The sequence below is a fragment of the Dysgonomonas sp. ZJ709 genome, from assembly GCF_011039195.1.
Classification (GTDB): domain Bacteria; phylum Bacteroidota; class Bacteroidia; order Bacteroidales; family Dysgonomonadaceae; genus Dysgonomonas.
The window spans coordinates 115,344-173,014 of the sequence record NZ_JAAKEM010000004.1; the positions used below are offsets into that span (position 1 = coordinate 115,344).

Annotated in this window: 42 protein-coding genes (2 of these 42 cut by a window edge); 30 read left to right on the forward strand and 12 right to left on the reverse strand. The window is 37.3% G+C overall.

Features of this window, described 5'->3' with window-relative positions; all coding sequences use genetic code 11:
• The 6 genes from nuoL to G7Y56_RS04850 all read left to right on the forward strand — a co-directional run.
• A protein-coding gene (gene nuoL / locus G7Y56_RS04825) for an NADH-quinone oxidoreductase subunit L (RefSeq protein WP_165041553.1) crosses the window boundary here: on the forward strand, positions 1 to 603 show its 3' portion. It extends 1,284 nt beyond the left edge of the window; the window shows 603 of its 1,887 coding nt (coding positions 1,285–1,887); its start codon lies off the left edge, out of view; its stop codon occupies positions 601 to 603.
• Between the two features lie 16 nt (positions 604 to 619).
• On the forward strand, positions 620 to 2,053 hold the full coding sequence (locus G7Y56_RS04830; protein ID WP_165041555.1) for a NuoM family protein: 1,434 nt from the start codon (positions 620 to 622) through the stop codon (positions 2,051 to 2,053).
• A 17-nt stretch (positions 2,054 to 2,070) separates the two neighbouring features.
• Positions 2,071 to 3,459, forward strand: a complete 1,389-nt coding sequence (locus G7Y56_RS04835; protein WP_165041557.1) for an NADH-quinone oxidoreductase subunit N — start codon at positions 2,071 to 2,073, stop codon at positions 3,457 to 3,459.
• 189 nt (positions 3,460 to 3,648) lie between these two features.
• Positions 3,649 to 4,041 carry a hypothetical protein gene (locus G7Y56_RS04840; protein ID WP_165021286.1) on the forward strand — a complete coding sequence of 131 codons (393 nt, stop codon included), beginning with the start codon at positions 3,649 to 3,651 and terminating at the stop codon, positions 4,039 to 4,041.
• 15 nt (positions 4,042 to 4,056) lie between these two features.
• A complete protein-coding gene (locus G7Y56_RS04845) occupies positions 4,057 to 4,200 on the forward strand; it encodes a hypothetical protein (RefSeq protein ID WP_165021287.1) in 144 nt (47 codons plus the stop codon).
• Between the two features lie 110 nt (positions 4,201 to 4,310).
• Positions 4,311 to 4,835, forward strand: a complete 525-nt coding sequence (locus tag G7Y56_RS04850; RefSeq protein ID WP_165021288.1) for a hypothetical protein — start codon at positions 4,311 to 4,313, stop codon at positions 4,833 to 4,835.
• A 41-nt stretch (positions 4,836 to 4,876) separates the two neighbouring features.
• Here the strand turns inward: G7Y56_RS04850 and G7Y56_RS04855 are convergent, their stop codons facing one another.
• The gene (locus G7Y56_RS04855) at positions 4,877 to 6,523 is read right to left on the reverse strand and encodes an alkaline phosphatase (RefSeq protein ID WP_165041559.1); all 1,647 of its coding nucleotides are present in this window, start codon (positions 6,521 to 6,523) and stop codon (positions 4,877 to 4,879) included.
• Between the two features lie 133 nt (positions 6,524 to 6,656).
• Between G7Y56_RS04855 and surE the strand changes: the two genes are divergently transcribed.
• The 4 genes from surE to G7Y56_RS04875 all read left to right on the forward strand — a co-directional run bounded on the left by surE (position 6,657) and on the right by G7Y56_RS04875 (position 13,877).
• The gene (surE, locus tag G7Y56_RS04860) at positions 6,657 to 7,430 is read left to right on the forward strand and encodes a 5'/3'-nucleotidase SurE (protein WP_165041560.1); all 774 of its coding nucleotides are present in this window, start codon (positions 6,657 to 6,659) and stop codon (positions 7,428 to 7,430) included.
• A gap of 34 nt (positions 7,431 to 7,464) precedes the next feature.
• The gene (gene lpxB / locus G7Y56_RS04865; RefSeq protein WP_165041562.1) at positions 7,465 to 8,601 is read left to right on the forward strand and encodes a lipid-A-disaccharide synthase; all 1,137 of its coding nucleotides are present in this window, start codon (positions 7,465 to 7,467) and stop codon (positions 8,599 to 8,601) included.
• Between the two features lie 579 nt (positions 8,602 to 9,180).
• On the forward strand, positions 9,181 to 12,168 hold the full coding sequence (locus tag G7Y56_RS04870) for a SusC/RagA family TonB-linked outer membrane protein (protein WP_165041564.1): 2,988 nt from the start codon (positions 9,181 to 9,183) through the stop codon (positions 12,166 to 12,168).
• Between the two features lie 11 nt (positions 12,169 to 12,179).
• Positions 12,180 to 13,877 (forward strand): RagB/SusD family nutrient uptake outer membrane protein, encoded by a 1,698-nt coding sequence (locus G7Y56_RS04875; RefSeq protein WP_165041566.1) that lies wholly within the window; start codon positions 12,180 to 12,182, stop codon positions 13,875 to 13,877.
• A gap of 133 nt (positions 13,878 to 14,010) precedes the next feature.
• Here the strand turns inward: G7Y56_RS04875 and G7Y56_RS04880 are convergent, their stop codons facing one another.
• The 5 genes from G7Y56_RS04880 to recO all read right to left on the reverse strand — a co-directional run bounded on the left by G7Y56_RS04880 (position 14,011) and on the right by recO (position 20,791).
• A complete protein-coding gene (locus G7Y56_RS04880; protein WP_165041568.1) occupies positions 14,011 to 15,363 on the reverse strand; it encodes an FISUMP domain-containing protein in 1,353 nt (450 codons plus the stop codon).
• A gap of 329 nt (positions 15,364 to 15,692) precedes the next feature.
• On the reverse strand, positions 15,693 to 16,904 hold the full coding sequence (locus tag G7Y56_RS04885; protein ID WP_165041570.1) for a DUF6051 family protein: 1,212 nt from the start codon (positions 16,902 to 16,904) through the stop codon (positions 15,693 to 15,695).
• Between the two features lie 43 nt (positions 16,905 to 16,947).
• Positions 16,948 to 18,213 carry a DUF2851 family protein gene (locus tag G7Y56_RS04890; RefSeq protein WP_165021296.1) on the reverse strand — a complete coding sequence of 422 codons (1,266 nt, stop codon included), beginning with the start codon at positions 18,211 to 18,213 and terminating at the stop codon, positions 16,948 to 16,950.
• 45 nt (positions 18,214 to 18,258) lie between these two features.
• Positions 18,259 to 20,052: a hypothetical protein gene (locus G7Y56_RS04895; RefSeq protein ID WP_165041572.1), complete on the reverse strand. Its 1,794-nt coding sequence runs from the start codon at positions 20,050 to 20,052 to the stop codon at positions 18,259 to 18,261.
• Between the two features lie 16 nt (positions 20,053 to 20,068).
• Entirely contained in the window at positions 20,069 to 20,791 is a 723-nt protein-coding gene (recO, locus tag G7Y56_RS04900; protein WP_165041574.1) for a DNA repair protein RecO, read from the reverse strand.
• Between the two features lie 106 nt (positions 20,792 to 20,897).
• Between recO and G7Y56_RS04905 the strand changes: the two genes are divergently transcribed.
• The 13 genes from G7Y56_RS04905 to G7Y56_RS04965 all read left to right on the forward strand — a co-directional run bounded on the left by G7Y56_RS04905 (position 20,898) and on the right by G7Y56_RS04965 (position 36,136).
• Complete coding sequence (locus G7Y56_RS04905) at positions 20,898 to 21,530, forward strand: HAD family phosphatase (protein ID WP_165021299.1); 633 nt, start codon at positions 20,898 to 20,900, stop codon at positions 21,528 to 21,530.
• 12 nt (positions 21,531 to 21,542) lie between these two features.
• On the forward strand, positions 21,543 to 22,478 hold the full coding sequence (gene ribF, locus G7Y56_RS04910; RefSeq protein ID WP_165041576.1) for a riboflavin biosynthesis protein RibF: 936 nt from the start codon (positions 21,543 to 21,545) through the stop codon (positions 22,476 to 22,478).
• A 237-nt stretch (positions 22,479 to 22,715) separates the two neighbouring features.
• Positions 22,716 to 23,036 carry an RNA-binding protein gene (locus G7Y56_RS04915; RefSeq protein ID WP_165021301.1) on the forward strand — a complete coding sequence of 107 codons (321 nt, stop codon included), beginning with the start codon at positions 22,716 to 22,718 and terminating at the stop codon, positions 23,034 to 23,036.
• A 286-nt stretch (positions 23,037 to 23,322) separates the two neighbouring features.
• The gene (locus tag G7Y56_RS04920) at positions 23,323 to 23,901 is read left to right on the forward strand and encodes a DUF177 domain-containing protein (RefSeq protein ID WP_165041578.1); all 579 of its coding nucleotides are present in this window, start codon (positions 23,323 to 23,325) and stop codon (positions 23,899 to 23,901) included.
• Positions 23,902 to 23,974: 73 nt separating this feature from the next.
• Positions 23,975 to 24,160, forward strand: a complete 186-nt coding sequence (gene rpmF, locus G7Y56_RS04925; protein ID WP_165021303.1) for a 50S ribosomal protein L32 — start codon at positions 23,975 to 23,977, stop codon at positions 24,158 to 24,160.
• A gap of 75 nt (positions 24,161 to 24,235) precedes the next feature.
• Positions 24,236 to 25,219 (forward strand): beta-ketoacyl-ACP synthase III, encoded by a 984-nt coding sequence (locus G7Y56_RS04930; protein WP_165021304.1) that lies wholly within the window; start codon positions 24,236 to 24,238, stop codon positions 25,217 to 25,219.
• A 132-nt stretch (positions 25,220 to 25,351) separates the two neighbouring features.
• Positions 25,352 to 27,412: an alpha-L-fucosidase gene (locus G7Y56_RS04935; RefSeq protein WP_165041580.1), complete on the forward strand. Its 2,061-nt coding sequence runs from the start codon at positions 25,352 to 25,354 to the stop codon at positions 27,410 to 27,412.
• 95 nt (positions 27,413 to 27,507) lie between these two features.
• On the forward strand, positions 27,508 to 28,101 hold the full coding sequence (locus G7Y56_RS04940; protein ID WP_165041582.1) for a hypothetical protein: 594 nt from the start codon (positions 27,508 to 27,510) through the stop codon (positions 28,099 to 28,101).
• Between the two features lie 111 nt (positions 28,102 to 28,212).
• Entirely contained in the window at positions 28,213 to 29,526 is a 1,314-nt protein-coding gene (der, locus tag G7Y56_RS04945) for a ribosome biogenesis GTPase Der (protein ID WP_165041584.1), read from the forward strand.
• Positions 29,527 to 29,679: 153 nt separating this feature from the next.
• The gene (gene smpB, locus G7Y56_RS04950; RefSeq protein WP_165041587.1) at positions 29,680 to 30,132 is read left to right on the forward strand and encodes an SsrA-binding protein SmpB; all 453 of its coding nucleotides are present in this window, start codon (positions 29,680 to 29,682) and stop codon (positions 30,130 to 30,132) included.
• Positions 30,133 to 30,186: 54 nt separating this feature from the next.
• Positions 30,187 to 31,578, forward strand: a complete 1,392-nt coding sequence (locus G7Y56_RS04955; protein ID WP_255498645.1) for a DUF6056 family protein — start codon at positions 30,187 to 30,189, stop codon at positions 31,576 to 31,578.
• Between the two features lie 24 nt (positions 31,579 to 31,602).
• Positions 31,603 to 35,295, forward strand: a complete 3,693-nt coding sequence (gene metH, locus G7Y56_RS04960) for a methionine synthase (RefSeq protein ID WP_165041591.1) — start codon at positions 31,603 to 31,605, stop codon at positions 35,293 to 35,295.
• A gap of 7 nt (positions 35,296 to 35,302) precedes the next feature.
• Complete coding sequence (locus G7Y56_RS04965) at positions 35,303 to 36,136, forward strand: metal ABC transporter permease (RefSeq protein ID WP_165041593.1); 834 nt, start codon at positions 35,303 to 35,305, stop codon at positions 36,134 to 36,136.
• Positions 36,137 to 36,224: 88 nt separating this feature from the next.
• Here G7Y56_RS04965 and G7Y56_RS04970 read toward each other — a convergent pair whose 3' ends face one another.
• Entirely contained in the window at positions 36,225 to 38,072 is a 1,848-nt protein-coding gene (locus G7Y56_RS04970; RefSeq protein ID WP_165041595.1) for a DUF349 domain-containing protein, read from the reverse strand.
• Positions 38,073 to 38,197: 125 nt separating this feature from the next.
• A complete protein-coding gene (locus G7Y56_RS04975) occupies positions 38,198 to 41,725 on the reverse strand; it encodes a tetratricopeptide repeat protein (protein ID WP_255498646.1) in 3,528 nt (1,175 codons plus the stop codon).
• Positions 41,726 to 42,147: 422 nt separating this feature from the next.
• Between G7Y56_RS04975 and G7Y56_RS04980 the strand changes: the two genes are divergently transcribed.
• The 4 genes from G7Y56_RS04980 (at position 42,148) to G7Y56_RS04995 (ending at position 48,886) form a co-directional block, all read left to right on the forward strand.
• Positions 42,148 to 43,803, forward strand: coding sequence for an AMP-binding protein (locus G7Y56_RS04980; protein WP_165041599.1), 1,656 nt, complete (start codon positions 42,148 to 42,150; stop codon positions 43,801 to 43,803).
• 9 nt (positions 43,804 to 43,812) lie between these two features.
• Positions 43,813 to 44,514, forward strand: a complete 702-nt coding sequence (locus tag G7Y56_RS04985) for a hypothetical protein (protein ID WP_165041601.1) — start codon at positions 43,813 to 43,815, stop codon at positions 44,512 to 44,514.
• 6 nt (positions 44,515 to 44,520) lie between these two features.
• Positions 44,521 to 46,206: an energy-dependent translational throttle protein EttA gene (ettA, locus tag G7Y56_RS04990; RefSeq protein ID WP_165021316.1), complete on the forward strand. Its 1,686-nt coding sequence runs from the start codon at positions 44,521 to 44,523 to the stop codon at positions 46,204 to 46,206.
• 115 nt (positions 46,207 to 46,321) lie between these two features.
• Entirely contained in the window at positions 46,322 to 48,886 is a 2,565-nt protein-coding gene (locus G7Y56_RS04995; protein ID WP_165041603.1) for a DUF5686 and carboxypeptidase-like regulatory domain-containing protein, read from the forward strand.
• Between the two features lie 40 nt (positions 48,887 to 48,926).
• On the opposite strand, the gene G7Y56_RS05000 is transcribed toward G7Y56_RS04995, so the two are convergent.
• Positions 48,927 to 49,880: a diacylglycerol kinase family protein gene (locus G7Y56_RS05000; RefSeq protein WP_165041605.1), complete on the reverse strand. Its 954-nt coding sequence runs from the start codon at positions 49,878 to 49,880 to the stop codon at positions 48,927 to 48,929.
• Between the two features lie 150 nt (positions 49,881 to 50,030).
• Here G7Y56_RS05000 and G7Y56_RS05005 point away from each other — a divergent pair, with 150 nt between their 5' ends.
• The 3 genes from G7Y56_RS05005 to G7Y56_RS05015 are packed head-to-tail and all read left to right on the forward strand — an operon-like array spanning position 50,031 to position 52,684.
• Positions 50,031 to 51,314 (forward strand): serine dehydratase subunit alpha family protein, encoded by a 1,284-nt coding sequence (locus G7Y56_RS05005; RefSeq protein ID WP_165041650.1) that lies wholly within the window; start codon positions 50,031 to 50,033, stop codon positions 51,312 to 51,314.
• Positions 51,315 to 51,364: 50 nt separating this feature from the next.
• A complete protein-coding gene (locus G7Y56_RS05010) occupies positions 51,365 to 52,171 on the forward strand; it encodes a threonine/serine exporter ThrE family protein (protein WP_165041607.1) in 807 nt (268 codons plus the stop codon).
• A gap of 6 nt (positions 52,172 to 52,177) precedes the next feature.
• A complete protein-coding gene (locus G7Y56_RS05015) occupies positions 52,178 to 52,684 on the forward strand; it encodes a threonine/serine exporter family protein (protein ID WP_370457672.1) in 507 nt (168 codons plus the stop codon).
• Between the two features lie 69 nt (positions 52,685 to 52,753).
• On the opposite strand, the gene G7Y56_RS05020 is transcribed toward G7Y56_RS05015, so the two are convergent.
• The 3 genes from G7Y56_RS05020 to G7Y56_RS05030 form a co-directional block, all read right to left on the reverse strand.
• Positions 52,754 to 53,971 carry a 3-phosphoshikimate 1-carboxyvinyltransferase gene (locus G7Y56_RS05020; protein WP_165041609.1) on the reverse strand — a complete coding sequence of 406 codons (1,218 nt, stop codon included), beginning with the start codon at positions 53,969 to 53,971 and terminating at the stop codon, positions 52,754 to 52,756.
• Positions 53,972 to 54,118: 147 nt separating this feature from the next.
• Entirely contained in the window at positions 54,119 to 56,758 is a 2,640-nt protein-coding gene (ppc, locus tag G7Y56_RS05025; protein ID WP_165041611.1) for a phosphoenolpyruvate carboxylase, read from the reverse strand.
• Positions 56,759 to 56,879: 121 nt separating this feature from the next.
• A protein-coding gene (locus G7Y56_RS05030; protein ID WP_165021321.1) for a phosphoenolpyruvate carboxykinase crosses the window boundary here: on the reverse strand, positions 56,880 to 57,671 show its 3' end. Its footprint extends 939 nt past the window's final position; only the last 792 of its 1,731 coding nucleotides appear in the window; its start codon lies beyond the right edge, outside the window; it ends in the stop codon at positions 56,880 to 56,882.

Here is a 57,671-nt window from a genome sequence, read left to right on the forward strand (position 1 = left end):
ATGTTCCGTGTAATGTTCCTTACATTCCACAAAGATTTCAGAGGAACAGAAGAACAAAAACATCATTTGCACGAATCACCTAAAACGATGACTGCGCCGCTTATTATTCTTGCAATACTAGCATTCGTTGGTGGAGTGATTAGCTTACCGCTCGGACTTAGCTGGCTGAATAATTTCTTGACACCTGTTTTGCCGGGTATCGCTGTACAAGAACATATGCCTATTGGAGAGCAACTGGCTATGATGGCAATATCAACAGTAATTGCATTCATCGGATTAGGCTTTGCTTACTATCGATATATTAAGAAGTCCGTTGTGCCGGGCGAAGATGATAAATTGACAGGATTTGCCAAAGTGGTCTACAATAAATACTATATCGACGAAATATACAGTGCTGTATTTGTGAAACCAATGTATGTCTTGGGTAACCTCTTCCGTAATTATATAGAAAGAGCTATCTCGGGTACTATTAATAGCTTAGGGAATTTAGCTGAACTGGCTTCTGTTCCTGCGAGAAAAATGCAGAATGGAAGTTTAGGTCTATACCTCTTCTGCTTTGTAATAGGATTCTGTTCGATCATTGTATTTTTATTTTTTGTATAATAATTTTTAACTAGATATGAATATCGCTATCATATTAATCATTCTGCTGGCAGGAGCAATAATTACTTATTTCTCAGGAAATAGGTTTGCATCGAAAGTAGCTATTTTATTCAGTGTTTTTGCAGCAGTCTTTACAGTTGCTTTCCTCCTTAAATACGGTGTAGCCGGAACGAGTTACAGTACGGAATGGATTACAAATCCACTAGTCTCTTTCTCTTTGAAGGCTGACGGGCTGGCTATTGCAATGCTTTTGCTGACTACAATATTGATTCCTATAATACTGATAACGACATCGTCGGCAGATATAAAGAATGAAAAGCTATTTTATAGTTTGATTCTATTCATGGCTTTTGCTATGGTGGGAGCTTTCCTAAGTAGCGATGCTCTTTTATATTACATATTCTGGGAAATATCACTTATTCCCATCTTTTTCATTATCGTTCTATGGGGTAATGGTGAATTAGCTAAACGTCGTAAAGCTGCAATGACTTTTTTCTTATACACATTTGCAGGATCGTTGTTTATGTTGGCAGCTATTATTTATATATATACCAAAGTTGGTAGTTTTCAATTAGAAGCATTCTACAATGCAAATCTGAATGAAACCGAGCAGCTATGGGTTTTCCTTGCATTCTTCTTAGCATACGCGATTAAAATACCTATTTTTCCATTCCATACATGGCAGGCTAATGTTTATCAGAAAGCTCCTGCTGCCGGAACAATGTTATTAGCCGGACTTATGTCGAAAATGGGAGCATACAGTGTTATCCGCTGGCAATTGCCTGTAACGCCACATGCGGCACATCAATTGCAAACACTTGTGGTTGTATTGTGTATTGTAGGAGTTATATATGGAGCGATTATAGCCATACGACAAGACAATTTGAAACGCTTTTTTGCTTATGCATCGCTGTCTCACGTGGGATTTGTAGCAGCCGGAGCATATTCATTGACATACGATGGTTTACAAGGGGCAGTAATGCTTATCCTAGCACATGGATTTGGTATTGTAGGACTATTCCTTGCCGCAGATATAATCCATAAACGTACAAATACTGCATTGATAAGTCAGATGGGTGGTATAAAAGGTAAAGCACCTAAATTTACAATAGCATTTTTCCTTTGTATATTAGCATCTATCTCGATACCTCTATCATTTAACTTTGTAGGTGAATTTACCATAATGTATGGTCTTTATCAGGTAAATATCTGGTATGCTGTGCTGATCGGTACATCTATGTTCTTAGGGGCGTTCTTTATGTTGCGTATGTACCAATATGTGATGTTGGGCGAAACAACAAAGACTCCGTTCAGAGACTTGACAATAAGCGAGGGTATTGTATTCGGATTGTTGATAGCAGTAATAATATTCTTCGGAATATATTCGAAACCTGTGGCAGAGCTCGTATCGCCAAGCTTACAGGAAATTGTAACGTATATTAATAGATAATTTAGCCAAATAAGATAATGAGTACATTGGTAGCTATCTCGGGACTGGGTATTGTATGCCTTCTGTTAGAGATTTTAAATCTAAGAAAAATCCTTGTGCCTGTAGTCCTTCTGGGGTTAGTAGGTATATTAGGTATGACTATTACCGAATTTTATTTGGGAGAGCCGTTTATTGGGTCCGACAAATATGATATGATCGTTAGTACAGGTTATTCGCAAGGTTTTTCTATATTATTTATCATTCTCGCGATTTTTATAATTGTGATGAGTCCTAAATTTTATCAGGAGAAAATAGCGAAGATAGCCGACTATGTAGCTATTAAGATATTTCTTTTGGCTGGAGCGGTTGCTATGGTTTCGTTCGGAAACATGGCGATGTTCTTTCTTGGAATAGAAGTATTGTCAATTGCTGCTTATGTATTGGCTTCTAGTGAACCGAAAAACCTAAGAAGTAACGAAGCAGGAATGAAGTACTTTATAATGGGTGCATTTGCCTCTAGTTTCATTTTATTCGGTATTGCTTTGGTATATGGGGCTATCGGGTCTTTCGATCCGAGTGTAATCGGTAGTGCTGTGGCTTCTCAAAATGGAATCTTACCTTTCTGGTTCGATCTTGGTTTTGCAATGATTATCGTTGGCCTGTTATTTAAGGCTTCTATTGCTCCTTTCCATTTTTGGGCACCGGACGTATATGAAGGTTCACCGACACTCGTAACAGCATTGATGAGTACCTTAGTTAAGGTGGCGGCAATAGCTACTCTGTGTAAGATTGTAATTGTTATGACGCCTGGCATCACACCTATGTTCCAGGTTGTGATTATAATTCTCTCGATATTGTCGATGACTGTTGGTAATATAACAGCGTTAAGACAGACTAATATTAAGCGTATGATGGCTTATTCGGGTATTTCCCATGCCGGATTCATGATTATGGGATTGTTAGCCGTAGGCGGTCCGAGTAATAGTGTCTTGTATTATGCTGCTGCCTATTCTTTGGCTGGTGTTGCTGCTTTCGCAGTTATTATGGCTGTGTGTAGAGGTAAGGATAATGAAGATATATCTAACTTTAAAGGATTGGCAAAGCGTCAGCCATTGTTAACAGCTGCAATGATTGGAGCACTGCTATCTCTAGGTGGTATACCTATGTTTGCAGGCTTTTTTGCCAAGTTATTCATGTTTAGCGAAATGTTACAAGCAGGACATTTGATCCTTGTAATATTCGGTATCTTGAATTCTATTGTTGCAGTATATTATTACTTTGGTATTGTGAATGTAATGTTTGTAAGAGAGAATGAAAATGAACCATTAAAAGTTCCTGCAGAATATAAATTTGTAGCGGTAGCAGCTATTTTGCTGAATTTACTACTTGGTATCTTCCCTTCTATTATAATGGGATTGAAACTGTAAAGAATAAAGAAATAAAATAGAAAAAAGGAGTAAATATATAATTTACTCTTTTTTTTATTGCTTTGCCGAAAATTTCACTGGTTGAGTATCTTTTTTAATACTTAACTTTTATAGTTTTGTGAGAAGAAATATTAAAAGCCTTGTATTTTAAGCAGGCTTTTATTTCCTTTGGATAAAAGATGAAATAGTATGAGAAAGTATATACTTTTGTTATTGTTTGCTGTATCGACTTTGGCAAACGCTCAGGTGGTGAAGAAAGTTACAGTAGGAGATAAGACAATCGAAATATATCGATTGGACGACAACCAACGAAGTAAGCTCGGAACACTGAAGTATGCGAAGGACAAGAAAAAAAATGCGCAATATATGGAGGAGGTAAGCGATTCTTATTCCAAACTGGAAAAGAATCTTAATCTCTTGTCGAGAAATATTGATCTTTGCAACGACAAAATATTAAATGATACCTATAGTTTTTTACGAATCATAGACTACAGACTCGGGTCTGATGCTCCTAACAATAAAGAATTGTTGGCTGAATTTAATTGTTATGCGAAGTATTATTCAGAATCGAAAGGGCGATAAATCTGAAAAAGGAGTATGAAAATAAGAAAACTCAGAGGAGATGAGTCCATACCTTACGATTTATTATTGCTGGCCGACCCATCGCTGGAAATGATAGATCGTATTGAGAATGGTATACAATGTAAGCATATGCTGGTCTTAACGAAAGAACTTTTTTAGTTTTATCTATATGTAATATTTAGTTATTATTAATATTTATAATTGACAGATCAACCCAAGAGTTTTCTACCTTTGCGACTTATTCAAAACATTATAAAGAACAAACATTTATGAACAGGATTAAACTATTAATCACCTTATTTTTTTGCGTATCAGCCTTAGCATTTTCAAAATCAGATAAGATAAACGACGAGAGTAATAAATTTGAGTTACCTATGATCTATGTAACCAATAATACAGTTCAATTTATAGCTGACGATCTCGACCGATATGTAGGAAATCGTAAGAATGGTGTATCGTTCCCTGTTCTGAAAATGGTTTTTTCGAAACAAGATGAAGCTTTATTTATTCATGTAGTTGCTATTGATAATACATGGTGCAACTTGTTTAATAAAGAAGACAAGATGCTTGGCTATTTTATCTCGGGTAGCAGATTAATACTTGTGTCTGTTCATGGTGATAATGTCGATCTGGAAGACTTCTTTGTAGTGTCTGAAAAGATGCGTAATTTTAGCGCCGGAGATCCGACACTTGCTTCAAAAAAGCCTAATCCGTATTGGAAATATAAATATAAAGGAAAAGAAACCGCAATAATAGATTCGGGTAATATGACCATATTAGAAAAAAGGAACTGATTTATCAGTTCCTTTTTTTATGTCATTATTCGGTTTATTATTTATAGTTTACCGGCTAGACTGCGAGGAATATAGAATGTTTCGTTTTTATCTATATATACCGTTACAGATCTTAGGCTGATCGGTTGATCATTGAGATAGGCAACCGATTTGAAAGCAGGAACAGTCAATGTAACTTTACCTTTCTTTACCTTCAACACAGGCATATCACCGGTTTTATCAATTGTACATTCCAATCCTTTAAATACATCTGTGTGCTTTGCAAATATTTCATTTGTCATATCGGGTAGAGATGTAGTCAAGCCCAATGCATCAAACAGATACTTATTAATTTCCACGTTTGTATTCATACCAACAGGAATATCTCCTTGCGGATGATAGGCAGCTAAGAAAACTTCTTCGCCTGTGTGTCCGCCACTCGTAAATCCGAAATAGGTATGTGCATCCATTATCTTAGCTATAGACGATGCCATATTCACACTATTACTGACCTTCATATAGTCACCTTCTTTATAATTTTGAGAGCTGACAAGTAGCTCGTATTCTTCATTAGAAAGCTCTATCCCTGTATATTCTTTAAAAACAGATCTGAAATTTTGGGGAGCTGTGTTTAATAGTATTTGCTCTAAAGCTCCGGATGTCTTTTTGTATTTAGATACATTTCCGAATAAGTCTTCTAAAGTCGCTTTATCGTAACTTTTCAAATCTCTGCGACCAATTGTAAATCCGCTGTTTCCATGATCGGGAAGAATGATAACAGTAGTTTCACCATTTTTCTTAGCGAAGTCCATAACAGCTGCAACAGCTTTATCGAAAGCCAGATATTCGGTGATACATCCTATAGCGTCGTTGCCATGAGCAGCCCAGTCAATTTTGCTGCCTTCGACCATCAGAAAGAATCCTCTTTCGTCTTGAGACAGTCTGTCTAAAGCCTTTTGAGTCATTTCCACTAAAGATGGTATTTTGGTATCGTCACGGTCAAGATCGTAAGGAAGATCTTTTTCACAAAATAAAGACCATACTTTCTCTTTACCGTTAAAATTGCGGAATGCTTTTATATCATCTTGAATAAGGGTTGTCCCAGTATTTTTCAAATGTTGTTTTATGTCGTCTGTTAGAATAGAATTTCCACCGCCAAACATTACATCCAGATTATTGTAGGCCATTTGTGATCCTATATATTTGTAGTTTCCTCTGTCATAGTAGTGTGCGGAACAATCTGCAGGAGTAGCATGAGGAAACTCTACGGTTACAACAAGACCGGTCGATTTGTTTTGCTGATATTTAGCAGCTTCCAATATAGTTGGTAATGGCTGATAAGCCATGTTCGGGTCTACAGGTATTAAATCGTTTTCGGGATCGGCCACCGGATAAATAGATACATTTCCTGTGCGTTGTGGCATTCCTGTCATATAGCACGATGTCGTTGGTGCAGAGTCTCCGATAGGAGCATTAGACGAATGGGTCTTCACTGTTCCACATATATATGGATCGATTGCCAGATTATTACCTCCCAGTTTATTGTATATCTGATACCATCGAGCCGCTGAAACTACACCGATAGATGTGCCGTCGGGTATCATTACAATTACATTTTTAGTTGGTCTTACGGGCTTGCGGTATTGCTGTTGTGCCCAGGTGGTCGAAAAAATAAGCAGGAGTATAATACTCAAACAAGTCTTTTTCATATTAAAATATTTTTGGTTGTTTATTTCTCTCAAAGTTACTAAATATTAAGTTTACTCAACAAAAGTACCAATAGAGATTTGAAAATATTGGCGTATCTTTGTTTCTTAACAAAATAAAAACAAAGTAATAAATATGACAAAGCAAAAACCTCTGATACTGGTAACAAACGATGATGGTTATCAGGCAAAAGGTATAAAAGCATTAACTAACAGTTTAAAAGGATTAGGTGAAATAGTAGTTGTAGCTCCGGATGGTCCACGCTCGGGTATGTCGAGCGCCATAACATCCTTATATCCCATCCGTATTCATTTACTGCAAGAAGAGACTGATCTTAAAATCTATTCGTGTACAGGAACACCTGTCGATTGTATTAAACTTGCAGTAAGCGAAGTGTTGGATCGTAAACCCGACTTGGTGGTAACAGGTATCAATCATGGTTCGAATGCTTCGGTTGCCGTTCTTTATTCGGGCACAATGGGAGCAGCGATGGAAGGTTGTGTATTCAAAATACCGTCTATTGGTTTTTCTCTTTTAGACCATTCTATGAATGCCGATTTTTCTACATCTGAAAAGATTACACGATTGTTGAGCGAAAAGGTATTGGCAGAAGGGCTTCCAAAGGGTACATGCCTGAATGTGAATATTCCAAATACAAAAGACCTGAAAGGGATTAAAATATGTCGTCAGACATCGGGCAACTGGACAAACGAATTCCAAAAGTCTAAAGACGGATCATATAAAGATGTGTACTGGTTGACAGGCGAATTTGCAAACGATGAACCGAACGATGAGAATACGGACGAACATGTTTTAGCAAGAGGTTATGTTTCAGTAGTTCCGGTAAAGATCGATATGACAGATCATAACTATATTAGTACTATAAAATCGTGGGAGAGTTTAATTTAAGTCTGTAGACTTTTTCATTACTAAATATGACAATATGAAATATTTTCTAGTTGCAGGAGAAGCCTCAGGAGATTTGCATGGTTCTAATCTTATGGCTGCATTGAAAGAGCAAGACCCTGACGCTGAATTTTGTTTTTTTGGTGGCGATCTGATGCAGACGCAAGGTGGCAGACTCATAAAACACTATAGGGAGATGGCCTTTATGGGTGTAATACCCGTTTTGCTTAATCTGAGAACTATACTCCGCAATATGAAAATCTGTCAGGAAGAAATTGTTGAATTTCAACCCGATGTGCTTATTCTGATTGATTATCCGGGTTTCAATCTGAAAATAGCCAAATATATAAAGACTCATACTAAAATACCGGTTTATTATTACATCTCACCTAAAGTGTGGGCATGGAAAGAATATAGGGTGAAGTCTTTTAAGAAGTATGTCGATGAAATGTTCTCAATTTTACCATTCGAGGTAGAGTTTTTTAAAAAGCATAATTACGATATTAACTACGTCGGTAATCCTACAGTAGATGCTGTAGCTCACTTCAAAGCTGAAAATAAATCGGATACATATGAGCAGTTTGTAGCAGATAATATGTTGCCAAGTAAGCCTATTATTGCCTTGTTGGCAGGGAGCCGAAAGCAGGAGATAAAAGATAATCTGCCCTCTATGTTAGAAGCGATTAAAGGCTTTTCCGAATATCAGGCCGTTATAGCAGGAGCACCGGGTATCGATCCTGATTATTATAAAGAATACATAGGAGATAAGCATTGTAAAATTGTATTTGATCAGACTTATCGCCTGCTAAGCCATTCTACCATGGCACTTGTTACATCCGGCACAGCTACTCTTGAAACAGCTCTATTTCGCGTGCCACAGGTTGTTTGCTATAAGACCCCGATTCCACCTGTTGTATATTGGGTATTTAAGAACTTATTGCATACTAAATATATTTCGCTTGTAAATTTAATTGCTGACAAAACTGTTGTACAAGAACTATTCGCTAAGTTTTTTTCTGTCGAAGCTATTCGTAACGAAGCCGATAAAATTCTCCATAATGAAGAATATCGCAATAATATGTTAGCTGGTTACGGTGATGTAATTAGTTTAACAGGTAAACCCGGTGCTTCGCAACACGCAGCGCAGTTGATGATTAGCAAGTTAAGATATTAAATTCTTTTATTTTTCATTTCGTGTTTTGTTTTATTAAAATTTATTTACATTTGTCATCGAAATAACCGTTTAATTAACCTTTTGATTTAAATATTAACTCTCGTTTTCTTTTTTTTGCAAAAGAATAATATCTATTTATTGTAATTTATACTATGTCTTACAGATCGAAGAATACCACTGGCTTCTGATGCATTGCAATAATTTAACCTTAATTTTCTGTATAAAATCTACTATGAAATGATATCTCTATTTTCAATAAAAATTATCTTTATCACCCTTATATTTAACAATATATATTTGGGCAGTAACGCTTATTTATTAGAGAGAGAGAGAGAGAGAGAGAGAGAGAGAGAGAGAGAGAGAGAGAAAAAAAACACACACAACATTCGCGCGCGCAATTTAGCATATACTTATTTTACACTATTACAAAGTTTCGTAAAAAGTACAAATTTACGAACAAATTATATAAGGGATATACATACTCCGGTTTTCGGGTCTGTATATCCCTTCTTTGCTATGCCTATTATTAGGATTTATCCATATATTTTTTAAACTAATCACTAACCTTAATTTGAGAAAATGAAAAAAAGTAAGTACTACATGTGTGAAGGTAGGTCTTCTAAGCGGAGTATTCTTCTGTTCTTAGCAACAGGATTACTCTGTTTTCTACCGGTTTTTCTCTTTGCACAGACAGAGAGAATAGTAACAGGGACAGTTACTGACACCTCTAACGAACCTCTTATTGGTGTTACAATTAGCGTAAAGGGTTCAACAGTCGGAGCCCATACCGATAATGATGGGAATTTTTCTATAAATGCAGATGCAGGGGCTACATTAGTGGCGTCGTATGTTGGATTTTTAAGACAAGAAATTTCTGTTGGTAATAGAAGTAAGATCAACATTACCTTAGAAGAGGATAACCAACTATTAAGAGAGGTTGTGGTAATCGGCTACGGAACGATGGAGAAACGGGCTGTAACGAGTTCTATTTCGTCTATAAGTGGTAAAGATCTAGTCTTGGGAATGGGGGGAGCTACAGTTGGAACAGCGCTTCAAGGTCGGATTGCTGGTTTGACTATATCGGGTAATTCAAGTCCTAACGCTACTAACGATTTCCAATTACGGGGAGTTGCTTCTGTTAATTCCAGCAAAGGGCCGTTAGTTGTTATCGACGGAATTCCCGGGGGAGACATCCGTTCCCTTAATCAGGAAGATATCGAGTCTATCGATGTTCTGAAAGATGCATCTGCCGGAGCTATTTATGGAACACGTGCTGCCGGTGGTGTAATCCTTATTACAACAAAGCAAGCAAATGATGGTCCTATCAAACTCACCTATACAGGAGAATTTTCGACAGAAACAGTGAGAGCCAGACCTCAGGTGTTATCTGCGAGCGAATTTGTAGAGCATGGATTAAGTCAGGACAATTTTGGTCATGATACCGACTGGTATGACGAGTTACTCCGTGATAATCCGTTTTCGCAAAGACATCTGATCAATTTATCCGGTGGAAGCAAAGCTGCCCGTATCTATACAACTTTTATGATGCAAGATCAAAAAGGTATAGTTATTGGTGATGGACGAAAGGATTATTCGGGAAGAATGAACGTTAATTTCAGTCTGCTGGATGGAAAATTAGAGATAAAAACGCATGCCGAATACCATGAGGCTGATAGAGATCTGCGTGCAAATGGAGGTCTTTTTAACATGGCTCTGAAGTTGAATCCGACTCAGGCAGCTTATGATGCAAGCAATCCAACAGGCTACAATGTCTGGACAGGCGGTTGGGAGTATTTTAATCCTGTTGCCGACGTAAATCTAAGAGAGAATAGAGGAAAAGATAAATGGTTGTTGGCAGATGCTACAGTTAAAGTAAATATAAACACCGATTTGTATGCACAAGCTACTATTGGATATCAAGGCAAACAATGGCAAAATTATCAATTTGTATCGGCTAATCATAAATCTTCTTTAGATAATACACGTAGGGGCGAAGCTTTTCACGAATTTAGTAAGACTGACGATATCATATTCGAATCTATTCTTAGCTATAATAAAGCATTTGGTAATAATGTGATAAGCGCTGTGGGGGGTTATAGCTTTTTCGAAACAAACGGCGAAAAATTCAATATGAGAAACTTCGATTTTCCGGTTGATGGGCTAGGTCCCTGGGATATTGGCAAAGGAACATACCTGAGTGAGGGTAGAGCTGAAATGTACTCTAATAAGAGTGCAAGAGAGCGTTTAATTGCATTCTTAGGTCGGGTTAACTATAGCTTTAAAGACAGGTATATGGCTACAGCCAGTCTTCGTCACGAAGGTTCTTCTAAATTCGGTAAAAATAATAAATGGGGTAATTTTTATTCCTTATCAGGTGGATGGCGTTTTTCTGAAGAATCATTCTTGAAAGATATCGAAGTAATAAACGATTTGAAATTCAGGGTTGGATATGGTGTCACCGGAAATAATGGTTTTGAAGCAGGAAAATCGACCAAAATGTATGCTTCGGATGATAATTGGTGGATGACAAATAACGTTTGGAATTATGCCTATGGTTCTAAACATAATGTGAATTATGATTTGCACTGGGAGGAAAAGAAAGAGCTGAATTTTGGTCTGGACTACTCTCTGTTGGATAATCGCCTTTTTGGTAAACTTGATATTTATAACCGTAAGGTAGAAGGTATGATTTATGATGTTTTCGTACCGGTACCTCCGTCAGTTCACGATAGAACCACGATGAATGCCGGTAATTTAGAAAATAGTGGATGGGAGTTCGAAATAGGAGCTATACCTTTCAAAACAAAGGATTTTGAATATACTACCACCATGCGTTTTTCTCATAATGAATCTAAAATTACATCGTTATGGGGAAGTAATACATACGAAGATCGTCTGGGATTTCCCGGTCCTGGCAGTCCGGGTACTGCAATTCGTTTGCAGGCAGGAAAAAATATCGGAGAATATTATATCTGGCGATATGCGGGTATAGATGATAACGGTAATTGGCTATTGTATGACAAAAATAATAATATAATCCCTGCCGCCGATAAAAAAAATGAAGATAAAGCGTTTGTCGGTAATGCTATGCCTAAACTCATTATCGCATGGGATCATACCATCAATTATAAAAATTGGGATCTTTCGATCTTCCTGCGCAGTTGGATAGATTACGATGTATTCAATACGATTAATATGTATTACGGATTGTCGAACGTAGAAGGACAAAATGTACTTAAAGATGCATATTCGAAATATGCACATATAAAGGGTGAAAAAGAGCTTTGTGATTTTTGGCTGGAAGATGGAACATTTCTCAAAATCGATGCCATAAATATTGGTTATAACCTTAATCTGAAAAAATACCATAAATATCTGGACAAAGCCAGATTATATCTGACGGTACGTGACGTGGCAACATTTACAAACTATTCGGGATTGAATCCGGAAGTAAACATCAATGGGCTGGAACCGGGTTTCGAATGGTTCAATAATATTAAAGATGGTGTGACCGGTATTTATCCACAGACCCGTCGTTTTACTTTAGGTGTTCAACTAACTTTCTAATCATAGTTATCATGAAAAAAAATAAATTTAAATATATAAAAGCTCTCTGTCTCGGTAGCCTTTTGTTTATTATATCGGGCTGTACGGATTTAGATGAAAAATGGTATAGTGAGGCTACTCCCGATAAGTATTTTACATCTAAACAGAGTGTGTTAACCGTATTATATCGTCCGTTTACACATTTCCGTTGGTTTGTGGAGAACGATAGATGGAGATTGCAGGAGCTTACCGCTGATGGTTTTGCTATTACCACTAAGGGGCCTCACTGGTACAACGGTGGAATATATCAACGTTTTATTCATCATGCATGGACACCTAATGATGGTGAAATATGGGAAACATGGAGAGGCGGTACAATGGGTATAGCTTTAGCTATGGAGACTAAAGAAGATTTAAACACATTTGTTGATTATGAAGCTTTAGGTTTTACTCAGGCAGAGAAAGATGCTCATCAGATGCAGCTTCAAACATTGATTGCTTATTTGTATATGAGAACCTTAGATTATTTTGGAGGCATGCCTATATTTACCTCTACTACACAAGAAAATATCGGTCGCAGTACAGATAAAGAGACTTTTGCCCATGTAGAAACGTTGCTGAAAGAAGCAATTCCTCAGCTTGAGAAGAAAACCGAAATAGGTAAGCCGGAGGATGGTTCTATAAAACAAGCGGCGGCAGTGATGATGCTGGCACAGTTGTATTTTAATGCAGAAGCTTATATTGGAGAAAGCCGATTTACCGAATGCGCCAAATTATCTCAGGAACTAATAGATGGAGTGTATGGAGCTTATGACCTCGATCCTACCTGGCATGGACCTCATGGCTTTGATAATGACAAATCTCCTGAAATGATATGGTGTACTCCTTCTCAGAATGCTAAATTAACCTTCAACTGGTTCTGGTCTGCATTTTACCACTACGAATCTTATAAATATTTTGATATAGAAGGAGGAGCCGATAATGGTACGCATTTGCAACCATCTCGTAAACCAACAGGCGAAATTTATACTGAATATAAATTAGGTAAGCCGTATGAGAAGTTTAATGATAAAGACTTACGTAAACAACCTTATTTATATTTGGGAAACAAACAGTATAAAGGTATGTTCCTTGTAGGTACACAAACAAATCCTGTGACAGGAGTATCGTCTCGTGGAACACAAGAGTACAAAGATCAGATAATAACATTCGTAGATCAGGTTGCTCAGTTCCGAAAAGTAGGGACAGATTACCCCAATGTGGCCAGTTTGCCCTCTAATATTGCTTCGGGTGAAGAGAATACAGGTATTCGTTTAGTAAAAGTTCCTCAACCGAATCTTGCGGAAAAAACAATTCGCTGGAATCCGGATAATCCGTTGGCTCGTTTAGCGGAAGTATACTATATGTTAGCCGAATGTAAAATGAGGGCTGGCGACAAGGCCGGTGCAGCCACTTTGATAAATAAAGTCAGGGCACGTAACTTTGAAAATAGAATAGACCCTGATCCGGTAACTTCAGCCAATCTTGATGAATACAGAATATTGGATGAATGGATGGTCGAATTTTTAGGAGAAGGTCGTCGTCGTACCGATTTGATTCGTTGGAATAAATTTCTAACTGAAAAATGGTGGGATCATGAAGCGTCGAATGACAAAAATCTGAATCGTTTCCCTGTTCCTGCTAGAGCCTTATCAGGTAGTAATCTGTTGGAGCAAAACCCGGGTTATTGATAAATAACAAAATACTCTTGTTTGCATTTCGTTTTTATTGAGAGACAACTGTGTGAAAAGAGCAAAAGATAAATTTATCTTTTGCTCTTTCTTGTATTATATGTTCATTAATGATATTGTTATTTGCTGTGAATCAATTTTTCTTACACCTGACTGAGATCAAGAAATTGTGAGTGAGGCCACTGCGATACCCCGCAGTATTGGAATAGTAAAGATGCCTATACCAACTCGAAGTAGCATAACGGATGCTGCTAGACCACCAAAAGCCAGATATGCCAAACTGACCCGCTGCATTGTGGTTAATGTTACCCGAAAGAAGGCCGTTAAAACCACCCTGTGCTGCGGTTTTGGATGTGCCGCTTGTGGCAGTACCATTAGTAGGTGTAATGGATTTCATAGCAGTACCATGTGTTGTGCCACGCCATGTAGTAGGTGTATAGTCTATTATACCGGCGCTGCCGATAGTCGGCGTAGTGCTAAACATCGAAGTATTCATAATAATCGCATTCTCCAGATTAGTCCACTCACGGTCGCTGGGCAAATGCCAACCGGATGGGCAAACACCTTGAACTTGCGTGCCTTCGTCCAAACCTCCTTCACTAACAACAGGATCCGCTGCTTGCTTGCCATTAGTGGCTGCTAACCAGGTGTAAAGCAAGCCTAATGTGCCTTTGTTGTTGGAATCTTTATTAGGATAGCCCCAGGCGACAAGATCGAAAGAGTCATTCGCATTATAATCTTCAGTCAGGTTCAAAGCTAAATCGCCATTGTCGCGAACAGGGTCTATAACTGTCGCACGTAAATTATCATTCGTCCAAATCCCGTCCTCAAAATAATTGCCTGTTTCCTCTTTAGTGAAAGTAGGACCATAGACAGGAGCACTGCTGCACGAATAATTTTCTTGTACCTCATAAGTCTTCGTGCGGTTAGCCAAGCCAACATAAAAGCGCGTATAATTGTAGGTTTGTGGTGTATCGCCTGCACGGCTGTCGGTAAAGGAGCCGATATAGCCCAATGGGTATTGACTCCTATTCTTATCTGCAGGCCAGTTCGTAGCGGAACTCGGATCAAGAAAGGTAAAGCTATGTAACACATCTGACACGAGAGTCCGACGATCGGCCGAAATAGGATAAGCAACTAGCGCCTCCCACTTATTGCCTGTCCATACATGTAGTCCGGGGCATATACGATCGACTGTCTCCTGAGCCTTTACGTTATAAACTAGTAAACCAACATGGGTTATTTTTAGTGTAGCATAATCAGTTTCACTACCTGTGAGCATCGGATAAAGATTCGATAAATCGGTAAGCAATACGCGAGGCATAGATAGACCTCTGCTGGACATACCGTCAGGACTTTCTTTCAGATCGAGTAGAGCCCCCGGCAAAGGGGCTTCGTTCCTGCCGATTGTTACTTGGGCGTACATATGCCATGATAGGCAAAGCATTGTTGTCAGGGAATAAAATAGTTTTGTCTTCTTTTTCATGTCGTTTTGTAAGTGTTTTATAATGAGCAAAATATAGTTGTAGTAAGGTAGTGTCGCTACGTAAATGTTAAGCCAATTAAGGAAGTAATGGCTTTGGGTATTGTTATAAAAAGGCTATTAACTACCGGTTTTTGACAAGTAGCATAAGAATTAAAGGTATGCTTAGTTTGATATGTTCGTATCAAAAGATGAGAATGTATTTGAAAAGTTTGCTTTACAGATCCTTAACTTCGGTAAATGTAAATATATATATTTGATTTACCTATAGCTAAGTGTAAAAAAAAGTAGTAGTTGAATCTATAAAATTCTTCTACTACTTTTTTATCCGGTTATTTCAAAAAGTCAGATATCTTATCAAATGTTATTCGGAATTGTTCGTCCACTTCATCGGCTATTCTCGGTAATGCAGGGAATGGATCTTCATGCGTGTATTTATAGGGGAAATCTAGTATGTCAACTTTGATCGGAATATTACGACATACGCCTTGAAGTGTATTGATAACCTCATAAGGGGGTACTACTTCGTCTTTAGCTAGAGTAATGGCATAAAACTGATCGCTCATCCTCATATACGTTTCTTCTCTGTATTCGGTCAATGTTCTGTAATTCAGCATACATCTGAAGTTAATGCCTTCAGGCTGAGCGTTCAGATAATAGCGTAGTACTTCGTCACGTTTCATATGGCTCTCAAGATGTTCTACCACAAAAGAATAAAGGCTGACATTGGCCTCACTGTCTAATATGAATTTCGATACAGGAGATAGCCTGTTGAACACCGCTCCACCACAGAATGTAGCGTATTTCGATTTTGAAAAATATTCATTCTTGTTGCTCATCATTAGTATTTCGCCAAGGAACGTTCCTATTGAGTAAGAGCAAAAATCAATTGTCGCATCAGCACTAATAGCGGGATGTTTACCTGCTTTGAAATACTCTACAAAATCAATAACATCGTAATAGCTTTGCAATCCCGACCAGATAAAACGTTGTGGTTTGTTGTGCAATCGGGTACTGATAGCCACATTAGAAAGGCTCGAACAAATAATGTCAGGGTGGCGTTCTTTGCGTTTTTGGCTGACATGATACATTTCACGCGAGTCGCTCCAGATAGCAGGAGCCCGATTCATATGAAAGGCGATGGGGAATAGTATAATTGTTTTGCCTGTTTTATTGGCTATGTATTTTGCCCATGGAAGGTATTTAGACCAGTACTTTTCGTTAAAACCATGAAACATGAAAATAACCTTGTTTGTTTTCACTTCATGTTTAGGCATAATCATGTGATAGCGAAACTTAATGTTCTCCAGTATTTCGGTATCTTTTTTATTCAATATCTCTTGAATAATATCCGGCTCGTAATCTTCCGGTACGCTAGGTATATATTCGTAGTCATCATTATTACCCGAACCACCTGGAAGTAAAAATCTGTAATTCGATTCGAACGTGAAATTTCGGATAACGGTCTGATTATCTATTTCAATCTCGTTGTCCGTATAATTCTCAATTTTCTTTAAATGATTAAAAAGATCTATGTATTTCATTGTTCTGGTTGTTTAAGAAATATAAACTATTTTAATGTTATACTTATTTCATCGTTAATAACTGATGTCCTACACGGCAAAAGAGACATTTGCGAAGCTCACAGTATTCTCTTTTAAGTTGAATAATAGCTTGCGAATCGGCAGCGTTTTTCAATGGAACTTTCAATTTCGAAAAACGTTTGGTTATGCTATTAAGTTCAGGCTTTATCGTCTCCAGAAAAAGCAATGCGCGCTCGCAATGCTCCTCGCTATTAATTGCTTTTCCGTAAGCGAATAGGATAGGAGCTACGGTATTAATAAGAATAATATCGAGCGATGCGTCACCCAGATATTTAGATTTACGCTCCGATGTTACCCCAAACTGATAATGTGTTTGCCAATACTCGGATGCATTAACATGAAACATTAACCTTATGCGCCCTATATCCTGACAAGAAATTATTTTTGAAAACAAACCGTGTGAACTGTGCAATAATGCCGCCAATTGAGCTATCCGTATTTGCGGAAAAGCGGTCGGTCGTGTTCTTAATTTCTTGAAGATGTATAAATCTAACGGTTCTAATTCATATTTATTTCTTAAGAATTCATATTCTTTTTGCAGTAGTACGAAATAATCGTCTTTCTTCTCTATGTCGTCGAACATGCCCGCTTGACCAAACAAGAGAGCTTCTATTTGTATCAGATTATCGCCTTGTTTTTGTATGTATTTTAAGGGCAGACTTTGAGCTAGTCGTTCGAATGAATCGGAATTAAGACCAAATCCGAAGTTACGCGAAAGTAGTATGTAAAATACATCATCCCACGAATTGTTGAACTGTTTTAATAAATCGGATATATGATTAGATTTTCGTTCCAGCCGTTCGATAAGTAGCGAATTCATCCACGAATTCATATGAAATGGTGGTGTTGAACCTATATAGTTACAGCAAGCAATATCTGTATTGGAATGTATAAGGAAAGAGTAATTCTCGTCGATATGTTTTGGATATGTAATTTCGCATTGAGGAACTTCTTGCTGTAACTCATTATAAACAGCACAATCCACTTTTTCTACAATGTGAAGTATGACCGAATTGTAGCTTTTATTCGTTTGATGTTTGTGCTTTGTCCAATCGGAAGAAGAACGATGTATCTCTATATTACCAGCCCATAGTTTATCGCCTATTTTTATTTTTGCATTGAAAAAGTCGGGGCCTTCATTTGTGTTTGATAAGCCAACATCAATTACTTCAATGGGTGTTCCCGTCGTTGTTTTGAGGTCTTTTTGAAAGAGTCTGAATTTCCAGACGTAATGTAGTATATCTTCCATAATATGATTGTGTAACTTTATTGCTCTATCAAAGATAATAAATATTTAGAGACCTGTAATACCCATTTTTTTCATAAGAAAGCAGGCATTCATATTCTGTGCTACACCTTCGCGAATTTTATAAGTAAACGATAGATGCTCATTTTTTATATCGGCTTCGAATCTATAATTTTTGACCGCGTCAGGGTATTCTTTTTCCAGATTTCCCAATATTAAATCATGGGTGGCTATTATTCCGTTTCCCGATAATGATACCAGTTGCTTCATCAGAGCAATAGATCCCTTTTGTTTATCTTCCGAATTTGTTCCTTTCAATATTTCGTCGAGGATGATAAATAGTTGTTCGCCACTTTGCAGACGGTCTATTATCATCTTGAGACGTTTCAATTCGGCAAAAAAGTACGATTCATTATCTGCCAGCGAATCGGATGTGCGCAGATTTGTTACAAGTCTGAATGGATAAAATTTTAGCGATGTTGCATACACCGGTGCTCCTATGCAAGCCAATGTATGGTTGAGTCCTACGGTACGTAGATAAGTACTCTTTCCTGCCATATTTGCGCCTGTAACAACAAGGAAGAATGGGTGAGTGCCTATCTGTACGTCGTTTCGAACACAGATTTCCCGATTGATCATCGGATGCCCTAAGTCTTTAGCCTCAAACATAAATGTGTCGGCTACTTCAGGGTAAGTATAATCGGGATGATTGTATGCAAATATAGCAAGTGATATAAGGCTATCGAATTGTGCAATGGCGTCGAACCATTCTGTTATATCATTTTCGTGTTGCGATATCCATTTTTCTATTTTGATATCGTATTTTATACACCACATCATGGTCGGATTGAGGAGCAATATTCCGGGGAAAGTGAATGATTGATATAAGTTGTTGCTGTAACTTCTTAGTTGAGATATTGCAGATGATGCTGTTTCATTCTTTTTTGTTTGCTGTTGTATAGCTTTAAGTAACTCGCTGTTGAACGATTCGGTCTCAATAATTTGGAATAACTCGGAATATGTTTGTAAGCTATCTAGTTTTTTCTCAAGACTTTCAATTTTACTTTTAAGATATTTCAAAGGAGCAGCGCCGATAGAAATTAAGATACCCCAATAGATAAGAAATATTAGAGTTTGTATAATTTCCAGCCCATATAACGCGATTCCAATAATAGCAAGGCATGGCATTACGTATGGCATGAATCGCCAGAAGGTTTGGGAGAACGACTTCGCTTCTGCAAACTGTGTCGAAAAGTTTTTAACGTCCAAATTATCAGTTTCACTCATTTGTCCGATCGCTCTGAAATGAGCAATTAACTGAGGCTTGCTACACAACTCTTTTATCGCCTCTTGTCGAGCTATAATATCTTTTTTCTTTTCGGATGGAAATAGAATTGTAGTAGCTAATTTGTCTTTTCCAGATGCAGTTACAGTTCTGTTAATGGATTGGAAAATAGAATGATTGCCAAATATATCCAGATCGAGGCTGTAACTGTGGCTTGCATCGCTTTTTTCGGCAGCACCATCGAAAGCGGAAAAGTCATAATTGATCCCTTTTAATTCGTTTTCGGCATTTTCGATTAGTAGTTCACTATATCTCTTTTGAATAAATAATTTATTATGATACTTCAATAACAGTAAGAATATGATGAATGATAATCCTATTGTTGTTAATACTACAGACGTGTTGCTCCATAGCGCATAGCAGATAGCAATACAAGCTAAAACAACAACAAGCCTGATTGTGCCTACTTGAAATATTGTTTTTTTCTTTTGGGCTAACTTTACTCTTTCCGCTAAAATTAATGTACTATATGATTCTTTTACTTGCTCTAAGGTCATAATTATATATAATGATTTAAAATAGTTCGTGAAGCACATCCAGCGATTTCAGTTGAGGGAAATCTTGTAGATGCAATCGGTAATATTCCAGTATTCTGTTGATAACAATAATCCTGTCTTGACGGGAGAATATAAATTTATGCATATTCTCATACGATATACGATCCAGACGAGCTAATGCCCGGCTATCGTATCTGTTCAGAAAATGATTGTGCAAAGGTTGATGTGTAACAAACTCTCCATTCATCATATCGAAAATGCTATTTACAGTGTAGTCGTGCAAGTTAGGGTAAAAACCTAAAAAGCGACTTAACTTTAGCATAAATACAAGATGAAAATTGGCGATGCTTTTGTCAGTCATTTCAAGTATCTGAACCGATTGGTCGAGAAAATTGAATAACAATTGGCTGTCATTGGCATCCTTTAGTACACGGGTTAGAAATTCCGAGAGAAAGAAAGTCATCGATGTTTTTGCCATGTTACCCGATATGTCATATAGGTGTAAAGTAGAGCGAGCCTCTCCGATACGGTGTATATCGCGTGAAGCCTGATGATCTACTTCCAGTTCGAGTATAGCGAGCGGGGAGAAGAGGGATTTGGATACTTTTGTATTCCTGCTTTTAGCCTTCGATACCATATACGTAACCCGTCCAAACATTTCGGTAAATATTTGAACAAGCATATACTTGTCGTTATAATTAATGGTACTAAGGACTACTCCTCTCGTTTTATGTAGCACAAATAATCAATTTTATGAAAGGCAAAAATACGAATACTAAAATAAATCTTGTCCTTTATTCTGGAATAATTAATTAACTTCGTAATTCAAAAACAAATAAGAAAATATGGAGACCAGTATTAAAAACATTTTATTCGATTTTGGCGGAGTAATAGTTAGTTTGAACAAGAATAATGCGTTAAACCGATTTCGCGAAATTGGTTTCTCTAATATAGATGAGTATATAAACGAGTTTCGTCAAAAAGGTATTTTTCTCGAATACGAAGAAGGAAAAATCAATGCAGAGGAATTCTATAAAGAATTTCGTAGGTTAGCGGGTAAAGAAGATATATCGAACGAGGACATCGATTCGGCGTGGTTAGCTTTTTTGGTTGGTATACCCGAATATAAATTTCAATTGCTGAAAGATCTTCGCAAAAAATATAATGTTTACCTGCTAAGTAATACCAATCCGTCTGTAATGAGTTGGGCTCAATCGAAAGACTTCTCTCCCGAAGGATTACCTATTCAGGATTTTTTCGACAAATGTTATTTATCATTTGAAATTGGTTGTGCAAAGCCGGATAAAGAAATCTATGAATTTATAATAAAAGATTCAGGCATGAACCCTGCCGAAACATTATTCTTCGATGATGGAGCAGCAAATATCGAAGTGGCTAAGAAACTAGGGTTTGAGACCTACCTAACCAATCAGGACGAAGACTTGAGAAAAGTATTCGAACGCAGAGAACTACTTTAAGATAGTATTGCAGTGCAATTAATAGACAAAGATCATATAATAGAACATAAGCCATTGGTCGCTACTATTGGCTTCTTTGACGGTGTGCATATTGGACACCGATTTCTTATCGAACAAGTTAAACAGGAAGCTATTGAGCGTTCGTTACCATCAGCTGTAATAACCTTTCCTGTTCATCCACGTAAGGTTATGCAGGCCGATTATCAACCTGCGTTACTTTGTGGTTATAAGGAGAAGCTAGAACGGTTGGAGACTACCGGTGTCGACTATTGTGTGGCACTCGAATTCTCGAATGAGATTTCCCGAATGCCCGCCCGCCAGTTTATGCTTGAAGTATTAAAGAATAAATTGAATATAGATACCTTATTGATTGGTTATGACCACCGTTTTGGGCATAATCGTACAGACGGGTTCGAAGACTATAAGCATTATGGCAATGAGATTGGGATACATGTTGTTCAGGCACAAGAGTTGCCGGGAGAACATGTCAGTTCATCTCGTATTCGCCATTTGCTGGCAGAGGGTGATGTTGAAAAAGCAACACAATTGTTATCTTATAATTATACAATTTCGGGGAAGATAGTCGAAGGTTTCAAAGTCGGGCGTACTATCGGGTTTCCTACAGCGAATATTCAAGTGTGGGAAAAATATAAGGTTATTCCTGCTTTTGGTGTATATGCAGTTTATGCTCACGTAGAGGGTAAGCGATACGATGCTATGTTATATATAGGGCAGAGACCTACGTTGCAGAACGGGCAGGATATAAGTGTAGAAGTAAATTTATTCGACTTCGATGGCGATTTGTATAATAAAGAGTTGACAGCCGAATTTCTTGAATTTGTGCGCCCTGATGAAAAGTTCTCGGGTATAGATTCTTTGAAAAAACAAATTGCAAAAGACAAGGATACAGTTATCAATATATTGAAAATCATTGGAAAAAGCCATTGAGAGAGTCCTGTTTACCCCATAATGTGCAAAAAAGTGTATATAAATGAAAAAATAATCAGTTAAAAAACTTATTTACTGATTTTTATTTTTACATTTGCTCCTGCATAAGAGTTTTATATTAATAGTGTAGTTTATATTTTTCTTTTCAAGTCAGTTCTTGCTAAGTTTTTTATACAATTCAATTAATCTATTCTTACTGCAAAGAGTATTTTATTATAATTTTTATTTTTTTTACAAATGAACATTTTTATTGCAGGGTTGAGCTATAGCATCAACGACAACGACTTAAGAGATCTATTTAGCGAATACGGAGAAATTTCTTCTGCAAAAGTTATCATGGACAAACAAACTAGCCGTTCAAAAGGTTATGGTTTTGTTGAAATCGAAGATAACGCAGCTGGACAAAAAGCTATCGATGAATTAAATGGAGCTGAGTATGACGGAAGAACTATTTCTGTATCTGAGGCACGTCCTCGCACAGAAGGTGACCGTCCACGTAGAAACTTCGACAACAACAGAGGTGGAAACGGTGGTGGCTTCAGAAGACGTGAATATTAATCCGTTTTTTGATAAGATAAAAGATGAGGCGTGCAATATTGCACGCCTCATTTGTTTTATACCTTTTTCTGTTAATTAAAAATAGAAGTTGTAAAGTATCTTTTTTGTTAAAAAACATTCTCCGTATTGTTCTAACCAACCTTCCATGTGTTACTTAGGGAAGTTAAGGATAGATATTCGCTCTTAATTCCTTTGTTTCTCAAGAATTAGATGTAAAATATTTATTTATTCAAAAAAACTTTTTACCTTTGCAGCCATTCTTTTTGAGTATTACTATAATTGAGACGTGGGAAAATTTAGCCTGTATAACATACCCCTGAGATCTTTATCGGAAGGGAAACATGAGTTCAAATATCACTTGGATAACAAGTATTTTGAGCTTATTGATGGTACTGTCGAGATACGAAAAGGTAATCTGGATGTGGTTTTGATGTTGAAAAACACAGCATCTACATTCGAACTTAATTTCGACACTAATGGGTCTGTACAAGTACCTTGCGACAGATGTTTGGATGATATCTCGATGGAGGTGTCTACTAAAAATAAGTTGATCGTAAAGTTTGGAGCAGAGTATACCGAAGAAAGCGACGAAATAGTTGTGATCCCGGAAGAAGATGGCGAGATCAATATTGCTTGGTTCTTATTTGAATTCATAGCATTGAGCTTACCAATGAAACATGTGCATCCGGCAGGTCAATGTAATAAAGGAATGTCGAGTAAGTTGAACAAACATAGAGCGACCCTTGCGGACGATAGTGATGATGACGATGAGGAAGAAGATGACGATACTTCTCTTGAAGGCGATGATTCATCATTCTCTGATCCACGTTGGGATTCTCTTAAAGATGTCGCTGCAGACGAATAATAAAGAATAATTAAAAGAAGGTTTTATACTTCTTATTAGATAATAATAATCATAACTAAATAATAAAAAAGAAATGGCACATCCGAAACGAAAACAGTCAAAATCAAGAACAGCTAAAAGAAGAACTCATGACAAAGCAGTAGCTCCTACATTAGCAGCATGTTCTAACTGTGGTTCATGGCATGTATTCCATACTGTTTGTCCTGAATGTGGATACTACAGAGGAAAATTAGCTATCGAGAAAGAAGCTGCGGTTTAATCAGCCTAAAACTTATAAGCCCTAATTCTTTTAGGGCATTTTTTTGTATTTATATTAAAATAAAACGAGAATAAGATGATTCGAGCTGCAATTACCGGCATTGGAGCATACGTTCCAGAAGATATTCTTACTAATGAGGAATTATCTAAAATAGTTGATACAAACGACGAATGGATAATGTCGCGTGTAGGCATTAAGGAACGCCGTGTATTAAAGGGTGAAGGTAGAGGTACTTCTGTAATGGGAGCAGAGGCGGTAAAAGAATTGTTGAGAAAGACTAATACTACACCTGAAGAGGTTGAGGTAATTATCTTTGCAACAACTACCCCCGATTATGTATTTCCATGTACAGCGGCTATGACAGCAGAAGCTTGTGGTATTAAAAATGCTCTGGGTTTTGATGTTCAAGCTGCTTGTTCGGGTTTTATTTATGCTCTTGAAGTAGGATCTAATTTTATTAAATCGGGAAAATATAAGAAAGTAATTGTAGTAGCAGGAGATAAAATGACTTCTATTACCAATTACAAAGACCGCACTACATGTCCTTTGTTTGGAGATGCAGTGGGTGCCGTAATGCTGGAGCCTACCGAAGAAGAATATGGTGTTATGGATTCTATCCTTCATGTCGATGGTATAGGTATTCCTCACCTTCATTTAAGAGGTGGTGGTTCTGCTTATCCGGCATCGCACGAAACGGTAGACAAAGATATGCACTATGTGTATCAAGAAGGTCAGGTTGTATTTAAACATGCAGTATCTCGTATGGCAGATGTATCTGTTGAGATAATGCAGCGCAATAATTTGACTAAAGAAGATGTAGCATGGTTGGTTCCTCACCAAGCGAATATCCGTATCATCGAGGCTGTAGGTAAAAGAATGGGTCTTTCGGATGATAAGGTTATGATCAATATCCAAAAATATGGTAACACAAGTGCAGGTACTATTCCGCTATGTTTGCACGAATGGGAATCTAAGCTTAAAAAAGGAGATAATATAATTCTAGCTGCTTTTGGTGCCGGATTTACGTGGGGTGCCGTATATTTGAAATGGGCATATTAATTAAAATTTAGACCATATATACAGAAAAGGATAGTCAAACGACTATCCTTTTTTTATTGTTAATCTTAAAACTATTTATTATCAAAATTTAAATTATTACCTTTAAGCCATTCTAACCAATAACCCTTAATAATGAAAAACACTCAAACCTATCTTTTAGTTATAGCATTAGCTATAGGTTTTTTTGTCTCTTGTAAGAATGTGGAACCACCACAACCGTATGGAGCTATTGCCACAGAGCATCAGTTGAAGTGGCAAGAATTAGAATATTATATGTTTATCCATTTTGGACCTAATACGTTTACGGATGTAGAATGGGGAGATGGTAAGGAAGATCCGAAAGTCTTTAATCCAACCAATGTAGATTGTCGTCAATGGGCTGCAACGGCTAAAGCTGCAGGGATGAAAGGCATAATTATAACAGCAAAGCATCACGATGGTTTCTGTCTGTGGCCAAGCAATTACAGTACGCATACAGTGCGTGAGAGTTTATGGAAAGATGGAAAAGGAGATATACTGAAAGAGTTGTCGGAAGCCTGTAAAGAATACGGCTTGAAATTCGGAGTTTATCTTTCTCCTTGGGATCAGAATCATCCTGCTTATGGTACTCCCGAATATAATCAAATATTTGCTAATACACTGAATGAAGTACTTACCGGGTATGGCGAAGTTTTTGAGCAGTGGTTCGACGGAGCTAACGGTGGGGCTGGACATCCCGGTAAAGAGCAGATTTACGATTGGGATATGTTCCATGATGTAGTTTATAAAAACCAACCCCAAGCTATTATATTCAGTGATGTCGGTCCAGGTTGCCGCTGGATGGGTAACGAGCGTGGTGTTGCCGGAGAAACCAATTGGTCTACTATGGATATAGAAGGCTTTGAACCGGGAGCAAAAGCACCTTCGACCGATATACTTAATATGGGGCAACCTAATGGTAAAGCATGGGTTCCTGCAGAGACAGATGTCTCTATTCGTCCGGGATGGTTTTATAGTCCGTCTACAGATGATAAGGTGAAAACAGTCGAGCAACTTATGGATATATATTATACTTCGGTTGGACGTAACTCTAATCTATTGCTGAATGTTCCGCCTGATCGTACAGGACGCATTCACCCGAATGACTCTATACGTTTAATGGAATTTAGAAAAGCCATAGAAGAGTCTTTTGGTCAAAACCTTATAGAAGGAGTTTCTGTCGATGCTACTAATGTACGTGGCGGTTCATCCTCTTATGCAGCAGCTAATGTGACTGATGGGAAAAGTGATACTTATTGGGCAGCCGATGACGGTGTTCTGTCGGCATCGTTGACTCTTGACTTTAAGAAAGACATCACATTTAATCGTATTATGCTACAAGAGTATATTGCATTGGGGCAGCGAGTGTCTGAGTTCAATGTTGAATATTGGGATCAGGAAAAAAATGATTGGGTGGTATTGACGAAAGCAACAACTATCGGTTACAAACGTATCCTTCGATTTCCTACTGTTACCACGACAAAAGTGAGAGTAAATATAACAAATGCATTGGCTTGTCCTGTGTTGAGCAATATTGAAATATACAAAGCTCCGGAACAACTTACAGCGCCATTTATCAAAAGAGACAAAGATGGTTTGGTTACAATACAGTGTGTGAATAATGACCCTGTGATTTATTATACTCTCGATGGAACAGAACCAACACTGTCTTCACCAAAATATAATGGTGGGTTTCCGTTGCCTGATGGTGGCATTGTAAAAGCTATCGCTGTTGTAGATAATGGAAATAAAAAAAGTGAGGTAGTAGTATTGAGTTACGATATTGCTCCTATAGGTTGGGTCGTACTATCACCTTCCGGAGCAGAAAAAGCAATAGATGGCGATACCCAGACGTATGCTGCGATAGATAAAAATCAGTCATTGGTGATTGATATGAAAAAAGCTCATTTGTTGAAAGGGTTTTCTTACACACCTGTTGGTAGAACAGAAGCCGCCAATATATCGAGATATAACTTCTATATTAGTGAGGATGGTAAAACTTGGACGAAAGTTGTCAATAATGCTATTTTTAATAATGTAAAGAATAATCCGATAAAACAAGATGTAATATTAGATAAGCCTTTAAAGGCAGGTTATATCAAAATAGAACCTACAGAGTTGACAAATAAGGGTGATAAATATCTTGTCGCAGAAATAGGCCTGATAACAAGATAAAGCAAGAAGAGACAAAATAAGATGAAAGAGGAAGCCGTTTATTATATAAGGCTTCCTCTTTTTTATTTATCTTTACACCCATAATAAACAATAATATGAAGAACTTTAAATATTTAATATTTGTCTTTTCTCTTTTTTTGTTAAGTTGCGGTAGCGATGATGGCAAAAGTAGTGTGATGAGATGGACCGGTGAAAATAATGTCTCTGATTTTAAGAGATATGTGGGTGGTCCAGATGGAGGAAGGGAGTTTGTTATAGAAGGTGTTGATGGTAACGGAAACCCTATTAATGCTGATAGTGTGAAAAATGCTGAAGTTCGGAGAAGGTTCAGCGATAGCTATAAGGCTGGGCTATTTACATATATGACTGTCGAATTTAATAATGATATAATAACATACGTGGACTCCATGAAAATAGTTTCAACTTATCAATTTAAAAATGACTCTTTATTTGTTCTCAGGTCTGATAAGAAGTTAATCTATGTAGCAACAGGAAATACAGATAGTTTATATCGGGTGGAGGGTCTGTTGTATTATCAGCTTTCGGATAAAGAGCCTCAGATCATTTCTTCTGACAAAAGTGTTGATTTGGAAACAGCGTTGAAATCTGCTGGTTATTCAAGTTTGCAAGAAATGAAAAATCCACTGGATACCATAATCTGGTGTAATGTTAAATATATATTTAAATAAAATAAAAACACTTATTATATTCGGCTTGCATTAATGTAAGCCGTTGTAGTTTAAAGATAATCCGTAGAAAATACGTACCTTTGCCTAAATTTAGAATACACGTACAGAATTATGGGAAATTTAGTAGCCATTGTTGGGCGTCCCAATGTTGGGAAATCGACTTTATTTAATCGTTTGACCCAAACTCGTCAGGCCATTGTTGATGAAACATCGGGAACGACACGCGACCGCCAATATGGAAAAGTAGAATGGGGTGGACACGAATTTTCGCTTGTGGATACAGGTGGATGGGTTGTCAACTCGGGTGATATATTTGAAGAAGAGATAAACAAGCAGGTATCTATTGCTATAGAAGAAGCTGATGTTATATTGTTTGTCCTTGATGTAATGAATGGTTTGACAGATTTGGATATGAGTGTCGCTAATATTTTGCGTCGTTCTAAAAAACCTGTTATAATTGTATCGAATAAAGCTGATAATTTCAATTTGCATCTCAATTCAGCAGAATTTTATTCAATAGGATTGGGAGACCCTATCAATATTTCGGCCATTAATGGTGCCGGAACAGGTGATCTGTTAGATCTCATTGTTTCGAAGTTTACGAAACAGTCTGAAGAAGAACCTCTTGAAGAGATTCCTCGTATAGCAATTGTTGGTCGTCCTAATGCGGGAAAATCATCAATGATCAATGCTTTAATCGGAGAGGAAAGAAATATAGTAACTAATGTTGCCGGAACAACGCGCGATTCGATCTATACGCGATTCGATAAGTTCAATATGGACTTTTATCTGGTAGATACAGCAGGTATTCGTAAAAAAGGAAAGGTAACGGAAGATCTTGAGTATTATTCGGTAATACGTTCTATTAAGGCAATCGAAAACTCAGATGTATGTATTCTTATGGTCGATGCTACGCAAGGAATCGAGAGTCAGGATATGAATATATTTTCGTTGATACAAAAAAATAGAAAAGGTCTTGTTGTTTGCGTTAATAAGTGGGATTTAGTTGAAAATAAAGAGCAAGTTGTAGTTAAAACTTTCGAGAAAGCAGTTCGCGATCGTTTGGCTCCTTTTGTCGATTTTCCGATTATATTTACATCAGCTCTGACAAAACAACGTATATTGAAGGTTTTGGAGACTGCTAAAGAAGTTTATGAGCGTAAAAAGACGAGAATACCTACCAATAAACTGAATGAAATCTTATTGCCAATTATTGAGCATACACCACCTCCTTCTAATAAAGGGAAGTATGTTAAGATAAAATACATAACTCAATTGCCTAATACGCAAGTTCCTACGTTTGTGTTTTTCTGTAACCTGCCACAGTGGGTAAAGGAGCCTTACAGACGTTTCTTGGAAAATCGTATTCGCGATCATTGGGATTTATCGGGTACGGCTATAAATATTATTATCAGAGAAAAATAATAAATACTTATATACAAGATAAAAGGGATTTCGTAAAGAGATCCCTTTCTTATTTTTATATGCTCGATATACCGCTAAAAAGACAATGTATTGCTATAAAATGCTTATTTTTGTAAATTAGGATTATACATTAACGATTTTGAAAAATTGATTATGAGTCAATCGACAATCAACATAAAAAACAAGCGGGCAACATTCGATTATGAATTGCTCGAATCTTTTACGGCAGGACTTGTACTTACCGGAACAGAGATTAAATCTATTCGCTTGGGTAAAGCCAGTCTTGTAGATACTTATTGTATATTGGAAAAAGGTGAATTGTGGGTACGTAATATGAATATTACGGAATATTTTTATGGTTCATATAACAATCATGCTGTTCGTCGTGATCGTAAGCTTTTGCTGAATAAAAAGGAACTACGCAAGATAGAGCGAATGGTAAAAGAAACCGGATTTACCATTGTGCCTACACGTATCTTTATTAATGATAGAGGCTTGGCTAAAATAAATATTGCTATTGCAAAAGGAAAAAAAACATATGATAAGCGTCAAACTCTTAGAGAAAAGGACGATAAGCGTATGATGGATAGAGCGATGAAGAATTAAGTATTTAAGAACACAGATAGTACCCGATTATAGAATAAAGTCATCGTAAATAAAATGAATGTAGTCTTGCAGTGTTGTAATAATTTGTATAACAAATTCTGTTCCGAACAAATACAAAAGTGGTTGCTACTCGCGACTGCATGCCTCGTTTTTATGTGTGTTTTTGTATTGAATACCCTGTATCCAATGTACTTTGATGATCGGATTTATAGTATTCTTAAACATGGGGATACTCTGAGATTTCCCGAAACTTTTATTAATATTCTAAAATACCAATATCATCATTACTTCGAATGGGGAGGAAGGACAGTTGCGCATACTATCCTTCAGGTACTACTTTTATTTGATCCTTTATGGCAAGATATCATAAACAGTATAGTGTTTGTTTCTTTTGTATTTTTATTGTATAAAATTTCTAATAAGAATAGAAGTAATAATCTTTTTGTATTCTTACTGATAGGCTTATCAATATTTTATTTCACACCTCGCTTTACGACAGATGTTTTATGGATGAGTGGGGCAGCCAACTATCTATGGACCACATTCATCATTTTTCTGTTTATTTATCCTTATTATATATATTCGATAGATAAAGAAACCAAAGAGAGTATATCTAAAACAATTTTCTTTTTACTGGGAGGTGTTATAGCCGGATGGACAAATGAAAATATGGGATCAACAATGGTCTTGATATTGGTAGCTTATTGTTTTTACTATAAAAGGAATAAACTGAAGGTTCCCAGATGGGCTATCTCTGGAATAATTGGAGCTTGTATTGGGTGCACTTTAATGATATTAGCTCCCGGCAATTTGGTACGTGCAGCATTAGAGCCTAAAATGATGGGTATGGATGCCTATAATCAATTACCTTTCTTCGATAGAATATTTACTAAAGTTGGTATTTTATTATCAACTCATTACATAGAGTTTATACTCCCGCTGGTAATTATATATTTAATATTGCTAATATTGTTTCTGTATAAAGAGAAGGAGAACAAAAACAGGAAAGCAGTGTTGTTTAATTCAGTATTGTTTTTTATAGCAGGAGAAGTAGCTTTATTTGTTACGATATTATCACCCATGTTTCCCATAAGAGCATATTTTGGAATTATTATTTTTAAGATAATATCAATATCTGTTTTGTATGCAAATATTTCGCTGAAGAGTGTTTTTTTTAGATTATCAAATATATTATTGTTTACTATACTGATTCTTACTTGTTCATTGTTGTATTATAGAACATATAATGCGTTGAGTTTATTTTCACGAACATATAATCAACGCGAAAAATCTATCATAGAACAAAAAGAAAAAGGGATTGAGGATATAGTTGTAACGACCAATAAGATCGCTTTAGATTATCAGTTTGAATATTTAGAGAATGTTATTCACTGGAGTGAATATTATCAAGTTCGTTCAATAAAACTAAGGTACGAAAACGAATAAATTAAGGTGTAAATTAAAATTATAATGAGCAAAATACAAGATATATTAAAAGAGAGAATTCTCATATTAGATGGTGCTATGGGTACCATGATACAACGTTACCAGCTAGTCGAAGAAGACTTTCGAGGGGAACGTTTCAAGGATTCAGCTACTTTGCTGAAGGGCAATAATGACTTACTTTGTCTTACCCGTTCTGATGTGATAGAGACAATTCATAGAGAATATTTGGATGCCGGAGCAGATATTATTGAAACTAATACTTTCAATGCGACTTCTATTTCGTTAGACGATTATCACATGGCTCATCTGGTACGGGAAATAAACGTTGCAGCAGCTAAACTAGCTCGTAAAGCTGCGAATGATTATACAAATAAAAATCCCGATAAACCTCGTTTCGTTGCAGGATCGATAGGACCGACAAATAAAACAGCTTCGATGAGTCCTAAGGTAGAAAATCCTATTTATAGAGCTGTTACATTCGACGATTTGCATCAGGCATATAAAGAGCAAATAGAAGGCTTGGTAGATGGTGGTGTAGACTTGCTGCTTATCGAAACTATATTTGATACATTAAATGCCAAGGCTGCACTCTTTGCTGCCGATGAGGTTCGTAAAGATCGTAATATAGATTTGCCTATAATGATTTCGGTAACTCTTACCGATAGAGGAGGTCGTACGCTATCCGGTCAGACAATAGGTGGATTTTTAGCTTCGATAAGTCATATTGATTATCTGTCTGTCGGTTTGAACTGTTCGTTCGGTGCCTCCGATATGAAACCATTTTTGAAAGAATTGGGTCGCCTTGCACCTAATTTTATATCGGCACATCCTAATGCCGGTTTGCCAAATCAATTCGGAGAATATGATGAGACTCCCGAGAAGATGGCAATGCAAATAAGAGAATATATTGACGAGGGATTGGTAAATATAGTAGGTGGATGTTGCGGTACTACCCCCGATCATATTGCTACTTATGTAGATATGGTAAGAAGAGCAGAGCCGCATAGACCGGCTCCCAAACCTAAATATATGTGGCTTTCGGGGCTGGAACTACTTGAAGCAACACCCGAAATCAATTTTATAAATATTGGTGAGCGTTGTAATGTAGCCGGTTCTCGCAAATTTCTTCGTTTAATCAAAGAAGAGAATTACGAAGAAGCTTTGACCATTGCCCATAAACAGGTAGAAGATGGTGCACAGATTCTCGATGTAAATATGGATGAAGGATTGCTCGATGGAGAGAAAGAAATGACCACTTTCCTCAATCTTGTGGCTTCTGATCCTGATGTGTCACGTATTCCTGTTATGATCGACTCATCTAAATGGTCGGTAATCGAAGCAGGATTGAAATGTGTACAGGGTAAAGCAGTCGTTAACTCGATCTCGCTTAAAGGTGGCGAAGAAGAATTTATGCGTCAGGCACGTTTGGTTTGCCAATATGGGGCAGCTGTTATTATAATGGCTTTCGACGAACAAGGACAAGCTGACCGTTTCGAGCGTAGAATAGAAATTTGTAAGCGAGCTTATGATCTGTTGGTGAATGATGGATTTAATTCGAACGATATAATATTCGACCCTAATATTTTAGCTATTGCCACAGGTATAGAAGAACACCGTGGTTATGCTGTTGATTTTCTGAATACAATCGATTGGATAAAGGCAAACTTACCTAATGCTAAAATAAGTGGAGGAGTAAGTAATCTTTCATTCTCATTCCGTGGAAATGACTATATACGGGAAGTGATGCATTCTATATTCTTGTATTACGCTATTCAGCGAGGAATGGATATGGGAATCGTTAACCCGGGACAATCAGTTATTTATGAAGATATCCCGACCGATTTAAGAAACTTAGTAGAAGATGTTATCTTTAATCGCAGACCTGAGTCTACAGATGAACTCATCGAATACGCCGAAAGAGTCAAGAATGAAAAAAACGGCAAAACAGAACAAAAGGTAGAAGAATGGCGTTCGTACGAATTGGATGAGCGTATTAAATATTCGTTGGTAAAAGGTATCAGTGACTATCTGGATGAAGATTTAGAAGAGGCGCTCAGGGTATATCCTATGGCTGTCGATATAATAGACAAGCCTTTGATGGCTGGAATGAACAAAGTAGGAGAACTGTTCGGTTCGGGTAAGATGTTCTTACCGCAAGTGGTGAAAACTGCCCGTACAATGAAACGTGCAGTCGCTATACTTCAACCGACATTGGAAGCACAAAAATCGTCTTCTGCCGGAAGTAATAAAGCAGGCAAGTTACTCATCGCAACAGTAAAGGGCGATGTGCATGATATTGGTAAGAATATCGTTTCTATTATTCTTGCGTGTAATAATTACGAGATTATCGATCTTGGAGTAATGACTCCGCCTGAGGTAATTATTCAAAAAATAAAAGAGGAAAATCCTGATATTGTTTGCCTTAGTGGACTGATAACCCCCTCGCTCGAAGAAATGAGTATTGTGGCTCACGAAATGGATAAGGCTGGTTTTACCATGCCTCTCATGATTGGTGGTGCTACTACATCGAAATTACATACTGCAATCAAGATAGAACCTAAATATAACAATGGAGCAGTAGTATATGTGAAAGATGCTTCGCAAGCTCCGTCTGCTGTAGCAAAACTGATTAATCCATCCACAAGGGTAGAATACATAAGCGAAGTACGACAAGAATATTCTTCGTTGAGAGACTCGGCTGGAGATAAGAAAATTGATCTATTGCCTTTTGCTAAAGTTGAACATAAAGGGATGAAAGTCGATTGGGTTACTTATAAGACTCCGACACCGAATGTCGAGGGTCGACAGGTATTGAAAAATATTACAATCGATGAGATTGTTCCGTATGTGGATTGGAAATTCTTCTTTCACTCATGGAATTTATCAGCACGTTATGCCACTATCGAAAATGTAGATGATTGCCCTTCGTGTCAGGCCGCGTGGCTTGCCACTTTCCCCGAGAGAGAAAGGGAAAAAGCGAATGAAGGTGCTCAATTATATAGGGATGCACGTTTGTTATTAGATCAGTTGATCTTCGATAAAGCAGATTATATTCGTGCTGTATTCGGCGTTTTTGAAGCATATAGCGATAATGAATCTTTGTATATCAACGATGTACGCTTCCCGATGCTTCGTCAACAAAAGAAGAACGATAAAGATGAATATCTATCTCTTTGCGATTTTGTTGCTCCCAAATCTTCAGGTAAGAAAGATTATGTAGGAGGCTTTACGGTAACAGCCGGAGCAGGTTCGGATGAGCTGTTGAATAAGTACGAGAAGGAAGGCGATGAATACCGTGTTCTTCTGCTTAAGTCCGTACTAGACCGTTTGGCAGAGGCTACAACAGAGTGGCTACATGCTAAAATAAGGAAAGAATATTGGGGGTTTGCTCCCGAAGAAAATCTAAGTGTAAATGATATGTTCACGCTTAAATATCAAGGTATTCGTCCCGCAGTAGGTTATCCGTCAATACCCGATCAGTCTATTAATTTTTTGTTGAATGATAATTTATTGCAATCAACCGAGATAGGAGTGGAGCTGACCGAAAATGGTGTTATGTTACCCAATGCTTCGGTGAGTGGTATAATTATTTCACATCCTCAGTCGAAATATTTTAATATAGGTAATATCTTGGAGGATCAGGCAGAAGCCTATATTGCCCGACGAGGTGAAGATGAAGGTCTTATTCGTAAATTTCTAAGTGCAAATCTTATTTAATATATAGATGGAATTTTTTGACTTACTGTCATATCCTTTCTTTCAAAATGCCTTGTTAGGTAGCCTTTTGGCGAGTATAGCATGTGGTATTATAGGCACGTACGTTGTTGTCCGCCGTTTGGTTTTTGTAAGTGGCGGTATTACGCATGCATCGATGGGTGGATTGGGGATAGGCTTCTTTTTCGGATGGAATCCTATTCTGTCGGCATTGATATTTTCTATCCTGTCTGCCTTTGGTATGGAATGGTTATCGTCCAGACAAGGCGTGCGCGAAGATTCGGCTATCGGAACATTCTGGTCGTTGGGTATGGCTATCGGTATTATTTTTATTTATCTTAAGCCGGGTTTTGCCCCTAATTTATCCGATTACCTTTTTGGAAACATATTGACGATAACATCTCTTGATATTACCTATCTGGCAATACTTTCGGTTATTTTACTCGTTGTTTTTGCTTTGTTCAGAAGGGAGATTATGTATGCGGCTTTCGATCCCGATTTTGCTAAGACACGTAATTTACCGGTCAATACGATCAAATACATTATGATGATGTTTATCGCTGTCACTATTGTATTATCTATCCGTTTGGTTGGTATCGTTCTTTTAATATCTATACTGACTGTACCTCAGATGACGGCTAATTTGTTTACATCCAACTTCGGTAAGATCGTTTTATTATCTGTTCTCATTGGATTCGTTGGTTGTATCTTAGGCTTATTCCTTTCGGTTGTTTTAGACGTACCATCGGGAGTGTTTATCATCTTTGTTCAGATAATTATATTCTTACTGTTGAGAGGAGTGATACGGCTTACTCAAAAGTCTAAACAAAGAGTAGGAGCATAGATGTAATAATTTACCGAATAGCTTTAAAATAAAAAACGCCTTACTCCGAAGAGTAGGGCGTTTCTATTATTATTATTAGTCCGTTTGACTATTCCATTTCTTTTAGTTTTTCATCAAGAGCTTCCACTTTCTTAGCAATCAAATCCATTTCGTTCTTAAGATTCTCAATCCGGTGATTTACATCTTTCAGTAAACTGTTCGCACCCTTAGATGATATAGATAAGAAACTGATATTGTTCTCATAAGTTTGAAGGTCCGATTTCAACTTATTATACTGATGCGATAGATAATCTCTTTCTTTATACAGCACTTTACGTGGATTGTCGTGCTTAGAAATATCTTTCATATTCGATTTGAAAGCTTCCATTCTACGTTCTGCCTTATCCATTTTCAAGCGGTCGTAATGAGCATCTACAGCCTGATGAAATTCTTTGTAAACTTTGTCTTTCTCTTTAAACGGAACAAATCCTATCTTATGCCATTCTTCTGATAATTCGCGAACTTTAGCAATCGCTTCAGAAGCCTCTAAAGAGTGTTCTATATTATTTATTTTCTCAATAATTTCTTTTTTAGTTGCCAGATTTTCTACCTCTTCTCCTTTGCTTGAAGAATCATTCTTTTTCTTTTGCTCAAAGAAGTAGTCACAAGCCGATACAAATTCTTTCCAGATAGCATCGGAGTATTTACGGGAAACAGTACCGATAGTTTTCCATTCTTTTTGAATAGAAATGAGTTCTTCTGCTGTTTTCTTCCACTCCACACTGTCTTTTAAAGCTTTGGCACGTTCACATAAAGCACGTTTCTTTTCAAGGTTGGAATCCATGTCCTCTTTAATACCTTTAAAGAATACACTTTTCTTTTCGAAGAAGGTATCGCATAAAGCTCTGAATTCTTCAAATATCTGAGTGTTTACTTTTTTAGGAACAAATCCGATAGTTTTCCACTTTGCCTGCAATTCTATTACTTCTTTGCTTTTCTCATCCCATTCTTTAAATGAAACTAAAGTAGAATAGTCGATTGCTTTTAAAGCATCACATATGGCGGTTTTCTGAATAAGATTTTCTTCTTCTTTTCCTTTCAAACCTTCGAAGTGAGATTGGTATAATTTATTAATGGCAGTCGATGCATCTTTGAAGCGAGTCCATAACTCTTCACGTAGTTCTTTCGCCACAGGACCAATTTCGCGCCATTGATCGTGGAAATTTTGCAATTGGTGAAAAGCAGAAACAGCATCAGCATCTTCAGCTAATTTTTCTACCGATTCGCAAAGTGTTTTTTTAAGTTCCAGATTTTTCTTGAAATCATAATCGCGAAACTCATTATTTATCTTTATCAGATCGTAAAACTTCTCTGAATATATCTGGTACGATTTCCACAGTTCTTTAACCTTAGCCTGTGGTACCAATGATATTTCATTCCATTGTTGTTGAAGATCTTTAAATTCTTTATACAGTTTATTGAAATCTTCCGAACTTTCGGTCAAGTTCTTTATTCCTTCTATTATCTGTAATTTTTTATTATAGTTCTCTTCTTTTTGTCTTTCTTCGTTAGCTACCTGACCAGCTCTTTTCTCTTTGATCTCTGCTAAAAATGTTTTTACAACATCTTCACTCGGGTCATTTTCTGGAGTAAAAGACTCAGCATCATTACCGGCTTCTAGGTAAGCTGCCTTTGCTGCTTCAATATCCGCTGATCTAAGTTTGTAATAAGCTTGTTTCAATGCTTCCACTTCTGTACGGTGAGGCACTTCTGTTTGAGCTGATAAGTTCTTCAGTTTTTCGATAATTTCTTCTTTTGTCAAAGCCTGATTCTTTGGCACAGAAGCCTCTGTAGTAATTTCCGGTTGCGTTGTCGTTGTCTCTTCTATCGTTTCAGTATTAGTAACATCGTCAGAGATATTTTCTACAGGCAGTTCCGGATTTAGGTTCTCATTCATAATTATTATTGTTTTAGGATGGAAGTTGCTCCCAAGTTTTTCACTATTACAAACTTAATGTTTTTTTTTGTTAACCATGACTATAAATATCAATCTTTTTACCGATTCGGGTATAAAACTGAAAATTATTTTCGGTTTTTCTCTTGCTGTTTACGTCTTTCGTTAGCTTCTTTTTCTTTCTGCTTACGGAGCTGTTCTCTGGCTTTCTCTTTTTCTTTACGCTCTTTTTCGAGCTCACGACGACGTTCCTCTTGCAAACGAATCTTTTCTTTACGCTCTGCTTCCCGTTGTTTAATGGCGTCTTGTTTTTCCTTTGCGATAGCCTTCGCCGTATTTTCTTTTTCCAGTTCGGCAGCTCTTTGTTGTTGAAGTTTCAATTTTTCAGCATTTTGGATAGAATCCTGAATTGCTTTTTCGGCGCTGTTAATTGAATCTTGTTTCGCTTTTTCAATAGCTTTCAATTCTTTTTGAAGGGCTTTTTCAATTCTTTGTTCTTCTTTTAATGCTGCTTTTTCTTCCTTCGTCAGTTTTTCTTTATTCTTGAATTTACCAAATAGGTTTTTGATACCGTCTACCGGGTTATTTACAATATCTTCAACCGATTCTAGCGCATCATTTATTTTCCCTGCTGCCTCCAACTGATCTTTAGTCAATAAGTCATCGGCATTTATATCTGTTTTATTTTTCTCCTCGTCTTTCTTTTGAGGTTGTTTATTATCTACTGGTTTTTCTTTGTTATTATCAGGAACGACTTTTATGTCTCCGCTGCTCAGTTTTTCTTCTATTGGTTCTACCAACGGTTTATCTGCCGGATACTCAAATTCATCATCTTCTGTTTCAATCATCTGTATTTCATGCGTTTTCCAGTAATTGATCAGATTAGGTAGCTGTTCACCGAAATGTTCAGCGAAGAATGTGATATATGCATCTAACCCTAGGCGTGGAAGCATGGTCGTATAATTCTCTACGGATATAGGAATCGCTACAATCGATGTGTCCATGTGATGGAAAAGTCCATCTTCTTCGAATGCTCTGTTTATATAAGAACGTATATTCGAGAATTTCTCAAAGCCTCTTATTTGAAGAGTTTCTGTTACTTTATCTGTCTCAAAATTCAGATCGAATGTCTGGATAACATAATTAGAGAAATTATAATCCGCTACTTGATATAGTAATTCATTTCGGTCTATCGAATTAGCTTTAAATCTAAGCAATAATAAATACTGTGTATTCAAAGAATCGGAATATTCTATTGTTTTACCATCTTCTCCCACCATCGTGCTGTCACTAAGGAACGCACGGCTCCAGTCCAGACTTCTTATCGGCGAACCGTTTGATAATAGTATTTGTCCATCTTTTATTCGACTGAGTATTTCTGTAGCCAATGGGGTGACATCAGCCTTAGGATATTTATCTATTAATTCTTTCAGATTATTACCTAAGTTGACAGCATCACGAGTTTGAGCATACGACAATGCATTCAAGAACGCAAACTTAGGCATAAGATCTCCAAACGGATACTTGTCCTGTATCGTATTATAGTTATCCCTTACTGTTTTAGTGTCAGTAGACAAATAAGCCTGATATGTAGCTTCATAAAGCGAATCTTGCAATGATGCCATGTGTCTGAAATTCCATTCATAATCAGGATCGGATAAAGGTCTTGCATACACTCCTTGCGGGAATTCAGTTAACAGTCGGGAGCGGTACGATGCCATCATATCGTGATTGCCTTGCTGCATATAAATAAGGAATAGCTGATAATAAATTTCTTCCAGATTAGGTGTATTCGGGAAACGCCTGATATCTGTTGTGAATGCATCGATTGCCAGATCCAAATCGCCCAATTTATATTTATATATCTTACCCATATTGAAAAGTGCATTCTCAATAAGATCGTTCGACTCTTTTATAGCCTTTTCTGTGAACGGAAGTTGCTGCAAATAATAGTCAACCGAATAGATGTCTTGGTTTGTAGCCTTTGTCTCAATGCTATTATTGTCTTCTGCTATCTTTGGCTGATCATCTACTGGTGCATCCTCGTCAGGTTCGTCCATATCAGCAAAAGATGACGCCGCTTTATTGCGCCTGCGCCAATCATCTTCCAGCTTACGATTGCCCCATTGATTTTGAAAAGTTATTTTACCTTGTTCCACTGTTTGTGGATTGTAGAAATAGAAAGATGTAACATCCCCCTGCTGACCAAAATTGGCAGCTTGCTGCTGTTGTTGTGCTGGAGGTGTCGGATTATTGTTTTGGAATAAACTTTCGCGTTCGAGATCATCCCAACTCGAAATCCGTTCGTTGCGTTCTTCTTGGAGTTTTTCGAGTTCCTCAGCTTTTATCTTTTCGGCCTCTGCTTTCTTCAGACCTTCTATTTTTTTGTTGATTATGTCCAGGCGTTCCGTTTCGGGCAATTGAGCAAGGTGTTGAAGGCTGTCTTGTTCGTGTAATACTTTTGCGTGTACTACCAATTCGTCTAATACAGATGAACGAAGTGCTACTCTAGCATAATCAGAATGTGTTTTTTTCAATTGACTCAAAGCATCTGCATAAAATGGCTGTGCTGAAATAAATTCCCGCTGATTATAATACAGATCGCCCAGTGTAACCTGAGCAATCGCTTTGTCGTATCCGTTGCGCTTACTTTTTTCTATTGCTTTTCGGTAATTTTCTATTGCTTTTGTGGTATCCTGCTGTTGCAAATAAGTATTACCTATAGTAAAGTATATTTGATCGAGATAATCTTCATTTTTTGAACTCCTTGCCATTTTGTCCAATCGGGCTACCGTTTCTTTCGTACTTAGCTCAGATAGTTCCATTTGACGAAGTTCTGCATTGAATACATATCTGTATGGTGTACTTAACCCTTTTACAGATAGGAAAGCCAGATTTGCATTAGTTTTATCTCCTAACTTGGTATAGATTTGTCCCAAAAGATACCTCATTCTCATTTTTTGAGTGCGGTCTCTTTCTTTGTCAATAGCATAAATGAGATGAGGAATAGCCTCTTCAAATTCATTATTGCGAACCAAATAATTTGCCTTTACCGCTGCATATAGTCCTCTGTGTTTCTCGGGAGGTCCGCCTGCGAGTTCCATTTTATGTAATACATTTGCCGCTTCATACATCCAGCCCATCTCAGTATATGCGCGGGCTATCCACAAACGGCATTCACCTACAATCTCAGGATTTGTACTATATATTTTAGTGATATACAGAAAGGTAGTGATAGAACGTAAATAATCTCCATCCTGAAATTCGGCTTTAGCTAACAGCAGCCATGTGTTTTGCAGAAATGGATTGAATTCTTTTTGTTGTAACCATGCCTGATAACGGACATCATTCCGACGATTAGGATTACGAGATGGTTTCGTCTTTATAGAATGTAGTTTTATTGCGGTAGTCGTTTTATCAATTGTAGTAGTGAAACTGCCGGAACCTTCTTGTTTCGTTGTATCCGAATTGTCGGGGAATATATTGAGTATCTGCGATAAATTATCGTTTCTGCTGTTGTTTTTTGCTTTGAGTGCTTCTTTATACGCCTCTTCGGCATTGAAGTGTATATTGTAACGTGTATTGATGGAATGGTATGCACGTGTAACAGTCGTATTCTTTTTGTTTGAACACGACGAATATAGAAAAATGAACAATACGCTGATTATGAGTAATAGCGCATTTATTTTTTTATGATGTAACACCTATAATCAAGCAGATAATATATATAATATAAAACACAAAAATAACTAATTTATTGCTTCTTACTCATATCGTAACTAAAAAGGTGCAAATTAGTTGAATTAATTCAATAAATTCGGAATGGTTTGATTTATAATATCTATTTTTAGCTGTTAGAGAGGCTTTTGCTCATTCTAAACTTCAAATCTGAAAATTTTAGACAAATTCTTAGATTTTACTTACATTTGTACACTTTAGTTTGTTATAAATGTAAGTCAAGAGTAAAAGGCTTTTCATTGCTTCTGTAAGTGACTGTATTTCTATTTACACTTATTTGAATATAGTTTACTTGAAGAGGAGGTATTGTATTAACAAACTGTTTAATAACGTATTCAATATGAATGACAATAAATTTCTGACACTCATCAAAGATGGGATTATCGATAATTGGGACAGGCCTGCGCTAACTGATTATAATGGAGATACATATTTGTATAAAGATTTTGCCCGCGAAATAGCAAAGTTACATATACTGTTCGATACTCTTGATATTAAAAAAGGAGACAAAATTGCTGTTTGTGGACGTAACTCTGCAAATTGGGCAATATCTTTTTTTGCATCACTTGGTTATGGAGCTATTATAACAACTATTCTACATGAGTTTAGTGGCGAAAGTGTTCATAATATAGTGAATCATTCCGATGCTAAAATACTCTTTGTCGGTGAATCGGTGTGGGCAAAACTCGATCCGGTAGAAATGCCTGCGCTCGAGACTATTATGATGATTGACGACTTTGAAGTACTAAAAGCACGTAATAAAGAATTTCTTGCTACTTATGCTGAATGGGAAATAGCATTTAAGGAGAAGTATCCAAATGGATATTCTAAATCTGATGTGACCTTTCACGATGAGGAACCTGAAGAAATGGCTGTGTTGAACTATACATCAGGCACAACAAGTAGTCCCAAAGGGGTGATGATACCTTATCGTAGCCTTTGGTCTAATACTCGCTATGCAATAGATAATATCCAATTTGTAAAGGCGGGAGACGGAATTGTGTGTATGTTGCCTATGGCACATATGTATGGACTAGCTTTCGAAGTACTATTGTCGATAGCTAAAGGTTCTCATATTCACTTCTTAACACGTGTGCCTTCACCACAGATTATACTGGATGCTTTTTCGAAAGTGAATCCTACTCTCGTTTTAGCTGTACCATTGATTATCGAAAAGATAATTCAAAATAAAGTATTCGTCGAATTGAATAAGCAGCCTGTAAAAACGTTGCGCAAGATACCATTTTTCAGAAAGAAAATATATGCAAAAGTAGCAGAAAAACTTATGCCTATATTCGGGAACAAATTAGAGGAAGTTGTTATCGGTGGAGCTGCTCTTAATAAAGAGGTAGGGCAATTTTTGTCTGATATTAAGTTTCCATATACAGTGGGCTATGGCATGACAGAATGCGGTCCGTTGATTACTTACGAATATTGGAAGACATACAAGCCGGGATCTTGTGGACGTGCAGTAGACAGGATGAAAGTGTGGGTGGACTCGCCTAATCCGCAAACAGAGATAGGCGAAATAGTAGTAAGAGGAGAGAATGTGATGCTTGGCTACTATAAAAATCCTGATGCAACAAAAGCTGTGTTAGATAGCAATGGCTGGCTGAAAACAGGTGATATTGGTATCGTTGATAATGAGGGGTTTGTATATATAAAAGGACGCAGTAAAACAATGATTCTTAGTTCGTCGGGACAAAATATATATCCGGAAGAGATAGAAGACTTTTTCAATAATTCTCCTTATGTCGGAGAATCGCTCATAATAGAAGAGAATGGTAAATTAATAGCTCTTATTTATCCTGATAAAGATTATATGACAAGGAATGATTTGAAAGAGAAGGATTATTCCAATATCTTTGTGTCCGAATTGAAAACAATAAACAAACGATTACCTAATTATAGTCAGGTAACGAATTTCAGACTACAAGATCAGGAATTTGAAAAGACACCAAAACGAAGTATCAAACGCTTTTTATATCAAAAATAATATTTAATTATGCTCTTATCATATCGCTTTTCGGAGTTAGAATCAATTAAACTAAATCAGTTATTTAACAATGAAAATGCAAAACTTGTCGTAACAGAAGCATATGGAAATACCATGTGGGGAATTATTTCTATGACGACCGTTAGAGTCGATGTTATAAATGAAGTAACAGGTAATAAAATATCTAAAAGCCAATGGGATAGCGAAACTCTAAAGTTAGCTACTCAAAAGAAATCAGAGCATCGACCGTCATTTTTTCAGCGGGGAGGTAAACTCATTTTAATTGTAGTTATCATTTTATCTGTTTTGGGATTTGTTTTTGCTCAAATGGTTTTTGACCACAAGAAGACAGGTACAGATGCAATAGAAAACTATGCGAAAGCTTATGATAAAGAAATCCAAGCATCGTGGATAAATTCATTAGTTGAAGGAGATTTCGTACTAGCAAATAAAGAATATAGCGATCCTGTACAAGTTTACAGGGTAAAGAGTTTCACTGATAGTACAGTTGTACTAGAGGCACTCAATCAATTTATACCTCTTGGTGAATATGAAGAATTAGATAAATTGAATAATTTAACACTAGGAAATACAACTGTATTGGAAGAAGTAGTAATGGAACGCAAATCTTTCAGAGATGGTATTTTATATGACTTGTCAGTAGATTCTAGCCTAAGCAATAAATATATAAAACAAATTAAGAAAAAATAAGGAAATATGTCGGACGATAAGAAAATTATATTTTCGATGGTTGGGGTAAGCAAAACTTATCCTCCACAAAAACAAGTATTAAAAAACATCTATCTCTCATTTTTCTATGGTGCTAAAATCGGTATCATAGGTTTGAATGGTTCAGGAAAATCGAGCCTCCTGAAAATTATTGCCGGAATAGAAAAAGAATTTCAAGGCGAAGTTGTATCAGATAAAACATTTTCGGTAGGTTATCTGGAGCAAGATCCGAAATTAGATCCGACAAAAACAGTAAAAGAAATTGTACAGGAAGGTGTACAACCAATAATGGATACCCTCAAAGAATATGAGGAAATAAATGAATTGTTCGGATTGCCCGAAAACTATGAAGATGCTGACAAGATGGACAAACTCCTTGCCCGTCAGGCAGAACTTCAAGACAAAATAGACGCTACCGATGCTTGGAACATAGATAGTAAACTGGAGCGTGCGATGGATGCCCTCCGTTGTCCGCCGGAAGATCAATTAGCTGCAAATCTATCGGGAGGGGAAGCTCGTCGTGTTGCATTATGTCGCTTATTGCTTCAAGAACCGGATGTATTGTTGCTCGATGAGCCGACTAACCACTTGGATGCTGAATCGATTGACTGGTTAGAGCAACATTTACAACAATATGCGGGAACAGTTATCTGTATTACGCATGACCGTTATTTCCTTGATCATGTGGCAGGATGGATTCTTGAACTAGACAGAGGTGAAGGTATTCCTTGGAAAGGAAACTATACTTCGTGGCTGGAGCAAAAGACTAAGCGTATGGAGCAGGAAGAAAAGCAAGCCAGCAAACGCCGCAAGACACTCGAACGCGAGTTGGATTGGGTGAGAATGGCTCCTAAAGCCCGTCAGGCAAAAGGTCGTGCCCGTCTGAATGAGTATGAAAAATTATTGAACTCCGATCAAAAAGAACGTGAAGAGAAACTCGAGATATTTATCCCTAACGGTCCTCGTTTGGGTAATAAGGTAATCGAAGCACATGGTGTTAGTAAAGCCTTTGGAGATAAATTACTATTCGATAATTTAGAATTTATGCTTCCACCATCGGGTATTGTTGGTATTATTGGGCCGAATGGAGCCGGTAAAACAACCTTGTTCCGCCTTATACAAGGATTGGAAACTGCCGATAAAGGAACCTTTGAGGTGGGCGAAACTGTAAAGATTGGTTATGTAGATCAATCGCATACTGATATTGATCCTAACAAAACAGTATATCAGGTAATATCGGGAGGTACTGAATTTGTACGTGTCGGTGGAAAAGAAATTAACGCTCGTGCTTATCTTTCCCGCTTCAACTTTGCAGGTGGAGATCAGGAAAAACTTTGTGGTGTGCTATCAGGTGGTGAACGTAATCGCTTACATTTGGCTTTAACTCTGAAATCGGAGGCAAATGTGCTCTTACTCGATGAGCCGACCAATGATATTGACGTAAATACACTACGTGCTTTGGAAGAAGGTCTTGAAAATTTCGCAGGATGTGCTGTTGTGATTTCCCATGACCGTTGGTTCTTAGATCGTATTTGTACACATATACTGGCATTCGAAGGAAACTCGGAAGTATTTTATTTCGAAGGTGGTTATAGTGATTACGAAGAAAACAAAAAAGCTCGTTTGGGTAATGTAGAACCGAAGCGTATACGTTATCGCAAATTGATGAATTAATTGATAATAATTCTTTATTGTCAAAACAAATCAAGAGTAAACTCGTTATTTACATGGGGTTTACTCTTGATTTCGTAATAAATGCCTAAGGGCTACAATTACAATAATTTAATTAATGAATAAAACGTTACTATACAATATTATCAATAAAAAAGCTGGTATATTTCTTATATTCTTCTTTACTTCATGCACCTATACCCTTGCACAAAATGTCACATCTATCAGGGGAATTATAAAAGACTCCCTGACTCTCGAAACATTGCCGTTTGTTACTATTCAGTTTGAAAATACTACTAATGGCGTTTTTTCAGATAATGATGGGGAATTTAAATTGAGTAACAGGAATAACAATACTGTTGTCGTAGCTTCTTTTATAGGATATAAAACGAAGAAATTTACAATTCCGGCAGGGAAAGCAACCGTGCAGGATATATTTTTAGAACCCGAAGACTTAGCTTTACAGGAAGTAATTGTACGTCCTAAAAAAGAAAAATATTCCAAAAAAGATAATCCTGCTGTCGAATTAATCAAGAAGGTTATAGCACATAAGCATGATAATAATATAACATCAGAAGAATATTATCAGTACAATGAGTATGAGCGGATATTCTTTGCCCTGAACGATTTTAAACCTGAACAATCTCAATTCAAAAGATATAAGTTTTTACCCAATTATATTGATACATCTATTATTGATAATAAACCGATCTTACCATTCTCTTTACGTGAAAAAACATCGGAAAACCATTACCGTAAAGAACCGAAGACAAATAAGAAAATAGTTAAAGGATATCACATAGAGGGAATAGACAAGGTAATAGACACAGAGGGTATAGATGCTATTATAGCCGAGACATTCAAAGATGTATCGATCTATGATAATTCTATAACTCTTCTCTATCATAGTTTTATTAGCCCATTGAGTGAACATAGTTCCGTTAATTTCTACAAATGGTATCTGAACGATACTGTTTATATTGACGGGCAAAAGGTTATAAACCTGTCTTTTGCCCCATTCAATTCGAGAGATATAGGATTCACCGGAACGCTTTATATTACAGCAGACAGTACCTATGCCGTGAAAAGAGCTATATTGAGAACTCCTAAAAAAATGAATATCAACTTTGTGGAAGAGTTGGTTATTGAACACGATTTTATACAGACGGAATCTGGTAAATGGGTGCCACACGAACAACGTATGGCAATGGACTTATCGATGCTTGATGCAGTAAAATTCTATGTAGACAAGACCCAGACACTAAGTGATTTCGAATTTGGGGTAGCACCGGATTCGGTATATAATTTAGAAGCGCCTGTTAGCTTCGAAAAAGATTATCTGAAACGCCCAAAAGAATTCTGGTCAGAAAATCGTCCGGAGAATCATCAGAAAGATTATCGTATGGATATGATGATGGATGACATGAACAAAGTTTTTCTATTCAGAGTATTGTTGAATGCTGGTAATATAATCTCGACGGGCTATGTACAAACATCAAAAGTTCCCGAGCTTAATAAAATTGAGATAGGAACTGTACCAACTCTTTATAGTTATAATCCGGTTGAGGGTAATCGTTTCCGCTTAACAGCAACAACGACAAAATACTTTCATCCCAATTTATTTTTGTATGGCTATGGAGCTTATGGAACACGCGACGGTCGATTCAAATATTATGGTGAAGCTACATGGGCGTTCAATGAAGTAGAAAAACATAAAAATGAATATCCACAGAATAATCTGACAGTTGCTTATAAATATGATATGAATAATCTTGGTCAGCGATTTTTACAGGCTGAACGAGATAATATATTAATGTCCATCAGACCGTCTAGAAATGAGAAATTGACTTATAACAGGCAAATGCAGGTATCTTATAATAGAGAATATCACAATGGTTTTTCATTCAATTTATCAACTCAATTATCAGACGAGAGTCCGGCAGGGAATCTATTGTTTGAGAAGATCGACGAATTGGGCAATAAATACTCTGTAAGCAATATTCAGATAACGGAAACATCCCTTGCATTACGTTATGCTCCAAATGAAAAGTTCTTTCAACAACGAAGAAAGAGGTTTGCGATTCCTTCTGAGAAATTCGTAATAAATTTGTCACATGCTATTGCTTTGAAAGATGTTTTAGGAGGTCAATACGATTATAATAAAACATCATTCTCTATTCTTAAAGAAAAATGGGTTTCTCCATTTGGAAAACTCACCTTCTCTGCTCAAGCCGAGAAAATATGGGGCGAAATACCTTTTCCTTTATTGATTACACCAAGTGCCAACAACTCGTATACGATACAGAAAGGAAGTTTCTATATGATCAATCCTTTAGAGTTCGTTCACGATTCTCAGGTTACATGGGAGATCTACTACCACATGGGTGGGTGGCTTTTCAATCGTATACCTTTTATTAAGGTACTCAAATGGAGAGAAGTAGCAGGGTTCCGTGGATTCTATGGGGAATTAAGCAAAAGAAATAACCCTACATACAATCACGACTTGCTGATATTACCTCAAACAACTTATACAACGAGTAATACGCCATATATGGAGTATAATGTGGGTATAGAGAATATTTTCAAATTTTTCCGTATCGATTATGTCCGCCGTCTTAACTATTTGGATCATCCGGATATCAGTAAAGATGGATTTCGTATATCATTCGATATGACTTTCTAAGAATACAAAAGGGACACTTAATTTAAGTGTCCCTTTTATTTTATTTTGATATCGATCGCAATATATTTAATATTATTTCTTGCGGATCTAGTGGGTGTTTCTTTGGTGGATTTTTTGGCACTAATACGTTCAAACCTTTAGGGATTATGATGACATGTATCTCTTTTCCCATTTGTATCGGATCGCCGTCTATATGCATTATTCCTTCTTTTTCCCGTTTGATCGTAGCTTCCTTAGTTAGAAGTTCTATCATTTTCTTATTGTCGTCCAGATTACGGGTGAAAAGTTGAACTGTAGTTTGCGGAACATCGAGAATAGTTAGCGGTTTCAATATCGATATATTCATCAAGCCATCCTGTATGTCGGCATGAGGGGCTATATGTGCATTATAGCCATATTGAGAGGCGTTGGCACATGTCACTACAAACGCTTTATCTTTGATTGTACCTTCGGGACAAATTATTTCGTAAGTTTCAGATTTTTGTTCTATAAAAGATTCGAACATATTCTTTACATACATAAGTGAGCCTCTGCTCTTTTTTCCTGATACCTTTTCTGCTACAACAGCATCGAACCCGACACCACATGTGCAGAAAAATATATGTCCGTTAGCCTTGCCATAATCGATCGAAACTACATTCTCTTCCATGATAACAGCCAGAGCCTTTTTCGCATCGGTTGGGATGTTTAACTCGCGCCCTAAGCCGTTGCCCGATCCCATAGGAATAATTCCTAATGCAATATCAGACCCGATAAGCGTGCGTGCCACTTCATTTACAGTGCCATCGCCACCTGCTGCAATTACATAATTTACCTTGTCTTTAATTGCTTGACTGGCAATCTCTGAGCCATGGCCTGCATAGCCTGTTATAAAGATATGAACATCGAATTTGTGTGGATCCAAAGCTTGAGCTATCTTAGTTGGTAGTCCTTGTTTCGACGACGTTCCCGAAACAGGATTTATGATAACATATATTTTCTTTTTTTTGTTCATAATGTAAAGCAGCTCATTCGTTTTATAAGGCAAAAATAGGGTTTTAACAGTAATAGACAAAGATAATCTGTCAATAAAATTTATATATTGACTAAAGAAAAAAAAGAAGGTCTATCTTTGTACTTGGAATCAATAAAAGTACTAAATAATATGCTAAGTTGTTCGGAAGAAAAACAAATAATAGACCTTATCAAAAAAGAAGTTGTTCCGGCTATTGGTTGTACTGAACCCACGGCTGTATCGCTATGTGTAGCCAAAGCAACAGAGACTCTAGGCGAGCGTCCCGAAAAGATAAGTGTGCTATTAAGTGCAAATATTCTTAAGAATGCGATGGGGGTAGGCATCCCCGGTACAAAGATGGTTGGTTTACCAATAGCTATTGCATTAGGTGCCTTAGTGGGTAAAAGTGAATACGGATTGCAGGTACTCAAAGATTTGACCAGCGATAAACTGGAAGAGGGAAAACAATACATAGCTGACAAAAAGATCGAAATAGGACTAAAAGATGGCGTATGTGACAAGTTGTATATCGAAGTTCACTGTATGAGTGGGAACGACAGTTCAACTGTTATTATAAAAACGACGCATACCAATTTTTCTTATATCGAAAAAAATAAAGAGATAATATACAGTCAGGAAAATGATACATGCGAGCAGCATTGCAATGACGAAATCGTATTGGCCTTTGGCAAAGTTTATGATTTTGCAACGAATGTTCCCATAGACGATATTCGCTTTATCTTGAAAGCTGCTGAATTGAACCGTGCTGCATCAAAGTTGTCATCCGAAGGTAGTTATGGTCATAATGTGGCAAAAACGGTAACAGGTACTCTTGGTAAACAAATTTTTGGAGATACGATGTTATCTCACATGCTTTCATATACGGCTGCTGCCTGCGACGCTCGTATGGATGGTGCAATGATTCCTGTGATGAGTAACTCGGGTAGCGGAAATCAGGGTATTACAGCAACATTACCTGTATTGGCTTATGCGGAAGATATAAAAGCGGAAGAAGAGCAGTTAATCAGGGCATTAATATTAAGCCACTTGACGGTAGTGTATATAAAACAAAAACTAGGCCGCTTGTCGGCTCTGTGCGGATGTGTAGCTGCTGCTACGGGTGCTAGTTGTGGTATAACTTATCTGATGGGTGGAGATTATAATCAGATTACTTTTGCCGTGAAAAATATGGTGGGTAATATTACCGGAATGATCTGCGACGGGGCTAAACCCAGTTGTGCCCTTAAAATATCGAGTGGAGTATCTACAGCTGTTCTTTCGGCTATTATGGCTATGGAGAATAAGGTGGTTACTTCTATCGAAGGAATTGTAGATAATGATGTGGATAAGACCATCGAGAATCTGACTAGTATCGGCGCTATCGGTATGCAGGAAACGGATAAGCTCGTATTGCAGATTATGACAAATAAATAAACAAAGAAAAGAGATATAGCGTTATAGTTATCTATCATTTAGATATGACCATGCCAGTAGATAAAAATAAAGAAATAGTGCAAGAACATATACCGGCTCAACGTTTTGCTGATCTGATACTCGATATGGGAACATTCCTTCTCTCGTCGGGTGCTCATTGTGGCCGAATTAATAGTAACATTAATAGACTGGCTAATACATGGGGGTTCGAGATTAACATGGACCCTACATTCAAAGGATTGTTGGTAAAAGTAAAAGATAAAAATAATCCGGAGAATACAGTCACGTCTTACAAGACATCACCTATTTACAGTGTCCATCTGGCAGTGCTTACAAGCATATCTCACTTATCGTGGAAGGTTCAGGATGAAAATCTATCGATAGAGGAGACCGAAAGAGAATTTGCAGCCATAAAGGCGAAGCCTAATTACAAAAGCTGGCAAGTCGCAATAGCTGTCGGTTTTTCGTGTGCAGGGCTGTGCATGTTTTCTTCCGGAGATATATACAATGCATTGATCGCATTCGTTGCGGCAGCAGTAGGTTCTACTTTCCGGGTGAAAGTTGCCAGTATGAATTTTAATGCAATGATTTCGATAAGTATAGCTGCATTTATCACAACCCTAATTACGGGATTGGGAACGCTTTTTAATATAGGCGCTCATCCTGAAGCCGCAATGGCAACAGCAGTGTTGTATCTTATACCGGGTGTGCCTCTGATCAATTGCGTGATAGATTTGATAGAAGGATATTTGCCTGCAGCAATCAACAGGGCATTGTTCGGTGGATTTATACTCTTATGTATAGCGGCTGGAATGACCTTGTGTATCACCCTTATAGGTATTAATAATTTCAATTGAGAACTGATGGAACTTTCGATATTTACAGTATTACGTGATTTTGGAATTGCCTTTGTTGTAGGTTTTTGTTGGGCTATTTTATTTGGCTCCCCTAAACGTATTCTATGGGTTGCCGGATTATTAGGTGGTATGGGGCATTGCGTCCGCTTTATACTTACTCAGCTCGATTTTGGACTGATTACGGCTACTCTTGCAGGTTCCGTTGCAGTAGGGTTGGTTGGTATATTTGTGGCTCACAAAGTGGATAATCCACCCGTAGTCTTTACTATGCCTGCATGTATTACGATGATTCCCGGTATGTTCGCTTATAAAACAATGTTAGCAGGGATAAAAATAACTGATTTATCTATTGTCGAAAACGATCCCCATATTTTAGTCGATATGGCTCATAACTTAATGCTGACCATGTCTTTATTGTTTACATTGGCAATAGGAATCTGTATTGGAGCTTTGCTGTTCCGTAAACCTAGTGTAAGAGATATCTCATTAAAAGATATGATAAAAAAGAGTTGATTTTATATTTTATAGAATAAAAAAAGGACTGCTTTTCGAAAAGCGGTCCTTTTTTGTTATTTTGTTTCTTTATTCTATCGTATAACCTGATAGCTTAAGGTCATCCCAAAAGTTTGGATATGATTTAGATACTACACCAGGTTCATTAATTTTCAGATGATTAAGCTTTATTGCTGCGGGAGCAAACGCCATTGCCATACGATGATCTTCATATGTTTTGATAATCGGATCTTCTTCGGGATTGCAACGTTCTCCGTTCCATTCAAGAATGCTATTTTCACTGTCGGTCAGAATATATCCTAGTTTTTTCATTTCGGCTTTCAAAGCTTCTATTCTGTCAGTCTCTTTTATTTTGAGAGTTTGTAGTCCCGCAAATAAGAATGGAATATCCATCATACAACAAGTGACTACAAATGTTTGAGCCAAATCGGGTTCATTAACAAAATTATGAAAGAACTTCTTTGTTATTCTATTTGTTTTGGTCAGGATAACACCATCATCAGTATATTTTGTTTCAATACCAAGATCTAAGAATAACTCAGCAACTTTAGAATCGCCTTGCATACTATCTTTGAAAAGACCTTTCAATTCTATCCTAGCATCATCAGCCAATGCAGCCATAGAGTACCAGTAAGATGCAGCCGACCAGTCCGATTCAACCATATAAGGTACCGGTTTATATTCTTCGGGGTATATCCTTATTGTTTTATCTTCCCAGTGAGCTTTCACTCCATATTGAGCCATCATACCCAATGTGAGTTTAATGTATGGTATGGATATAATATCACCTTCAAGATGTATAATAAGCCCTTTAGACATTGTAGGGGCTATCATCAAAAGGGCTGATATAAATTGGGAACTGACTCCGCCCGAAAGGCGAATTTCGCCACCATCTAAAGCGCTGCCTTTTATTTTGAGAGGAGGATATCCTTTCTTTCCTAAATATTCGATGCGTGCACCCAACGATGTTAATGCATCTACAAGAATATGTATAGGACGCTCGCGCATTCTTTCTGTACCCGTTATAATCCATTCGCCTGGGAAATGGGATAGAAACGCTGTCAGAAAACGCATCGATGTTCCGGCTGCTTTTACATCAATAAGATTGCTTTCTGAGTTGAAGGCGGCAATCATTACTTTAGTATCATCACAATCCGATAGATTTTCGATTTTTTTATCACTTAAGCTTAGGGCGTTTAAGATTAAAGCTCTATTGCTGATGCTTTTAGAGGCCGGAAGCTTTATTGTGGAGTTTATGGCTTTTGGAGCCTTTATTTCATATTGCATAATAGATTATCCAGTTTATTTCTGTACGAAATTAGAGAAAAACTCATAGAAATCAAATTCATTAAACATAGATTAAGGATTTAACCATGCTAATAATAAAAAATGATTGCTATGAGCTTTATTCTTATAATTAGTGTTAATTTACAATCACCCTGTATTACGCATTCCTGCTGCAATACCCGATATCGTAATCATCAGAGCCAATTCGAGTTGAGGCGAATGATTCTCATCTTTACGGCAACGATGTAACAGTTCTACTTGTAACAAATTCAACGGGTTAGTATAAATATTACGCATTGCAATATTTTCGGCAACCGAAGGCAGACTCTCCATTAGGTATTCATCATCAGATATGGCAAGAATTGTTTTTATATCTTCCTGCAACTGTGTTCTGAGTTTCTTACCCAATTCAAGTGATTTAGAATCGTCTACTAATCTTTGATCGTAATATTCAGATATGCGGGAATCGGCTTTAGCGAATACCATTTCGAGCATGCTTATACGTGTTCCGAAGAAAGGCCAGTCTTTATACATTTTCTTCAATGTATCTGCTTTACCTTCGTTGATAGCATGTTGTAAAGCAGCTCCTGCTCCTAACCAAGCCGGCATCATCAGTCTGTTCTGAGTCCAGCCGAATATCCAAGGTATGGCGCGTAAACTCTCTACACCACCATTCGGACGGCGTTTAGCAGGACGAGAGCCTAGAGGTAACTTACCTAATTCTGATTCGGGTGTAGCACTATAAAAATACGGAATGAAATCTGGATCTCTACGTACTACTCCTTGATATTGCTCGCACGATATACCGGATAGCTGATCCATCAGTTCTCTCCACTCTTGTTTAGGAGCAGGAGGGGGTAGAAGATTAGCTTCCAGAATGGCATCGGTGTATAGAGATAGTGTTTTGATAGCAAGATCGGGTAAACCCAATTTGAAGCGGATCATTTCACCTTGTTCTGTTACGCGAAGCCCACCTTTTAATGAGCCCGGAGGTTGCGAAAATAAAGCGACTTTAGCAGGGCCACCACCACGACCGACTGTACCACCGCGACCATGAAATAGCGTAAGAGTAATACCGGCTTCTTCGCAGGTTTTGATCAGCGCTTCCTGTGCGCTGTATTGTGCCCATCCCGCAGCTAGTGCTCCGGCATCTTTAGCTGAGTCGGAGTATCCGATCATTATCATCTGTTTGTTTTCGATGATACCTTTATACCAGCTTACATTAAATAAATCCTGCATTATTTTATTCGCATTATTCAAGTCGTTCAGAGTCTCGAATAATGGAGTTACAGGTATTGTGTATGGGCAATCAGCTTCTTTTAGTAATAAGTATACTGCAAGAATATCAGATGGTGTACGTGTCATCGAAATCACATATGTAGGAATTGCTCCTTTAGGTGTTTGTGCAATGACTTTACATGTGTCTAATACTTCTTTGGTCTCTGGGCTAGGGTCCCAGTTGTGAGGGATCAACGGACGTTTAGAGTTTAGTTCCTTTATCAGGAAGATTTGTTTCTCGTCTTCTGTCCACGCCATGTAATCTCCTAATCCAAGATAGCGGGTCAATTCAGAAAGTGCTTCCGAATGGTTGGTGCTCTCCTGACGAATATCTATTTGAACCAAAGTCAGTCCAAAGCAACGTACCCGACGAAGCGTGTCTAAAAGCTTATCATCAGCTATGATTTGCATATTACATGCCACTAACGATTTGTAGCATGCATATAATGGTTCCCATAATTGTTCGTTATGAATTAGAATATCGTCTGTCAGGTCGGGATTCTTCCCTTCGATAGAAGCGTCCAGATACAGAACTGTTTTCTTTAGTTTTGTACGTAGACGTTTCATCAACTCACGATAAGGTTCTTGTATCTCGTTGTCTTGTATATATTCTCTGAATTCGTCAGTACATACCGACATAGAGAGTTCTTTCACAAGAATTTCAGTATCATTTAAGAAAAGCTTTGCTGCTCTCTTTCTGCTATCTAGTAATACGTCCCTTGTAACGGTAGAAGTTACGTTCGGATTACCGTCTCGGTCTCCACCCATCCACGAAGAAAAGTGTATCGGGCGCGCGTCGATCGGAAATCTGAACGACATTGTTTTCTGCATTTGCTCTTCCAGCTCTCGCAGGTAGCTAGGTACAGCTTCCCATAGACTATTTTCTACAACTTCATATCCCCATTTCGCTTCCTCATTAGGAGTCGGACGGCGTTGGCGTATTTCGTCGGTATACCAGTATTGAGCTATCAATTGTTTTAATCGACGCAATATCTGAGTCTTTTGATAATCCGCTAAATCGTCATGGTCTAATTGGGCAAGACAGGCATCTACTTGGTTCAAGTTATTGATAAGAGATCGTCTGTTTATTTCAGTAGGGTGCGCAGTCAATACCAAGTCGATAGATATTTTTTCTATCGATTCTCTGATTTGCTCATCACTTAAATTAGCTGCTTTCAATTTCTCATAAATAGCAGGGAATTCTACCGGATTCTCAGCTCCCTGAGCATGAGGCGATACGCTATCATACTGTTCTGCAGTATTGGTCAGATTCAGAAATTGATTGAAAGATCTGGCTACCGGTAAAAATTCTTCATCTTTCAGATTTTGAAGTGTTTTTACCAATTCTTTATGCGATTCTACATCGCCTCCATGTGATGCTTTTGATAGACGTCTGATTTTTTCTATCAATGCTAACATCTCCTCCCCTTGGGCCGTTGCTATTGTTTTACCAAGTAGATTGCCAAGTAGTTTGATGTTTTCGTGCATCAACGTTTTTCCATTGCTCATAGGCTTGTTTTTTATTAGTTCACTATGATTCATAGTCTTGTTCTAAACATTAATATGCGGGTAAATGTTCGATGGATTTATAGTGTCTTCCTCTACACCACTTACATTTACCCTATATATTTTATTTGTTTATCAATGTAAATAGCTCTTCGGCAGCTTCGCGAGGACCATCTTTTGCACGGCCGTCGATAGCTAATGAAGTGTGTATTTCTCCGATTTTAACACCATTTTTGTGCATGTCGGTGAAATATTGATGAATAAGTTTCTGTGCAACTTCTTTCTCCTGTACCGGTCCGAATGGATTGGCAAAATACGATTTCACGAGGCCTTTTTCGGTTGTGGTTCCTTTTGCTTTACGAGCACCATCTTCAAATACTTTTATTGCATCCGGTAGGTTGGTGAAAAAACTGATTTTATCAATCGATTCAGCATAGTTATTTGCGTAAAGGAAGTAATCTACTTTATACCCTCTCGAAATAATATCGTAAGTAGCTGCCGGTATTGTTACACGCGCATTTATTTTATCGGGATTGGTATAGATACCTCTGTCTAATTGTGCAAAAGCATAAGCAGGATCAAGATCATCTACACGTACAAATGCACCGATCTCAGTACCGTAGCCTTTAATCGTACCATCTTCTTCTTTCTTCAGATAACCCATGTCATCGAATATGATACGCATGTGGCGTATATAACTTTCGTTCAAAGAGCGGAAGGCTTCCAGACTTTCCGATTTTCCAGCGCCACTATCTCCCATAATGATGATGTTCGCCTCTTTACCGTTCTTCAATGCTATATTTACCATAGCACCATGAATAGGAAGACGATCGTTTTCCATTTGCTTGATGTTGTGCAATGTAAGCAACATCTTTTTCATGTATCCAAAATAATCGATTTCGTCGCAGTGGTTAGC

Bases quoted from the DNA above. Each gene is read 5' to 3' on its own strand.
- G7Y56_RS04830 (WP_165041555.1), top strand. From the start codon at position 620: ATGAATATCGCTATCATATTAATCATTCTGCTGGCAGGAGCAATAATT.
- G7Y56_RS04835 (WP_165041557.1), top strand. From the start codon at position 2,071: ATGAGTACATTGGTAGCTATCTCGGGACTGGGTATTGTATGCCTTCTG.
- G7Y56_RS04840 (WP_165021286.1), top strand. From the start codon at position 3,649: ATGAGAAAGTATATACTTTTGTTATTGTTTGCTGTATCGACTTTGGCA.
- G7Y56_RS04845 (WP_165021287.1), top strand. From the start codon at position 4,057: ATGAAAATAAGAAAACTCAGAGGAGATGAGTCCATACCTTACGATTTA.
- G7Y56_RS04850 (WP_165021288.1), top strand. From the start codon at position 4,311: ATGAACAGGATTAAACTATTAATCACCTTATTTTTTTGCGTATCAGCC.
- G7Y56_RS04855 (WP_165041559.1), bottom strand. From the start codon at position 6,523: ATGAAAAAGACTTGTTTGAGTATTATACTCCTGCTTATTTTTTCGACC.
- surE (WP_165041560.1), top strand. From the start codon at position 6,657: ATGACAAAGCAAAAACCTCTGATACTGGTAACAAACGATGATGGTTAT.
- lpxB (WP_165041562.1), top strand. From the start codon at position 7,465: ATGAAATATTTTCTAGTTGCAGGAGAAGCCTCAGGAGATTTGCATGGT.
- G7Y56_RS04870 (WP_165041564.1), top strand. From the start codon at position 9,181: ATGAAAAAAAGTAAGTACTACATGTGTGAAGGTAGGTCTTCTAAGCGG.
- G7Y56_RS04875 (WP_165041566.1), top strand. From the start codon at position 12,180: ATGAAAAAAAATAAATTTAAATATATAAAAGCTCTCTGTCTCGGTAGC.
- G7Y56_RS04880 (WP_165041568.1), bottom strand. From the start codon at position 15,363: ATGAAAAAGAAGACAAAACTATTTTATTCCCTGACAACAATGCTTTGC.
- G7Y56_RS04885 (WP_165041570.1), bottom strand. From the start codon at position 16,904: ATGAAATACATAGATCTTTTTAATCATTTAAAGAAAATTGAGAATTAT.
- G7Y56_RS04890 (WP_165021296.1), bottom strand. From the start codon at position 18,213: ATGGAAGATATACTACATTACGTCTGGAAATTCAGACTCTTTCAAAAA.
- G7Y56_RS04895 (WP_165041572.1), bottom strand. From the start codon at position 20,052: ATGACCTTAGAGCAAGTAAAAGAATCATATAGTACATTAATTTTAGCG.
- G7Y56_RS04905 (WP_165021299.1), top strand. From the start codon at position 20,898: ATGGAGACCAGTATTAAAAACATTTTATTCGATTTTGGCGGAGTAATA.
- G7Y56_RS04915 (WP_165021301.1), top strand. From the start codon at position 22,716: ATGAACATTTTTATTGCAGGGTTGAGCTATAGCATCAACGACAACGAC.
- rpmF (WP_165021303.1), top strand. From the start codon at position 23,975: ATGGCACATCCGAAACGAAAACAGTCAAAATCAAGAACAGCTAAAAGA.
- G7Y56_RS04930 (WP_165021304.1), top strand. From the start codon at position 24,236: ATGATTCGAGCTGCAATTACCGGCATTGGAGCATACGTTCCAGAAGAT.
- G7Y56_RS04935 (WP_165041580.1), top strand. From the start codon at position 25,352: ATGAAAAACACTCAAACCTATCTTTTAGTTATAGCATTAGCTATAGGT.
- G7Y56_RS04940 (WP_165041582.1), top strand. From the start codon at position 27,508: ATGAAGAACTTTAAATATTTAATATTTGTCTTTTCTCTTTTTTTGTTA.
- der (WP_165041584.1), top strand. From the start codon at position 28,213: ATGGGAAATTTAGTAGCCATTGTTGGGCGTCCCAATGTTGGGAAATCG.
- smpB (WP_165041587.1), top strand. From the start codon at position 29,680: ATGAGTCAATCGACAATCAACATAAAAAACAAGCGGGCAACATTCGAT.
- G7Y56_RS04955 (WP_255498645.1), top strand. From the start codon at position 30,187: ATGAATGTAGTCTTGCAGTGTTGTAATAATTTGTATAACAAATTCTGT.
- metH (WP_165041591.1), top strand. From the start codon at position 31,603: ATGAGCAAAATACAAGATATATTAAAAGAGAGAATTCTCATATTAGAT.
- G7Y56_RS04965 (WP_165041593.1), top strand. From the start codon at position 35,303: ATGGAATTTTTTGACTTACTGTCATATCCTTTCTTTCAAAATGCCTTG.
- G7Y56_RS04970 (WP_165041595.1), bottom strand. From the start codon at position 38,072: ATGAATGAGAACCTAAATCCGGAACTGCCTGTAGAAAATATCTCTGAC.
- G7Y56_RS04980 (WP_165041599.1), top strand. From the start codon at position 42,148: ATGAATGACAATAAATTTCTGACACTCATCAAAGATGGGATTATCGAT.
- G7Y56_RS04985 (WP_165041601.1), top strand. From the start codon at position 43,813: ATGCTCTTATCATATCGCTTTTCGGAGTTAGAATCAATTAAACTAAAT.
- ettA (WP_165021316.1), top strand. From the start codon at position 44,521: ATGTCGGACGATAAGAAAATTATATTTTCGATGGTTGGGGTAAGCAAA.
- G7Y56_RS04995 (WP_165041603.1), top strand. From the start codon at position 46,322: ATGAATAAAACGTTACTATACAATATTATCAATAAAAAAGCTGGTATA.
- G7Y56_RS05000 (WP_165041605.1), bottom strand. From the start codon at position 49,880: ATGAACAAAAAAAAGAAAATATATGTTATCATAAATCCTGTTTCGGGA.
- G7Y56_RS05005 (WP_165041650.1), top strand. From the start codon at position 50,031: ATGCTAAGTTGTTCGGAAGAAAAACAAATAATAGACCTTATCAAAAAA.
- G7Y56_RS05010 (WP_165041607.1), top strand. From the start codon at position 51,365: ATGCCAGTAGATAAAAATAAAGAAATAGTGCAAGAACATATACCGGCT.
- G7Y56_RS05015 (WP_370457672.1), top strand. From the start codon at position 52,178: ATGGAACTTTCGATATTTACAGTATTACGTGATTTTGGAATTGCCTTT.
- G7Y56_RS05020 (WP_165041609.1), bottom strand. From the start codon at position 53,971: ATGCAATATGAAATAAAGGCTCCAAAAGCCATAAACTCCACAATAAAG.
- ppc (WP_165041611.1), bottom strand. From the start codon at position 56,758: ATGAGCAATGGAAAAACGTTGATGCACGAAAACATCAAACTACTTGGC.